Genomic DNA, 57,671 nt, shown 5'->3' on the forward strand with positions numbered 1-57,671 from the left:
GTTGTCTCGCCAGAGGCACAGCTGGGTGGCTATATTCGGATCGGATAAGCGCTGAAAGCATCTAAGCGCGAAACCGGCCTCAAGATGAGATTTCCCACGAGTGAAAGCTCGGTAAGACCCCTGAAGGAAGATCAGGTTGATAGGCCGGATGTGGAAGCACCGTGAGGTGTGGAGCTGACCGGTACTAATCGGTCGAGGGCTTGACCTAAAAAGATACGTTAGCAAAGGGAACGTGGCTCAAATGGTTCCGAAAAGACGAAGCTAGAAAAAGACTCTATGTAGTTTTGAGAGAACAGAGTTCGAAAAGGACAACTGAATCTCAGAGATCTGGTGATCATGCCGGAGGGGTTCCACCCGTTTCCATACCGAACACGGAAGTTAAGACCTCCAGGGCCAAGGATACTTGGGGCGCAGGCTCCTGGGAAAGTAGGTCATCGCCAGGTAAAACAAGCAACAGACTGCCATAATGGTAGTCTGTTTGTGTTTCATGAAAGAAGTGAAAGATATTGGGTCCCACACTGCAGGAGAAGGCGTCACTGGACGCAGTGTGGCGAAAAGCTCGTACTTCGCCACGAAGTGAATCTCTAGGGTTGGTGGCTCGGCGAAACCCTCCACCGGAGGCTTTCGTGCTTTTCGTATACACGAACACGGAAGTTAAGGATCCACACTGCAGGAGTATGCGTATGGGGACTTAGTGTGGCGAAAGGCTCATCCGCCTTTCGTTCCAGGGCCGATAATACTTGGGGCGCAGGCCCCTGGGAAAGTAGGTCATCGCCAGGTAAAACACAAAATAGACTATCTCTGTCGAGGTAGTCTATTTTGTGTTTTATATAAGTTGAAAATATTGGTCCCACACTGCAGAAATTTGCCTTGTGGGAAAGTTTAAATTTATAAAACAAGACCATTTGTTGATATCGTTGCGACAGTATAGGGAATTGTTTTATTGCTATTAGCTAAGGCTTTATTTGCTGCATTCACAAGTCCTCCGCAACAGGGGACTTCCATTTTTAAAATGGTAATGCTCGAAATAGAATGACGTTTCATAATTTCGCTCAATTTTTCTGAGTAGTCGATGTTATCCAGTTTAGGACAAGCAATTAGAGTGACTTTTCCGAGCATGAATTGCTGGTGAATATTTAGATATGCGAAGGCGGTACAATCGGCAGCAAGTAATATGTCGGCGTTATCAAAGTAGGGTGCATCGATTGATACTAATTTTAACTGACATGGCCATTGGGCGAGCTGAGATTGTGAGTTTTCTGGAGATACAACCTTAGACGATTGAACTGCTTTTGGTGAGGGTTTGCACTGGGTGCTTAGAGAAATAGAGGATAAAGAGCTTTCCGTTTCTTTCGGATTGCTATTTAAGTGTATTTTAACAGCTTCCTCATCATATTCGACGGTTTCTCGCTCTTCAAGAGTAATAGCTCCGGTGGGGCATTCAGGCAGGCAGTCGCCGAGGCCATCGCAATAGGTTTCAGAAATAAGCGTGGCTTTACCGTTAACTAATTGCAATGCTCCTTCATGACAAGCATTAACACAGAGCTTGCATCCGTTGCAAAGTTCCTGATTTATGGTAATAATTTTACGTTTCATTCATAACACCTCTTGAGTTTAGTAAGGGATTATTAAGACAAAATTTTAGTAAAAAACAGAAAGCAAGAAGTTATAGATATAGAGTTATTAAACCCAACTTAGCTATTATACAAGATGATCTGGATATATAACAGAGGTGAACATGCTCCCACCACTTACGTTCTGCGAACGTTGAAGTGGGGACTTCTTGCTAACGTGGTTAAATCAAGTTGCTTAAGCGAAATTGTGATAGCAGAAGTTGCAATAGCACTGGAGCATATGTTCTTTTAAATACCCTTTGTTAACGGTTAACCTCAAAATATCATACTATTTAATAAGAAGTAATTTAGTATGTGAATCAATGAGGTGTATCGTTGTATGGAATGGGCTTTAGGTATTCCCAACATTGAAAAAGTATATTTTATGGACGATCCCTGGTGTGAAAATAATGTATTTCGATCCGGCATGATAAAAGAAATTAGTGAGAACGTCTTGGGGGAAATTTTATTTACAAGGATATATTTTGGACAAGAATTTTGCGAAAGGTCAATACCTTCCTTACGCGAGGTTCTAGATGTTTATTCTCGAGCGAGAGAATACGGTCAAGAATTAACTTTAGTTACGCCTTATGTGACAGAAAATGGTCTAACAAAGCTGCGGCAGTTATTGCAAGGTTTGTCAAAGGAAGGTTTAGCATTAGAAGTTGTAGTTAATGATTGGGGAATATTATATTTACTCAATAAAGAATATCCTGGTTTTAAACCTATAATAGGGCGACAGTTAAATAAGGCTTGGCGTGATCCGCGAATTGGAACTCTGACCGAAAACAAGAAAAAAAGCCATAGTCAAAAATCTAGTTCTTTACCTATGACGAGCTTTGAAAGCGATATTATACAAAAGGTTTTTACGGACTTTGGGGTAAGTCATGTTGAATTAGATATTCCGCCGAGCGGATTAAATGATTTTGAACGATGGAATAATAAAGTTTCTTTATACTTTCCATATACCGCAATAACAAGCGGCAGGATGTGTCTTTTACGGTCATGGGGATACCAAAAAGGCGATAAGTTTAAAACAACAGACAAAACCTGTGGACACACTTGCAGACAATTCTGGGTAGAACTTTCAGATAAATCAGGTCAAGTTCCTGTGTCTCCAAATTGGCATATTGTTCAAAAAGGTAATGCAATTTTTTGTGTATTTAAGGAAGGTTTCCTTAAGGATACGCTTAATATTATATCGCGAATAGGGATTGACCGCTTAATTTTTCAACCTGAGCCCATTTGAGGAGAGGAGGGCTAAACATTGAAAATTCTAGCCCCTTTAACTTCGTTTGAAGAGGGAAAAGCTCTTATTTCAGAAGGAGCAAAAGAATTGTATTGCGGTCTGCAACCTAATTATTGGGATTCGGTTTCCGGAGATAGGTTTTGGCTGAACCGCCGAGGTCCTAGTCAAGGCAATTTGCCAAATCTAGAGGAATTATCTAAAGTTGTTGGATTGGCCCATGCTCATGATGTGAAAGTTTTTCTAACATTGAATCAGTCTGTCTATTCAAATTCCTTGTACCAAGAAATCTTAAAGTTCGTTAGAGAAGTTTATGCGATTTGCAGCCCAGATGCTCTGATAATTGGAGATCCTGGTCTGATGAAAATGATGAAGGAGAAAATGCCGGAAGTAACGCTTCATGCAAGCAGTTTAGGAGGAATTCTCAACACAGAGACTGCCAAGTTTTTTCGCGATTTAGGCGCGAAGAGACTGATTTTTCCAAGATATTTGGATTTAGAAGATATGGCTAATATCATTCAAAAGATCGGTTCAGATGTGGAGTATGAAGCCTTTGTACTCAATGATGGGTGTATTTTTGAAGAAGCGTATTGCTTTGCAAATCATGCTTTTAGTGGTGCGATTTGTCATAACCCCCATTGGATTTATAAACTTTATGATAAGAATGGACAATCAAGAAAAGAAGATAACTGTTCTTTTTCTCAGCATCTCATGGATTATCGTGAATTTATTTATATAGGGATCAAAAATATGGGCGAAAGTATCAGTCCCAAAGGAGACCCTATGGGCATGTGTGGACTTTGTGCATTACCGGAACTAAAAGCAATGGGTGTATGTTCTCTTAAAATCGTTGGGAGAGAATCGTCTCTTGAAAAAAAAGCGGCGAGCGTAAGGCTGTTGAGAAAATCTCTTGCAAGTCTAGAAGGGGAGGAAAATCCCGAGATTCTCAAGTTATGTTTTCGGATGATGCGTTCTATTCCGAAATTATGTGATAGCAGTTATATGTGTTATTACCGAGACTAACGGACATCAGAGTTATCAAGCAGAGTATGGGTGACAACCCTCTGTAAAGGAGAGGGTCCAGTCAAAGATGGTATATTGCATAAATCGTTAATGAGAAAGAAATCGGCAACTTGTTTTCGGTTATCCTTTTTTATGTGGGCGGGAAGATGCGTTTGTCGGACATAGTTTTGAATGTGAGTGTTATTAATATCGTCCTGACTTAATCTCTGGACAGCTTCAAGAAAAAGAGCCTCTCACCTGAAGGTGAAAGACTCTTTAGTTAAATTCATGGACTATATCACTGCCGGGCGTAATTTTGAAGATCATTTTTCACACCATGTTGCTTCTGAATTTCGTTAACATGAGGTATCCATGAAAGTAGTTTTTCCTTAACGTCACGATCACTGACTTGATCTACCAGCAGTACTTCTTTTTCATTTAACTGTATTCCAATGCGATATTGATGATTCTCAGCATCAGTACTGACTAGAATTCCTTCAAAAGGTTCCTTTGCGTAAAGAGAATTTTGAAGGAAAGCTTCTTTACTCATTAATTGACCATTGATGTTTTCCATAATATAATCTCCTGTTCAATAGTATTTACCTAAGATATTTTGTGTTCGTTCAGGGTTTTTATGTGAATTTACCTTTGCTTGACTTTTTCACGGCAAGGAGGAATGGTATAATTAAGTGCTAAAATACAATTTTAAAAACAATGTTCGATATTTTGGAAATATAAAAGGCGAAAAGTGTCGTCTGATTACATTTTAATTATTAAAAGAGTATGATTTTGCTCAGCGGGATTTTGTTTCCGTTGACTGTGAGGAAATAGAATGAGTAAAGAATTAATTTATAGTTTAACTTTTGAACAATTAGCGGCGTATCTTTTGAAATTTGGACATAAGAAGTTCCGGGCCTTACAAGTTTGGGACTGGCTTTATCGAAAGAATGCAACACAATTTTCAGAAATGATTGACGTCCATAAGGACTGTATTCAGCTATTGACAGATCACTTTGTCATCAATTCGTTGAGAGAATATGAGAAACAGGAGTCTGAGGATGGAACAGTAAAATTTTTACTTAAATTACGAGATGAGCATTTAATAGAAACTGTTTTAATGAGACATAAATTTGGATTATCGGTTTGTGTTACGACCCAGGTCGGCTGTAATATGGGGTGTAGTTTTTGTGCCAGTGGCCTTTTAGTTAAAAAACGCGATTTATCCGCCGGTGAAATTGTTGAACAGATAATGGCTGTTCAGGAGCATCTTAAGAGAAGCAACCGGCAAGAACAGGTAAGTCATGTTGTAGTCATGGGAATCGGTGAACCATTTGATAATTTTTCAAATGTCGTTAATGCTATTCGGATTATAAAGGATCATAAAGGGCTGGCAATTCCCGCCCGTCATATTACTGTATCGACCAGTGGTTTAGCGGACAGAATTTATCAGTTCGCCGATGAGAATTTACAGGTAAATTTGGCAATTTCACTGCATGCTCCTTCGAACGAGCTGCGATCGCAAATTATGAAAATTAATCGGAGTTTTTCAATTCAAAGCATTATGGAGGCGCTTGACTATTATCGACAGAAAACGAAGCGAAGGGTTACTTTAGAATATATTCTGCTTAAAGATTTGAATGATAAACGGGAACATGCTCTGCAAATCGCTGAATTGATCGGAGAAAAGAAGCAGCTTATAAATGTCAACTTAATTCCCTATAACCCGGTGGAGGAACATCCCCAGTATCAACGTAGTGAGCATGAAGTAATGTTGGCTTTCTATGATACCCTAAAAAAGCAAGGCATTAATTGTAGTATCCGTCTTGAGCATGGGGCAGATATTGATGCTGCCTGCGGACAGCTGCGCAGTAAACACAGTCGCTGCTCGAGTTAGGGTGTTAGGATTACAAGATTGCTGAAGAATAACCAACAGAGTACGGGGGAAAAGGTTATGGACTACATAGTTGTCATGGACAGCGGATGTGACCTGAATGAAGATATCAAGGAGCAAATTCCTCTTCGGATAGTACCGCTTAGTGTCGTTTTAGGAGAACACGATTTTCTTGATGAAAACGTAAATTTGCAGAACTTTTTAGAAGAGATGAAACGTACAGCAGTGGCACCGCGTACTGCCAGTCCTTCACCGAGTGGGTTTCATAAATGGTTTAACGAAGCAGACAATATTTTTGTCGTAACTCTCTCCTCCAAAATTAGTAGTACCTATAATAATGCCATTTTAGCCCAAACAATGTTTTTGGAACAGCAAGGTACAGGTTTTATCCATGTCTTTGATTCTCTTACCGCTTCTGTGGGAGAGACTTTGATTGGACTAAAAATTGCGGAATTGATTCAGAATAACCTAAAGAAGGGTGAGATTGTCGAACGGGTTAATCAATATATACAGGAAATGAGGACGTTCTTCCTTCTGGATTCTTTGGAGCATTTAATTAAATCCGGACGACTGAATCGCTTTGCAGGGACAGTTGCGACTTGGCTTTCCATAAAACCCATTTTAGGTGCGTCAGATGAAGGAACCATTGACTTGATTGAGAAAGTACGAGGATCGAAAAGAGCCTTTCATCGCTTCCTTGAAGTCATTGGGGAAAAAGGAGAAAAGATGGAGGACAAAGTGTTGGGAATTGCCCATTGTAATTGTTTAGACAAGGCCTTGGCCTTAAAAGAAGAAATACAGCAGCGATATAGTTTTAAAGATGTAATTATCGTAGAAATGGGAGCAACGATTTCAGCCTATGCCGATGAAGGCGGGATTTTAGTTGCATATTAATAGTTTCTTCAGCTCTTTGTCTTAATCGGGCAAAGGGCTTTTTGTTTTAATTCCATCAATATAAGTGAACTTGTTCAGCTAAATCTGAACATCAGAGCTTCGGTGACGAAAGTGTCCTATGGACAATTTCTCCGAAAGCGCCTAGCCCATAAAAAATACTATTGCGCTCAAGGATAGATTCTACCCCACCAAAGCAAGGTTGGGAACCACTTTCACTTGTGAAGTGGGAGTCTTGCGATTGAATAAACATTTTAATATTTGTCGATTAATATATTAACATAGTTAACATGTATCTTAATTATATAAATATATTAATTGACATTATGAATATAAAAGCTTATTATATTCAATATAAAAGCAGTAAGTTACTTAATGAGAGGTGATAAGCTTGAATTATAAGATACCCCATCGTTGTCCGGTATGTGATCATGAATTAAAAATTAGTAAATTAACCTGTACTTATTGCCCGACTAAGATTGAAGGAGAATTCTCCTCTTGTAAGTTTTGCAGACTCCCAAGGGAACAGATTCTATTTATCGAGGCGTTTATTAAATGCCGGGGGAATATTAAAGAGGTCGAAAAAGAATTGGGGATCTCTTATCCGACGGTACGCAGCCGTTTAGACAGTGTCATTGAGGCCCTTGACTACAGTTTAGAGAAAGAAAAAGAGCCTGTCTCTGAGAATGCAGCGATAACCAAAGAACAACTGCGGCGGCAAGAGATACTTGAGGCTCTCAATCGCGGGGAAATATCGGCGCAAGAGGCAGCATTTCAGATGAGGAAACAGAGAGGCTCAAATTTCGAAGAAGAAATAGATTAAAAAGGAGTAATTCAAATATGAGCAGCGAAAAAATGAAAATACTCGAGATGATTCAGGAGGGAAAACTAACAGCCGCGGAGGGAATGGAACTGCTTAAGGCGATGGAAGAAGAAATATCGAGTGATAGGGCTTCAGCGATGCCGGAAATCGATTTGGTTAAACCTGAAATGGCTAAGTCAAACACAGGGGATCGCTTCCTGCGGGTTCGAGTTCTAGGGGAAAAATCTCTGAAGGTTAATGTCAATGTTCCCTTGAGCCTAATACGCTCTGCGTCAAAGTTAGTGGTTTATGCTATGAGCTTTGTTCCTGCTGATAAGCGTACGGAATTAGAACAAAAAGGTCTTGATTTGCAAGCTTTGGATGTTGAGGAGCTTGTCCGCTTAGTTGAAGAAACTGTGGATGGTAAGATAGTGGATGTGGAAGTATCAGATCCTCAGGAGGGCAGAATCAAGGTGGAAGTGTGTGTGGAATAATTACACCACGTTCTTGATCGTCAGAGTAAAGTTGAAATGGCACCGCTGGTTTGCATTTCCAGTTCCGTTCTGGGTTGCGGATGAGTTTTGCGAAGCCTTGGCTGAATTGGCTTGGGCAGGGGAGAAGACATTAAAGTGCATTCCTTATCATAAGGATCATAAGGACCGTAAATTGGTGAGTTGGATCAATACTATTTCTCCAAGTCATCTCATGGATGGCCTGCATAATATGGTTCTGGAATTGAGTAGACAAAAAGGCTTGGATATTATCGAGGTTGAAACGGGAGAGGTTAAGGTCAAAATTAGCTTAAAGTGAAACGGGGGTATCTGATGAAACGACCTATTTACCGTATTTTAGTCAACACGCTTGTGTTTTTGGTGGCCGCACAATTTCTCCCCATTCATGCTTCTTCGCCCCTGCATTACCTTGGAGCGGGTCTAATACTATGGATCGTAAATTTGCTGATTCGCCCAGTTTTGATTGTCTTAACCATTCCTTTAAATCTTTTAACTTTGGGGATCTTCACTCTCATCATAAATACTTGGATGATCATGCTTACGAGCGGTCTCGTACCGGGCTTTTATGTTAGGGGTTTTGGTGCTGCCTTTACAATCTCACTGATGGTATCCCTAGCTAACTGGGGAATTAAAAGAATAAACAGCTAGTAACCTTTGAAAGTTACTAGCTGCTTTTTTGTAATGGCCTCTTTTTAGAGGTCTCCATCTGAAGTCCTGATGTTCAGCTTTAGCTGAACGAGTTCACTTTGCTTTATATTACAAGCAATTTATTATTGAATCTGTGGTTGAATAGTTTCTGCTTACTTTTTTAGTTTTTGGCTGTGGAACCATTGTAATAATTGTAAATCCCATGAAAAATAGCTGCGGCGACATTTTTTCGGAATGTGTCGTTCTGCAGTCTTGCTTCTTCATAGGGACTGGAAATAAAGGCGGTTTCGACTAAGACTGCAGGCATCGTTGTATATTTGATGACATAGAAATTTGCGTCTTTAACTCCTCGATTGTTGGTCTTTACCGTGTCGATCATTGCGCTTTGAATACTGCTGGCCAGCTGCTTGCTCTTCTCTTCTTGAGGGTTGCCATCGCAATAGTAGGTCGTTGTGCCTTGAACGGAGGGGTTGCTGAAGGAGTCGTTATGAATGGAGATAAAGAGGTCAGGGTTATTTTTGGCAGCATCATCAACTCGGTCTTGAAGATCATTGATTTCCGAAAAATCACTGGCTGCGGGAGAAGGGTCATTGTCCCGGGTTAAGAGAACCTTCGCCCCTGCCTGTTGCAGGACTGAATTTAAATCTTTTGCAATGGCTAAAGTATTGTCTTTTTCATACGTTCCGTTGGGGCCGACTGCTCCGGTGTCAGGGCTTCCATGTCCAGGGTCAATCATAATGGTCTTTCCGCTTAAAGCATTGGCAGGGATTCCGGCGAAGGGATCGACAAGAATCTCTTGAGAAGGATCGTAATTCGTTGGCGTTGAAGAGGAACTGCCTGAGGAGGAGTTCCCTGAAGAAGAATTGCCTGATGAAGAGCTTCCCGAAGAGGAGTTCCCCGAAGAAGAATTGCCTGATGAAGAGCTTCCCGAAGAGGAGTTCCCTGAAGAAGAACTCCCTGAAGAGGAATTGTCTGATGAAGGTGGCTGTGTCGAAGAAGGAAGCTGAGGAAATGCTTTTAAATTTGAACTGTAATTTGAAGATGCCTTTCCTTCAATAATGGCTTGAGAAGTTGTGCTGATAATGCCTGTTCCTCCGAGAATAAAGACTTTGCCGTTCGGACTCAAGTCAATGGCAGAGGCAGAGTTTGATGTGGAGAGTGTCACATAGCTGTCTGAAACCCAACCTGTTAATGATTGATAAGTGGTCTGATACCAATCGTTTTGGTAATTAAGAAGCTCAAGCGTTGTGTCTTGAGGTATTGTCGCCAGAAGTTTTCCCGTAGAAGAGGGTGTATCCCTTAAATTTAATCCTGCCGAGGCATTGACGATTCCCTTTTTGGTGCTGTTGGAAGTTGATGAAGAGCTGTTTGAGGAAATTGTAATGTAAGCATCAGAAACCCAGCCGGTTTTAGATTGATAGGTTGTTTGATACCAGTGATTTTGATAGGTGCCAAGTTCAAGAGCAGCGCCGTTGGGAATAGTTCCTAGGAGATTCCCTGAAGAAGAAGGGGTGTCACGAAGATTTAATCCATTTGCAGCCGTAACGACAGCCGTTTTAGATGTGTTGCCTGAGGCAGAAGTGGAAGAAGTTGATGCAGGTGGTTCGACGACCATATGTAAGCGCATAACGCTGTAAACAGAGGGAGGAATATCATTTTGTTCAGTAAGTAAAAGCGGGGCCTTTTCTTTTGAGGCGAGAACTGTACCGGCTACAGCGTCCGGAAAGGTGATTCCTGAAGCTAAGAAAAGGTCATTTGATTGATAGATATCTTTCATGCTGGAAACAACTTTGGCGTTGGTGTCGTAGCGGTCTTCTCCGCCAAGACGGGTTTCGATTGTAAAGTTGTTCTTCGTCAATTCCACTGAGGGAACGACAGCCTCTCCCCCTATAACGGTGATATGTTTTGGGGCATTTTCCTTTAAGTACTTCAGGACGGAGTCGGGGAGAGTCGTTGAAGTAAGTACAACGGGAATTTGTTTAATGCCGGCATACGTCGCTGCCGACAGAGCATCCGGAAAATTATCTCCATTGACTATGATCAGAGAATCTGAAGTCAAACGCTTAGCGAGTAGAACAGATGTCTCGTAACGATCAATTCCTCCTATCCGTTCCCAGTTGAAGGATAATTGCTCCAGGCCTTTTTCAATAGCGGGTGTCAAACAAGCAGTTCCACCGAGTAAGATAATTTTCTGAGGTTTCAAGCGCTGCAGTTCTTGAACCACTCTAGGGTCAAGAGCGTCTCCTCCTGTTAAAAGGATTGGGGCATTTAGGTTAACTGCATAAGGAGTAGCTGCGATAGAGTCCGGATAATCTGAGGCCTGGCATAAAATAACGGTTTGAGCAGAATCCCACCCTTTTTGAGAAATTTTCAAGGCCGTTTCGATCTGGTCTTGTCCTGCTATTCTTTCTGTTACATAAGCTAAGGGACTTGCTTGAGTAATTATTGGTAAGGCAAATATAAGTACAAGCGAAGCTATCATCGCGATGATGATTTTTTTCACATTAATTCATCCTTTCTCCTGCCATTATGTCGATTATATCACAGAAACCCACTCTAATTGATAGAATTTGCAAAATGTAATTTTGCAAGTATTCTGTAGGTTTAGAGAAGATTTGTGCTATAATAGAGTCTAAAAATAATTATTGTCGTAATGGCAGACACCATGGATTGTGCAGATGTATAGGGAGGGGCAAATATGATAATGACGGGTGCGGAAGCGATTATCGAATCGCTGAAAAAGGAAAACGTGGATGTAGCCTTCGGCTATCCCGGCGGGGCAGTGCTGACACTATATGATGCTTTATATAAAGCGAATTTCCGGCATATTTTAACGAAACATGAACAAGGTGCCGTCCATGCTGCTGATGGCTATGCCAGAGCCACGGGAAAAGTCGGAGTTGTTATTGCCACTTCCGGTCCGGGGGCAACGAATCTGGTGACGGGGATTGCTACTGCTTACATGGATTCGATTCCAATGGTAGCAATAACGGGTCAAGTTGCCGTTCCCTTAATTGGCAGAGATTCCTTTCAAGAGGCAGATATTCGGGGAATTACAACTCCAATTACTAAACACAACTATCTGGTTAAAACCGTTGAAGAGTTGCCCCGGGCTTTAAAAGAAGCCTTCTATATTGCGCGTACAGGCCGGCCTGGTCCTGTCGTTGTAGATATAGCTAAGGATGTTTTCGCAGCTACCTTTGACTACGAATATCCTTTAGAAGTTAAGCTGCGCGGTTATCATCCTGTTAATGAAGGAAATCAAACGGTCATAAATCAGGTCTTTGAGGAAGTGAGCTCAGCCAGCAAGCCTTTGCTTTTCATCGGCGGGGGAGTTAATTTATCTGATTCCTCGTCGGAACTGAGAGAATTTGTGGAACAGAGCGGTTTTCCGGTAATTACCAGTTTAATGGGTTTAGGGTGTATTCCCTTCGACCATCCTCAATTTTTGGGAATGGTTGGAATGCATGGGACATACGCCGCAAATATGGCAACGACAGAATGCGATTTGCTTTTAGGAATCGGGGTTCGTTTTGATGATCGGGTGACAGGACTTTTGAGTGATTTTGCCTCTAAGGCTAAGATTATTCACTTTGATATAGATCCGGCGGAAATTAACAAAAATGTTATTGCTCAAATAAGGGTCATCGGAGATTTAAAATGGTCACTGCCAGCGTTAATGAAAAAAGTCGGGGGAGTATCCGGTGAATTAAAAGAACGGGTTCGGCCTTGGCGGGAAAAGGTTTTAGGCTGGAAGCAAGACTTTCCGTTGACTTATGAACAAGGGAAAGACCTTGTCATGCCGCAGGCTGTGGTTGAAAAGGTCAGTCAATTGACTCAGGGTGAGGCTGTGATCGTAACGGACGTTGGGCAAAATCAAATTTGGGCGGCTCAATTCTACGGCTTCAAACATCCGCGTCGATTTTTAACGTCAGGTGGGTTAGGAACCATGGGATATGGTCTGCCGGCTGCCTTAGGGGCTCAATGTGGTTTGCCTGATCAAAAAGTGGTTCTTTTTGTTGGCGATGGCGGTGTGATGATGAACTGTCAAGAATTAGCAACCCTTGCCGATTGCAATTTCCCTGTGGTTGTTCTGGTTCTGAACAACCAAACCTTAGGGATGGTTGCCCAATGGCAAAGAATGTTTTATGGCGGCCGTTATTCCCATACCAGCCTCAAAGGGCATACTGATTTCGTAAAGTTGGCAGAAGCTATGGGAGTAACGGGCTTGAGAGTAAGTGAGCCTGCAGAGCTGGATAAAGTTCTTGCCCAGGCTTTAGCAGTCCAGGGTCCTGTTTTAGTGGATATACGAACTCCTGAGACGGTAGACGTCCTCCCGATGGTTCCAGCGGGAGCTCGCCTGGATCAGATGATTATGGGAGGTTAAGAAGATGAAGCATACATTAGCCGTTTTGGTTGAAAACCGACCGGGCGTCTTAACACATATTTCGGGATTAATCAGCCGCAGGGCCTTCAACATCGAAAGTATAGCAGCTGGTTATACCGAAGAACCGGACACAACAAGAATTACCATTGTAGTAGAAGGGGATGAGATAGAACAAGAACAAGTTGTAAACCAGTTGTCCAAATTAATTGACGTAATCAAAATCAGTGATTTAACAGCTGTTGAGTCCATCCAGCGGGAACTGGCCTTGATCAAGGTTAAAGCAAGTCTGGAGACTCGTTCGGACATTATCAATATCGTTAATATTTTCCGAGCCAGCATTGTGGATGTCAGCCGGGAGACGATGGTGATTGAGCTTTCCGGTGATGAAACTAAGATTGATGCTCTTTGTCAAGTCCTTGAAGAGGATCATGGAATTATTGAAATTGTGCGGACTGGTAAGATCGCCCTTTCACGTGGCCCTATACCGGCAAAAGCTTAGTCAGCTAATCTTGTCAATGAATCGAAGCAATCTATAGTTCAGCTTTGTGCAGTTCTTTCCGGAACCGTTTGTCGTCTGCGATATTATTTAACATTAAACAAAGCCCTGCATAAGTGGTATATATCACCACTTATGCAGGGCTTATTTATAAAGACGGATAGATATTCATTGTGTAACGGGCCCCTTATTTTGAGTGGACTCGTTCACCTCTTAATATTACATAACACAGAATTGCTCCAACTTCACATATCGCAATAACAGTTCCCATGGGAACTGCGGTATTGCCGCCTCCCAGACCCACAAGCGGGGCGACGGCTGCACCAATGACAAAAGCAAATAATCCCAGCAAGGCCGAAGCGCTTCCTGCCGAATGACCGTAATTCTCCATAGCGAGTGATGAGCCGGCTGTTGTTACAACTCCAACGCTGGATACGGCAATGAATAACGGCAGCAAAATGGCCATTAGTCCTGCTCCCAGGAGAATTGTTGTCAGTAAGCACAAACCACCCAAGGTAGCTAAGATGAGGCCTGTAATAAAGAGTTTTGTTCCGGCAATCCGGCTGGCCATTCTGCCGGTAATTTGACCAGCGATGATAATGCCCAATCCATTAATGGCAAAAAAGAGGCTGAATAATTGCGGAGACGCACCAAAAATATTTTGGATGACAAACGGGGAGCCAGAGATATAGGCAAACATAGCGGCCATGACGAGTCCTTGGGGTAATGCATATCCCATAAATACTCGGTCACACATTAGATCGCGAAACGTAATTAAAACGTTCTTTAGGCCTCCTTGTGAGCGGCGTTGAGGCGGCAGGGTTTCTGGTAAGGTAAAAAAGACCGCCAAGAACATAGCGATTCCTACCAGGGTTAAAACAAGAAAAACACCACGCCAAGAGGTGAACTCTAAAAGCTGTCCGCCAATAATCGGAGCTACTATTGGCCCAACACCATTAATTAACATTAAAAGAGCAAAGAACCTTGTCATTTCAGGACCAGAATAGAGATCTCTAACAACAGCTCTGGAAATGGCAATACCCGCAGAACCGGCAAAACCTTGAATGAAGCGGAGTAAAATTAGTGTCCAGATGGAGGGACTGATAACGCAGAGCAACGAAGAGACGGAGTAACAGAAAAGTCCTATGAGAAGAGGCATGCGGCGTCCACGAACATCACTCTGGGAACCCGTCAATAATTGACCAAAGGCGAGACCGAGAAGGCAGGCCGTCAGACTGAATTGAGCGAAAGAGGCGCTGGTATGCAAATCTTTAGCTAAAATAGGTAATGAAGGTAAGTACATGTCTATGGAAAGTGGTCCGAAGGCAGATAAGGCACCTAAAATAAAAGCGATCCATAGTCGGCGGGAGCGGGAGAAGGTTGCGCTGGAGCTAGAATTGAGACTATTATTCAAAAATTTCCGGCCTCCTTAGTTTAAAGATTAAACCTAATCAAGAATAAAAATTTTACCTAATAAGGGTATACGTTTAGTTGCAACACCTTTCCATGTTACCTTTTCGCTGATTATAAAGTCCCCTTCCCCAAATGATTAGACTAAGCAGGATGAGCGAGCTTCCAACCAGACAGACACCCTTCCACTGCCAGAGACTCCAAGCATGCATGCCCAAAAATGATCCCAGTGAGCCTCCGATAAAATAAGTAACCATATAGACGGTATTTAACCTGCTTTTAGCTTCAGGGACTAAAGCGTATACACGTGCTTGGTTCGATATTTGGGCACCTTGAACGCCTAAGTCTAATAAAATAACACCTAATATTAGTCCCCATAAGTGTTTGCCGAATAACCAGAGGAAACCATAGGCTACTAATGTCACTGCCGCAGCAATTCCAACGACGATTCGGGGACCTTTTTTATCAGCTAATCGCCCGGCGACAGGAGCAAATGAGGCGCCTGCTACACCAATTAAGCCAAAAAGGCCGGCGATTTCTGTACCATAGTAATAGGGCGGCTGTTTGAGGAAGAAGGCTAAGGTTGTCCAAAAGACACTAAACGTTCCGAAGAGGAGTCCCCCCATCAGAGAGGCTTCCCGCAATAAGGGGAGCTTCGTTGTATATTCCCATAAAGAATGAAGTGTTTGACGGTAAGATAAACGTGATGTAGAACCGGTCTGAGGTAAGAAAGCCCACAGCGTTAGGGCCAAACTAAACATTAAAGCCGCGGCAATATAATACATTATACGCCAGCCCCAAAGACTGCCGATAATTCCGCTGATGGTTCTGGCTAATAAAATTCCAAAAAACAATCCGCTCATGACGATTCCGACAATACGGCCCTGTTGATCGGGTCTAGCCAGTTGGGCTGCCAAAGGAACGATGATTTGAGGAACGACGGTTGTTGTTCCCACGGCAAAACTGGCTGCGCCTAACATGGTGAGGTTTTCAGATATCCCTACGGACAACAAGGAGAGCGTCACTACACCGAGTAAAATAACAATTAAGATCTTTTTTTCCTTGATATCCCCGAGCGGAACAAATAAAAAGAGACCCAAGGCATAACCTAATTGTGTAAGCGTGGAGATGCTTCCGATTTGAGCGGCAGAAGCATGGAATGTTTGAGCCATGTCAGCAAGCAGAGGCTGATTGTAGTAGAGATTAGCGACAGACAGTCCGGAACTAATGGCAAGTATCAAGAGAAGCCCTCGTGAAAGTTCGGGATGTTGTGCTTTGCCTGAAGAGTTTGTGCTTGAATTAAGGTTCATACTATCCCTCTCAGTTCTAAAGTCCTATTACTTGTTCGGTTTGTTATGTTAAGTCTACGCGGTAAATGTTGCTAAGGCAAGCCAAAAGATGACAGAAGGTTTAGACGGATAAAATCTTCGAGGGGAGACTGCAAAATAATATTCACTTTAGGAGTATATTTCTTCGACAGGAAAGTTCTAACAATGTTATAATTATTTGAACTGCTTATTGCTTATTAAGGAAGGCTTAACATAACTGAACGTTAGAGAGTAGTAATTGATTTTCTGTTAGTTGGAACAGGAGGGTTATATTGCATAAGATAGGCTATCTCGGACCGGAAGGAACCTTTTCCCAGCAAGCGGCTCAACATTATTGCTTTAATAAACAAGAAGCTGCTTTAGTTAGTTTGCCAAGTATTCGTGAAGTTCTTTTGTCCGTTCAACGCAATGAATTGGATTTAGCCGTTATCCCTTTTGAAAATTCCTTAGAAGGTTCAGTTAATATTGTCTTGGATGTATTGGCCTGGGAAGTAGACCTCTTGATTGTTGATGAACTTATTTTACCCATATCTCAAACATTAATGGTTACTCCAGGGGCTGATTGGGAGAGAATTTCTTCTGTTTATACCCATCCTCAATCCGCAGGGCAATGCCGGCTCTTTCTGGAAACTCATCTTCCCCAAGCAAAAGTATACTTGACGAGCAGCAATGCCGAGGGAGCTAATCAAGCGCAGATGTCTGGAAGAACTGCGGGTGCAATCGGACCGGAAGCTGCTGCAGATAAATTCGGACTCCAAGTAGTCTTGCGTAATATCCAAGATAAAAATAATAACTTCACACGATTTGTGGTTGTCGGCAAAAAGTCGATCCATCTTCCGGCAGGCCGAAACAAGACTTCAATTGTTTTTTCAACGGAACATACGCCGGGGAGCTTAGCGTGTATCCTAGACATTTTCAATTTATGGGATATTAATATGACTAAAATTGAATCGAGACCTTCTCGTGGTCAATTAGGGCGCTACATTTTTTTTATTGATATCGATGGACATTTATCTAATCCGGATGTTCGTGATGCTTTGACAATGGTACAGCGTAAAACAAATTTCTATAAATTTTTGGGTTCTTACCCCATGGCAGAGATTGATTAAATCATAACAGCTTATTATTTTTTCATCTTCAATGAGGAGTTCTAACTTATATTCGAACTTGGGGGCTTTATGTGAAAACATAAAGCCCCTTTTTGGGCTGCGCTTGTTATGCCCAATAGCGGAAAGCTTTAGGTATGACCATAGTTCCGCAATTAAACAGCTGTACTGTCCTTATTTTAAAAATTAATGTTAAAACGCAAAAGATAACAGAGATAGCAGAGATAGCTGAAATAGTTATCTACTTAATAGATTCAAAATAGGCGACAGCAACTTCATAAAGGAAATTAATTGGGATTGGATCTTTCCCTATTAGGAGAGCATTGAGCTTTCTGAGTATGGGTTCGGTCTCCTCTGAAGAAGTATCGAGCAGTACTGTTGGTTCGACGTCTAAGGCAGTGCCTATTCTTGCTAAGAGGTCTAATGAAGGAGACCTTAGGCCTCGTTCAAGATAGCCGATATATGAACTACTGACATTAACAAGTTCTGCTAGCCTTTCTTGTGTAAGTCCCTTAGTCTGGCGGAATAATTTTATATTTTTTCCGACAACCTCTTGAATGTTAGACACTCTATCACCTCCTGTTCCAATTTTAAGGTAGTCACTTGAAACATCTTAGCGACTGTGTGTATGTAATTATATTGAAAATAACAACAAATAGTTATACAATGTGAAAGTAATGTATTGAAATTTCATATTATAGCTAAGTTTGTAATATATCGGAGATGATTTAAAGGAGTGAGAAAGTTGTCAGAATATATTCTTGTTGTCGATGACCAATTTTCAGTTCGCTTATTTATCCAAAATGCTTTAGAACAGTTTGGTTACGAAGTTAAGGCAGTGGCCAGTGGATCAGAATGTTTGTGCCTCGCCACATCCCTTCACCGACCTTCGCTTATTCTTTTAGATCAAAACATGCCGGGAATGACAGGCTTACAGGTATTAGCACAAATGGCTCAGGACGATCAAGCTAAGAATATTCCAGTGATTATGATCAGCGGAGAAGAGGATCTCGAGGCTTCTGCCCGAAGTTTGGGTGTCTGCGAAATCCTGAGTAAACCTCTTGATCTGGATCATTTTTTAAAAACTGTTAGAGCAACCCTAGAAAAGGGGACGGCTAAATCTTGATAAAAATGGATATATTTAGATTATATAACTATGATTATATAACTATATTGATATCCTAAGTGCATTTATATACTTAATAAATGTGTCGAAAAGAAAGGGGCAATAGTTTGATGAAATAACTATGCGGCTCTTTTTTTGTTTTCGCAGCTAATCGCGATAATACATTTAAAATACGATTCGAATCTACAATTCGAATTCCAATACCATATAGAAACAACTTTAAATTCTCCTAATGATGAAGTAGAATTAAATGAATCAATTAAGAAATAACCTAGAGTTATGAAGGGGAATATATAATGTATCCAATCAATTTCAATTACCGAATGCCTGCTGAATGGTCTGAACATAGGCGGACTTTCATTTCTTGGCCTGTTCAAGCCTCTATGTGCCATCCTGAGGATTATGAAACTGTATGTAAGGGGTATACAGAGATTATCCAGGCAGTTGCTGAATTCGAACCTATCACGGTGCTTGTGAATCCTGACGATTCAAAAGCTCTGTGTTCGATTTTCACCGATAAAAGGATCGAATTTTTGGAGATTGAGCACAATGACGCTTGGCTAAGGGACAACGGCCCAACCTTTTTAGTTAATAACTTGGGGCAACTTGCTGGGGTGAATTGGCGTTTTAACGCCTGGGGCGGAAAATATGAATCCTGGGATTTAGATGACCGAGTCGCGTCTAAACTCTTAGAGTATTTCAATATCAAACGGTTTGACGCTTCTCTCGTTATGGAAGGAGGATCGCTCCATGTTGATGGTGAAGGAACGCTCTTGACTACTGAAGAATGTTTGCTTAATCAGAATCGAAACTCTGAATTAACCAAAGAACAGATTGAAGCTGAACTTAAAAATAATCTGAATGTCCGGAAGGTAATCTGGCTGAAAAGGGGGTTGGAAGGGGATGAGACAGATGGGCATGTGGATAACATTGCCTGTTTTGCCGCCCCAGGCAAAATCCTTTTGCAAGTTTGTAATGATCCTAATGACGGAAACTATGAGATTACCCGCACAAACTTAGAGTTGCTTCAAGGGGAAACCGATGCCAGGGGAAGATCTTTTGAAATTATCCCTATCCAGCAGCCTCCCAAATTATATGATCCTGAAACGGGAGCACGTCTAACGTTAAGTTATCTCAATTTCTATTTTGTTAATGGAGGAATAATCTTTCCGGTCTTTGGCGGCCAGGCTGCTGAAACGGATGAATTAGCTAAATTGACTCTGACGAGAATCTTTCCACAACGGCGGATTCGTACTGTAAATGGTATGGGGGTTATCAGGGAGGGCGGAAACGTCCATTGTACTACTCAGCAAATGCCGACTGGGATCAATAGACTATAGGAAAGGAACTATTATGAGAACAGTAAAAGTTGCTGCAACCCAAATGAGTTGTTCGGACAACATCACTGAAAATATTGCTAAGGCTGAACGATTAGTTCGCGAGGCTGCCGGGAATGGTGCGCAAATTATATTATTGCAGGAGCTTTTCGAAACTCCTTATTTTTGTCAAAAAGAAAAGGCAGAATATTATCGCTACGCTTCTGAGCTGGAAGAAAATAAAGCAGTTCAACATTTTAAAAAGGTTGCTAAAGAGCTTCAGATTGTTTTACCCATTAGTTTTTATGAAAAGAAAAACTATGCCCGATACAATTCTTTAGCAGTTATTGACGCCAATGGAGAAGTATTAGGTAAGTATCGTAAGAGTCACATACCTGATGGTCCCGGATATGAAGAAAAGTTTTACTTTAATCCTGGCGATACCGGCTTTAAAGTTTGGAAGACGCGTTATGCCAGGATCGGGGTAGGGGTGTGTTGGGATCAATGGTATCCTGAGGCTGCACGGTGTATGACCTTATTGGGGGCTGAGTTGTTATTTTATCCGACTGCTATAGGATCTGAGCCGCAAGACGGTACCATTGATTCCCGGGATCACTGGCAAAACTGCATGCTGGGGCATGCAGCAGCTAATTTAATACCAGTCGTTGCCTCTAATCGCGTGGGTGTTGAAGACGATGAGGATTCCAGTATTACCTTCTACGGTTCGTCGTTCATTGCCGGCCCTCAGGGAAATAAGATTGTTGAAGCCGGTCGTACAGAGGAAACTACTTTAGTGACTGAGTTTGATTTAGAACAATTAGAGATCCAAAGGTTAGAATGGGGAATTTTTCGAGACCGACGACCTGATTTATATAAAATTATTTCATCCTATGATGGTGAGATAACGATTTAAATGGTTTTGGTTTTACTGTCATATAGAGACTAAGAGACAAGTTGATAGGCACTTCGCTTTCATGAAGCGAAGTGCCTATGTTATAAATTTGGAATCATCTGATTCCAAAAGCAAGATAATGCGGTTAATTTGGTGAAACAAGGAGGGTGTCATGACAGGACTTGTTCATTCATCGGTTTTTATCTGGCTGTTGCTCTTAACCTCAGTTGTTGCAATGTTAGGACGATTTATTAAAATACCTTACACTATTGCCTTGGTATTAACCGGCTTATTTGTTGGTTATTTAAAACTTTTGCCGGGAGTTCATTTGGAACCAGAGGTTTTATTTGCAATTTTCCTACCGCCGCTTTTGTTTGAGGCTGGGATTAATATTCACTTGGAGCCTTTGAAGAAAAATTGGAAGATTATCACTGCCTTGGCTTTACTGGGAACAGTATTATCTACCTTCGTTGTTGGCTATACGCTGCATATACTCTTGGGACTACAGTTACTGTTGGCACTCTTGTTTGGGGCAATTATCTCGCCAACGGATCCGATTTCTGTTTTAGCGATTTTTAAACGTTTAGGAGTTGCTAAACGACTGTCTGTTATTGTCGAAGCGGAGAGTCTATTTAATGATGGGATTGCCGTCATTTTATTCAGCGTTATCCAAGGTATCCTTATAACTGGAACCTTTTCTCTGGCTCAGAGTGAATTAGCCTTTATTCGAACTTTTTTCGGCGGTGCTCTTGTGGGTATTGCTATTGGAGCAGCTGCCTCCAGAATTACTCAGGAATTCGATGACCATTTATTGGAAATAACCTTAACGACAATTACGGCTTTCGGTTCTTATATGGCTGCTGAAGGATTTCATGTTTCTGGGGTCATTTCTGTGGTTGCCGCTAGTTTAGTAGTTGGAAATTATGGAATGAAACGTGGTATGACTCCTGTATCGCGTTTGGCGGTACTTTCGTTCTGGGAATATGCGGCTTTTGTAGCCAATTCTTTGGTATTCTTACTCGTTGGTTTGGAAATGACGAATATATCCTTCAGAGAAAATCTTATCTCAGTGGTAATTGCTGTTATCGCTGTCTTGCTGGGACGGGCATTTTCAATCTATGGATTGTCAGGAGTTTTAAATAGGTTCGGATTATCAATCCCTAGGAATTATCAACATGTTTTAGTCTGGAGCGGTCTGCGGGGGGCTTTGTCAATGGCTATGGTCTTGGGTCTTGAGGCTTCTATACCGGAACGCAGTTTCTTAATTCCCGTTACCTTTGGGGTAGTTCTCTTTTCTTTGGTAGCACAGGGCTTGACGATAGAGCCTCTGATTAACAAATTGGGACTGACTACTACTAATGAGGAGCTGAGAGATTACCAAAACCTGTTAGGAGAAAGTATGGCCTTACGTTCAGCTTTAGCTGAGATTGATCGTCATGTGCATATGGGGAACGTTTCCCAAATAGCCCGTGATGATGCGGTGAAATCATTACTCGAGAGACAGAAAGAAATTGACGATTTGATTAAGGAGCTTCATTTAAACAATGAGGTAATTATAGCCACAGAGCGAGATAAAGCAGGCAAAATTGTTTTGACGGCTCAACGAAATGCTTTGCAAGAGGCAGCGCGCAATGGAATTATGGACTATACTATGGCGGCCAAAATTATTGGCGATCTAGAAAATGACCATAATGAGAAACATAATGATTAGAACATTTAGCTTTTTCTAATCGTCTTCTCGCTTTTTTAAAGAATATCGGGTGAAGTCAAATTCATCAGCAAAAGTATATTTCAGGAGACCCTGTAAAAAATAACTGTTTGAAATATTACTTGTTTGTAAAAGTTCTTTTTTAAAGGTTTCGAATAGTTCTTTAAACAGGATTTCGTGTTTTTTAGATGCCTTTATGGCTTCGTGGATCTTATTCAGCAAATCCAGGGAGACTTTGACACCGCTTGGCAAAATGCGCTTTCTCCTATCGCATAAGATTGTAAAGTCAGCTAGACGCACATCGAGGGCGCGATTATTTTTGGGGAGATTTACCTCCCCGAATAATCTTCGTACATAATTACGAAAACAATTCGCTTCGGAAGGGTTATAAAGTTCGATCCCATTGGGATAAAACCTTTCGAGGACAGCATGGTACATTTGAGAAAGGCTGATTTTATTTTTTAAATATACTTTGCCAGATAGACTGTACCCGGAAAGAATGACCGTTTTTGTGTCTTTAAAGCTTATAGGAAGTGAGAACTTTAGCATAATTTCATGAATTAAAGGATCTACGAAATCATAATCGAGCATCTCAGGCAGTAAATTTTTATAGCCTTTTAATAGTGAATACCAATGCCCGTCTCCAATAATAAAACCGTTAAGTTCGCTGCACCATTGTAAGCTAGAGCAATCACTTTCTTTTAGGCAATAGGAAAGAACATCTGATAAACTGCCAAAATATTCTTCGAGGGCGTTAACTGAAACATAAGTTGTAGTTTCGGCAAAGGCAGAAAGAATATAATGGGGCCAAAACGTTGCAACATAATTATTAAAATGATTTTGCAGCGTTTTCTCGATTTGACGTACTCTTTGCCGGGTGATTCCTAAATCTAAACTGATTTCATGAAGTGTTGATCCCATGGCACGACTTCTCATTAGTTTAAATGTTCGAGGTTTGTTAAATAATCTTTGGAGGTCATTACATAAAACCGCCATAAGGTCTTCCTTTAACCATCCCATGAATCCTCGAAGATCAGATTCATCGTCGGCACATAACCTTTGGGAGAATATCCCCTTAAGGTCACTCACAAGGGTTATGTTGATTCTTTGAAAGAGGTCGATTAGATTTGTGGGCTGATCCTTTTTATAGGCTTTAACTAAGGAAACAGCCCTAGCCTTGTAATTGTTGCTATTAATCCTTTGGAAAAGATGATTGAGATGCTCTTTATTTTTTTTATTAATTTCATAGGTGTTTACATACGAGTCTAACAAAGTTATTAGGTTCCTGAGGTTTGAATAGTTTCGTGAACACCAGAGACAGAACTCTTCCCCCAAATCTTCTTTTGCTTTAAGAAGTTCATTGGAAGTGACGGAAGATATCCCTTGTTTTTGATCAAAATCTGCAATAGCAAATGAGAATAACCATCCAAAAGCGGTTGCTTTTTCTGGGCTTTCAAGACAAACATTGAACATTTCCTCACCTAATACATCCCTTAGTTTATCTTGTAGTTTGTCTTGAGGTTCTAGGTTATACTTCATGAGCGCATCCTCCTAACCGTAAAAAAGCAAAAGTGAGCCCTGTTTTCTATAGACAGAGGGCTCACTAAAACACTTTATCACTACAAATCCTGGCAAGATTTGGTGCCCGGTCGTGAAGTTTTTCAATGAAAAATTTTAACTACCTCAGATATACTGCGAAAATATAAACGGTGGAAATGATAACCGACAAAATCATTAAGGGGAAAGCTATTTTAAGGAAACCTTTGTAAGTGAGGATAACTCCGTTTTTTTCAGCTAGCCCAGCTACAATGACGTTTGCAGAAGCTCCAATAAGTGTCCCGTTGCCACCCAAGCATGCTCCCAGGGATAAAGCCCACCATAAGGGTTTTAAGTTTGTAATTCCTCCGATTTGCCCCATTTTTTGGATAAGTGGAATCATTGCAGCGACGAAAGGGATGTTATCGATAAATGCGGACGCAATCGCGGATAACCATAAGATTAACATCGTCGTAGCAGAGATAACTCCGCCTGTAGCTTCAATAGATCTCCTGGCAACCCATTCAATCACTCCGACTTGATCTAAAGCGCCAACAATGATAAATAAGCCTGCAAAGAAAAAGAGAGTCGGCCATTCGATAGTCAGAAAGATATCTTCAGGTTCTTCCTTGGTAATTAACAATAAAAGCGTGGCTCCCCCTATGGCAATAGTCGCTGGTTCAAAATTAAGTACTTTATGCAATAGAAAGCCTAAAATTGTCAGAGTTAGGACGAACAGAGACTTCTTTAGCAAAGCAAAATCTTTTATAGCTTCGAGTTCCGGTAAATCCATAATTCGAGCCCTGGCAAGTTCCGACGCTGTTAGCTTTTTACGATAAATAACCCGTAAAATCAGCATGGTTATTAAAAATGTAGCGGCAATGGGGATGAAGAGATTTTGAGCAAAATCCAGGAAGCTCAGGCCGGAAGCACTGCCAATCATAATATTGGGAGGGTCTCCGATTAAAGTTGCGGTACCGCCGATATTCGAGGCGAGGATTTGGCTGATAAGAAAAGGTATGGGATCGATAGACAACTCAGAACAAATGGAAAATGTTACAGGTACTATCAGTAAAACCGTTGTTACATTATCAAGTAATGATGAAGTTATTGCCGTTACTGCAGAAAGGGCCGCTAAAATTAATACTGGGTCACCTTTAGCAAGCTTGGCGGCTTTGATAGCCGTATATTCAAAAACTCCCGTTCGACGAGTTATACCAACAATGATCATCATTCCAATTAACAGACCAATTGTATTGAAGTCAATGGCGTGAATTGCTTGTTCCTGATTTAGAACATTAGCGAAAAGTATTAAACTAGCGCCTATTAAAGCAACAACGGTTCGGTTAAGAGTTTCTGTGATTATGAGGCCGTAGGTTAAAAGGAAGATGACCAGGGTTATGACTAAAGGCTCAGCTAATGTCACATTCTGTTTCTCCTTTCCAGGTTGGCAAGAAGCTAAAATAAAGGCGGCTGATTATTTATTCGTAAATAATCAGCCTTCTCTAATCTTTGCCATCGCTAAATAGCTTTCTCGCCTTTATCGCCGGTGCGAATACGAATAACTTCCTCCACATTATGAATAAATAGTTTGCCATCGCCAACCTGACCAGTACGTGCAGTTTTAACGATAATATCGATAACCTCATCTAACTTTTCATCAACAGTGACGATTTCTATTTTAATCTTCGAAAGCAAATGTGAAACAACTTCTTGCCCCCGGTAAATTTGCGTATAACCTTTTTGTCTGCCAAAACCAAGAACATGGGTTACAGTAATGCCTAAGATTCCGGAAGCCGCCAGGGCATCTTTGATTTCATCCAGTTTACCCGGCCGGATTATGGCTTCAATTTTTTTCATAAAAATTCCCCTTTCATATTTATGGGCCGCGTTAATCAATTCTAAAGAAGTATCTGAACTTATTCGCCGGTTGATGACTGCATAACGAATTCTGGATAAGCTAACATGCCCATTTCTGGAATATCCAATCCAGCTAATTCGTCTTCCGGTTTCACACGCATACCGAGAGTTGCATTGAGAATCTTAAAGAAGATATAAGACAAGCCAATACTCCAAACCAGAACTACTGCGGCGTCGATTAATTGGGCGCCAAACTGTCCGACATTTCCATAAAGCAGGCCGGTTACTCCTCCGGCAACGCCGTTGAGTCCATCGCCGTAAGTACCGTCGGCAAAGATCCCGACACTGATGACGCCCCAGATGCCATTTACCATATGAACGGAGATAGCTCCCACGGGGTCATCGATCTTCAATTTGCGATCGATAAAGAGTACACTGGCTACTACAAGGGCTCCGGCTATTGCTCCAATAATAACTGCGGAATTGACTGAGACGAAGCCGGAGGGGGCAGTAATAGCAACTAAACCTGCTAAAGTACCGTTACACATCATAGAGGGATCTGGTTTCTTATATTTAATCCACATAATCATCATGGCAACAAAACCGCCCACAGCACCTGCTAACATGGTATTAACAGCAACAACGGAAATACGTAAGTCTGTACCGGCTAAGGTGCTTCCGGGATTAAAGCCAAACCATCCGAAGAACAAGATGATTGTACCCAGAATTGCCATAGGGATATCATGACCGGGGATGACGTTAACTTTTCCGTTAACATATTTTCCAATACGTGGTCCTAAAACTAAAGCAGCAGCTAAGGCGCACCCTCCTCCGATACTGTGAACAACACCGGAACCTGCAAAGTCAACGACCCCATGCCCCAGGCCCCATTTAGAACCAATTTGGGAAAGCCAGCCGCCGCCCCAAACCCAGTTGCCATAAATGGGATAAAGAATCATAGAAATGAAGAAGCTGCCAATGACAACTGCGGAGAACTTGATACGCTCCGCCTGTGCTCCTGTTGGTATAGTCACTGCGGTATCCATAAATACCATTTGGAACAGGAAGAGAATAAATACTCCCACGTCATAAGTTCCTCCAGAAGTTAGAAAAAAGCCTGTATGACCGAACAATCCCCAACCGTTGACAGCAAATTCCCCGGTAAGTGGAGGCGTTCCGCCTAAGGCACCCACTGCGCCAACTCCGCCAAACATCAAACCGAATCCTACAAGATAATAACCGATAGCTCCCACCAAGAAGACCATTAAATTCATAGCCATGGTATGAGCGGCATTTTTAGCACGGGTAAAACCGGCTTCAACTAAGGCAAATCCTGCTTGCATGAAGAAAACCATAAAACCCGTAAGTAAGGTCCAAACAAAATTGATTCCAATTTTGTTTTTACCAACTTGAGCGGCGACTTCCGATAATGTTGGATCTCCAGCTTTAGCAGCGGCGATATCGGCGATTCCTCCGGTGTTTGCTCCTGAGGGATCACCACCGGCCGCTAAGGCTACTGTAGCAATCATGAGAATCAAAAATACGGTTAACAACGTGATCTTAATCAATTTTGATCTTTTCATTTTTCCCTGCCCCTTTCATTAATAATAGACAATATAGACGTTTTTTAGGATGTTTCAATTTCCACGTATTAATAAAGAAATAATGGCTAACGATGAGTTTATAAAGCTGTTAGGATTGACTTCTAAGTCTTAAATAGGTCCTGCGCAAATGAAAACCTTTGTAGATACCGAATAAAAGAACCAACATTCCTAAAAACGATGATGGCAATGGCCGGTTAAAAGCACTTAAATAGAAGTTCGGGATTATCAACAGCCAGGATAAACCAGAAAGTATAATAAAAATGTCTGCACCTATCAGGACCTTGAGTATTTTCATGGAATCACCTCCTTAAAATAAAAGAGACGCTCGGACATCATTGCCCAAGCGTCTTTGCTTGAAATAAATAAGGCGCTCTCGAAATTCATTCGAGAGCGCCTTTGCTCATTACGGTTATTATACGGAGTAATAGTTGTGAAGTCTAGATACTTTCGGAAAAAACATTGTATACATTTTGAGAGTACGAATAACAAACTGGTAAATACTTGATGAGATTTTGAAATGGAAGATTGGAGGTGAATTGTTTAAAAAATGTGTATTGACAAAAATCTTGAGAATTATTATTATGGGTTATGTAAACCGGTTTACAAAACTGATTTCTATAACTTCTTCAAAACATTAGATTGAAATTGAAGGAGGTGGGACTGAGATTAAGCAAACAAAAACGACCATTGATGAAGTTGCAAGTAAAGCGGGAGTTTCCAAAACAACGATTTCCCGCTACTTGAATGGTCATTATGAATTCATGTCTGAGGAAACACGAAAACGTATTGAAGAAGTTGTTGAAACCTTAGGCTATCGGCCAAATAATCTGGCTAGAGGTTTAAAATCTAACAAGAGTGGATTAATTGGCGCCATAATATCAGATATCACCAATCCTTTTTTCGCAATAGTACTTAAAGGGATCGGCGATTATTGTCAAGAAAAGGGTTATCAAATAATTATTGCCAACACCGACAATGAGCCTGAGCTCGAAAAAAAATACATTCAATCCCTGATTGACAATCGAATTGAAGGCTTAATCGTTAACAGTACAGGTCAAAATATTGATTATTTGCTTTCTCTTCAAGAACAAGGCTTACCTATTGTTTTAACAGACCGTGCCCTTCCAGAATTGAAGTTTGATACTGTAACAAGTAACAATTTTGCGATGACAACGCAGACGGTTCAATATCTTTTCGATGTTGGCTTCCAGCGAGTGGCCTTCTTTACCGAGGAAACCAATTGGAGCAGTTCGCGTCATATCCGGCAGAATGCATTTTTGCACGCTTACCAATTGTCCCAGAATATTGAGGCTCATGACCTTGTCTATGTCATAGATAACAGCAATCCCAAATCCATTGAGGATGCTCTGCAACGCTTTCGTATGGCAGGTGAAACAAAAAAACAGGCAGTAATGGCTGTCAATGGCGTAACCTTGCTCAATCTTCTCCAAGAAATTCGCAAATTAAATTTAGCTATGCCAGACGATTTAGGAGTTTGCGGTTATGATGATATGGGTTGGGCAACACTAATTCCTCCCGGGATAACTGCGATTTCTCAGCCTTCTTACATGATTGGAGTTGAGAGCGCTAAAATGCTGATCAATCGAATCATAGGGAAACGACGTAAGGCAAAGCCGAAATTGCTGGAATTACCTTCGGAATTGATTGTGCGCGGTTCCACAAGTTTGTAACAGGTAAGATAAATCTTTTCCACATCAACGTGGAAAAATTTTTTACCACTTTAGTAAACCGGTTTACAAAACCGTTACCTAAACTTTAATTAATTTTAAATTTTTGGGGAATATAAAGAAAAGAGTTTTGGGAGGAAAAAATAGTGAAAATGAAAAAAGCTAAACGATTGGCAATTGTTGGATTGACGATTGCAGCTATGTTAACTCTTACGGCCTGTGGCACCTCGACCGGTCAAAGTACCGGCAGTGCTGGAAGTGCTTCAAGCGGCGCTCATATTACCTTGCGTTTAGCGGATGACCAGCCCACGAATTATCCGACAGTTGCTGGGGATCAAAAGTTTGCTGATCTTGTTAAGCAACGCAGTAATGGTCGGATTACGGTTACAGTTTATCCCAATGCCCAGTTAGGTGACGAGGCTACTGTAGCTGAGCAAGTTCAACTTGGAGCTATCGATTTTGCTCGGATTAATGCTTCACCTTTGGCCAGTTTTGATAAACAGCTTAATGTTTTAAATTTACCCTATCTCTTTAACTCCAGTCAGCAAATGTGGGACGTCCTGAATGGACCCATTGGAGACCAAATCCTTTCGACGTTATCTACGGCCAAAATGGTCGGTTTAACCTATTATGACTCTGGAGCCAGAAGCTTCTATAATTCCAAACATGCGGTGGTTCATCCCAGTGATTTAAAAGGAATGAAGATTCGCGTTCAGCAATCACCGATGTATATTGACCTGGTGAAGGCCCTGGGTGCTTCCCCTACCCCGATGGCCTATGGCGATGTTTATGGTGCTCTGCAAACAGGTGTTATCGACGGGGCAGAGAACAACTGGCCTAGTTATTACTCCACAAACCATTATCAAGTAGCCAAATATTTTACTGAAGACGATCATACCCGGACTCCGGAAATCCTCTTAGCCAGCCAAACCTCTTGGAATAAGCTTTCAGCTGCTGACCAAAAGTTAATTATGCAAGCTGCTAAGGATTCTCAAGCCGCAGAACGTACTTCCTGGACTCAATTAGAAAACAAAGCTAAACAAGAAGTTACTGCTCATGGCAATGTTATCAGCCAAGTCGATGTTGCAGAATGGCAAAAAGCAGTTCAACCTTTATATGACAAATACGGTTCTGAATTCAAAGATATCATCGCCAAAATTCGAGCTACAAAATAAAAGGTTTTGGATGGCCAGATTGACTGGCCATCCCCTTCCACAGTTTTATATGAAAGGAGTCAGTCATGTCATCCATTAAAAGAACTTTAAAAACTTTCGTCGGCGTATTTGACAATGTCGTCGAGTCTATTGGCTCCTATATGATGGCCGTAATGGTTATTATAGTTTTCTGTCAGGTGTTTAGCCGTTATGTTTTACGTAATACACCAGCATGGTCTGAAGAAGTAGCGCTTTTGTTTATGACAGCGTATGGTTTCCTCAGCATTGCCACTGGTATTGGCCGGAAAGTTCACTTGAGTATCACTGTTCTCTATGACCATTTTCCGTCTCCTGTTCAAAAAGCTTTGAATATATTATCTGATGTATTAAGTGTCCTCTTTGGCCTGTTTCTGATGATCGAAGGCTACAAATTTACGGTTCTAACCTGGAGTTCACAGCTTCCCGCCACAGGACTGCCTAATGGAGTTCAATATATGGTGATTCCCTTTACTGGTCTCGTTATTGTAGTTGATCGGCTCTTAGGTCCTTTCTTGGATGAAGGAGGCAAAGTATGAGTACAGGTATAGCTATTGCATTATTAATAGGGACTTTTTTAATCTTAAGCTTTTTGCATGTTCCGGTAGCTCTCAGTCTTGCGGTTTCTTCAGTCTTAACGGGCATATATCTAGGTGTTCCCCTGGAAGTTGTGGGTCAGCGTATGTTGACCGGGCTCAATTCAACCTCTATGATGGCCATTCCCTTGTTTATTTTCGCGGGTGAAATTATGGGGGAGGGCGGCATTTCGGAAAGGCTCATTAAACTTTCCAATCTTTTAGTCGGTCGTTTCAGAGGCGGTTTAGCTATAGTGAACGTTCTCTCAACTATGTTTTTTGGAGGAATTACAGGTTCAGCCGTAGCTGATGCTTCATCTATTGGCAGTATTATGATCCCCATGATGAGGATGCGCGGTTATGATGATGATTACGCTGTCAGTGTAACTTGCACTGGTGCTATACAGGGAGTTTTGCTCCCGCCAAGTCATAATATGATTTTATATTCTTTAGTCGCCGGTGGAGTATCCATTGCCGGATTATTTGCGGCAGGATTAATTCCGGGAATTGCCTTGGGTTTGTCTCTGATGGTTACCAGTTATGTCATTGCAGTGCGTCGCAATTATCCACGAGGGGATGTCATTCCCAAGAATCAACGCTTGCGTGTTATTGCCGAAGGACTGTTAAGTCTGTCCACAGCAGGAATTATCATGTTAGGAGTTTTGGGCGGTGTTTTTACCGCTAATGAATCCGCAGCAATCGCGGTAGTTTATGCTTTGATTATCGTTACCTTTGTCTTTCGGGAAGTTGGACCTAAAGGTGTTCATAATATTTTAGTCAAGACCTTCCGCAAACTTTCCGTTGTACTGTTTTTGATTTCCGCATCTTCTGCTTTTTCCTGGTTTCTTTCCTATCTTCATATTCCGGATGCAGTCATGAGTTTTATCACTGGGTTATCCAGTAACCCTCATGTGGTTATTCTATTGATCGATCTTATCTTGCTTGCTTTTGCCTTAATTATGGATATGGCACCGTTAATTTTGGTAGCTACCCCAATTCTTCTTCCCATTGCTACAAAGGTTGGCGTCGATCCAATTCAATTTGGCGTTATGATGATGTTAGCTTTAGGAATGGGTCTTTTGCTGCCGCCAATCGGAGCTGCCATTTATGTCGGCTGTTCCATGGGCAATTTGAAACTTGAACAGGCCTTTAAAGCCATGTTGCCCTTTTTGGCAGTTATGTTTTGTATGTTAATGTTATTATCCTATGTGCCAGCAATTTCTTTAACGTTACCCAAAATTTTAGTTCACTAAAGAGGAAACTTTGAATGCTTGTTGGGTGGCCATTTTAAAAATGGTCACCCGATTACTTATAACGCAGTTTTGGAAAAATTATAAAAATTAATACTGGTGGTGAAATAATTTGAGCAAAATAACTGAAGTTGGCTTAGTGGGTTATGGAATGGCAGGACAGGCTTTTCATGCCCCGATTATTTCTTCTGTCAACGGTTTAAATTTAAAAACGGTGGTCGAGCGTCGTGAACAAAAAGCTAAGGATCGTTATCCATGGGTTTCTTCTGTAAAGAGTGTTGAGGAACTTTTGGCTGATCCTGAGATTGAACTTGTCGTCATCGCTACCCCAAATGCAACCCACTTTGATTATGCCCGACTGGCCTTGGAAGCAGGAAAACATGTCGTTGTAGACAAACCCTTTACGGCAACGTCTGCTGAAGCTAAGACTTTGATTAAGCTGGCTCAGGAGAAAAACTGTCTGCTTAGTGTTTTTCAAAATCGACGCTGGGACGGCGATTTTCAAACAGTACGTCAGGTAATAGAGCAAGGGCTGCTGGGGCGGGTCGTCGAAGTTGAAGTTCATTATGACCGCTATATTAACTATTTGCGGCCTCACACCTGGAAAGAGGAAGAGAACCCCGGTGCCGGTATCGTTTTTGATTTAGGTTCGCATCTCATTGACCAGGCCCAAGTTCTTTTTGGCTTACCAAAGTCTGTAACCGCGGATATTCGGCGTCAAAGAGAGGATAGCCAAATTGATGATGCTTTCGAGTTAATCTTGAATTTCGAGAAGGGAATTAAGGTTACCTTAAAAGCCGGTATGTTAGTAAGAGAAAAAGGACCCCATTTTATTGTCCACGGCACAAAGGGTTCATTTGTAAAATACGGTTTAGATCCACAAGAAGCGGCCCTGAAATTAGGACTGATGCCTAATGATGATCCTTTGTGGGGACAAGAGCCGACAGAGGATTGGGGTGTGTTAAATACGGAGGTCAATGGTTTGCATTATATAGGCAAGGTAGAAACCATCAGGGGTGATTATCGAGCTTATTATGAAAACATCTCCGCTGCGCTCAGCCAAGGAATTAAGTTAGCAGTCAAACCCGAAGAGGCCTTGAATACTATTCGCATCATTGAGTTAGCTTTAGAAAGTCAAAAACAACAGCGTACTTTAACCTATTCTGCTGAGTGAAAATGATTAGTATAAATTCAGTGGGCATATTAAACAGTAGTAATATGAATATGAAGCAGAAAGCACAAATTTACAAAAGGAAGATGGTAACAATGACAACTTTCATGGATGAGAATTTCCTTTTATCAACTGAAACAGCCATCGATTTATATCACAATTATGCCAAAACTATGCCGATCATTGATTACCATTGTCATATCAGTCCTAAGGAAATTTTCGACAACAAACAGTTTAAGAACATAACTGATGCTTGGCTCTATGGAGACCACTATAAATGGCGTGCCATGCGAAGTGTTGGCGTTGATGAAAAATTTATTACCGGGGATTCCAGTGACTACGAAAAGTTTTTGGCCTGGGCCCAAACCATGCCGAAGCTGTTGGGGAATCCTCTTTATCATTGGACCCATCTGGAATTGCAGCGCTATTTTCAAGTCTATGAAGTTTTAAACGAAAAGACTGCACCGGCGATTTGGGAAAAGGTAAATTCCTTGCTGGCAGGGGAAGGCTTTAGGGTTAGAGATATCATCAAGAAGTCCAATGTTAAGGTGATTTGTACCACGGATGATCCGACAGATTCCCTGGAATATCATCTCAAACTCAAAGATTGTGCCGATTTTGAGGTTAAAGTTTATCCGGCCTTTCGGCCTGATAAGGCTCTTGGCATCGACAAGGAAGGTTTTAAAGATTGGGTGGATAAGTTAGCCCAGGTATCTAAGGTAAATATCGAAAACTACTCTGATTTTCTTGCGGCCTTAAAAAAACGCTTGGATTTCTTTCATACTGTCGGCGGAAGAGTTGCGGATCATGCTTTAGATTATGTTCCCTTCCAAGAGACCTCTGAAGCAGAAGCCAGTGGAATATTTGCCAAAACGCTCCAGGGCCAAAGAATTAGTTTTGAGGAGGAACAAAAATTCAGAACTCACACCTTGCAATTCTTAGGTCAAAAGTACACGGAACTCGGCTGGACCATGCAGCTTCATATTAATGCCCATCGCAATAATAACTCCCGCATGCTTAAGCTGTTGGGGCCTGACACAGGTTTTGATTCTGTCAATGACAGTAAAGCTGCTTATCCTCTTTCCCGACTGTTAGACTCCTTAGAGACCCAAAATGCTCTGCCTAAGACTATACTCTACAGCTTAAATCCTAATGATTTCTATGTTCTAGCTACCTTGATGGGATGTTTCCAAGGCAGTGGTATTGCCGGAAAGATACAGTTGGGAGCAGCTTGGTGGTTTATTGATCACAAAGAGGGTATGCTGGAACAAATGAAAACCTTGGCCAATTTAGGGGCCCTGGGTACCTTTGTTGGTATGCTGACAGATTCACGCAGTTTCCTTTCCTATACGAGACATGAGTATTTCCGAAGAATACTTTGCCAAATGCTGGGGGTATGGGCTGAAAACGGTGAAGTCCCTAAGGATCGAGAACTTCTCGGTAACTATGTTGAAAATATCAGCTTTAAAAATGCTAAAGCGTACTTTGGAATGGAATTTTAGGTAAGGAATAATTGAGGTGCGGAAATATGAAGAGAATAAAAATGATTGAAAAAATCCTTGAAGCCGGGGTTATCGCTGTAATACGTGCGGAATCCAAAGAGAAAGCTATTCAAATTGTCGAGGCTGTCCAAAAAGGCGGTATTAGGGGTATAGAATTAACGATGACTGTTCCAGGTGCAGTAGATATCATTAAAGAGCTATGTAAAGCGAATACAGACCATGAGCTGATTATCGGAGCTGGAACGGTCTTAGATACGGAAACGGCTGCAGCTTGTATAAGGGCGGGCGCGGATTTTATTGTAAGTCCCAGCCTGAATCCAGAGGTGCTTAAACTCTGCAACCGCTACCGAGTGGCTGTTATGCCTGGAGTGGTTACGGTTAGAGACGCCGTTGAAGCTTTAGAATACGGTGCGGAAATTATCAAGGTCTTTCCGGCCAGCTTATTTGGGCCGGGAATTCTCAGCGCTCTCAAGGGACCTCTTCCACAAGCTAATTTTATGCCAACCGGCGGAGTCACTTTGGACAATATTAAGGATTGGGTTAAGGCTGGTGCAGTAGCTGTTGGTATAGGCAGCGAATTGACTAAGGGAGCTAAAACAGGAGATTATGAACTTGTTGAAAAAACGGCGGCCCAGTTTGTTGGGCAGTTTCAAAAGGCTATAGCCGAGGTGAGGAAATAGCCATGGACGTCGTCAGTTTTGGAGAATCTTTGGTAGTTTTTAATCCGGATACACCTGGGCCTCTAAGGCAGGTGAATGGTTTTCGCAAATCCTTAGGCGGAGCGGAGTCAAATGTCCTTATCGCCCTTGCCAGATTAGGCCATAAGGTAGGTTGGTTTTCCAAGCTTGGTGACGATGAATTTGGACGCTATATTTTAAATTCCATACGAGCAGAAGGGGTCGACACCTCCCAGGTTAAAATGCTTAGACAGGAAAGTACAGGCTTATTATTTAAGGAAAATTATCAAAGCGCTAATCCCAATGTCATTTATTACCGTAAAAACTCAGCTGCCAGTACCCTTAGTGTTGATGATATTAATGAAGACTATCTAAAACAAGCGAAAATACTTCATTTTACGGGAATTACTCCGGCTCTTTCCTCAAGTGCCTGCGAAGCTGTTTTTAAAGCCGTTGAAATAGCTAAAACTAATGGAGTTTTAGTATCTTTTGACCCAAATCTGCGCCTCAAGCTTTGGAGTCTTGATGAAGCAAGAAGTACAATTTTAGAACTCGCTCATTATGCGGACATTATTATGCCAGGTATTGATGAAGCTGAGCTTCTGCTTGGCATAAAGGATGTGGAAGCTATAGCTGACTATTTTACTGCCCAAGGCAGTAAAATAGTCGCAATCAAGCTCGGGAGTGAAGGGTGCTATCTGCGCCAGGAATCTGAATCACGATATGTCCCTGGTTTTAAAGTAGAGAAAGTGATTGATACTGTCGGAGCCGGTGATGGGTTTGCTGCTGGTCTCTTAGCAGGAATTTTACGAAAGGAAAGCTTGGAGGAAAGCGGCAAATATGCCAATGGAATAGGGGCCATGGCTACGTTAGCGCAGGGTGATTCCGATGGCTACCCCTATTTTGAACAATTATTAGAGTTCATGGGTCGTAAACAACGTATTGAACGATAGCTATAAAGACAAGTAATGGAGGTCTTGGACATGAAATTAAGCAAAGAGAGTTTTCCTGAGTATAAAAAGCATCCGGAAAGAGTTCTTCAGTTCGGAGAAGGGAACTTTTTAAGGGCTTTTGTTGACTGGCAAATCGATATCATGAATAAATCTGTAGGTTTTGACGGCAGTGTTATTGTGGTTCAGCCGATTGAACAGGGGCTTGTTGACAAGTTAAACGACCAGGATGGTTTGTATACTCTCTACCTGCAAGGCATTAAAGAGGGAAAAGCCGTCAAAGAACATTCTGTGATTAATAGTATAAACCGGGGTATCAATCCCTACACTCAGTACGATGAGTATTTGCGAGCAGCTGAAACTCCAGAATTACGCTTTATCATTTCCAATACGACAGAATCGGGAATTGCTTTTGCGGAAAACGATCAATTGGCTGACGCTCCTCAGAAAAGTTATCCTGGGAAGTTAACCGCCTTTTTATATCACAGGTTTAGGACCTTTGGCGGTGACAAGGATAAAGGGTTGATTATTATACCATGTGAACTGATTGACCGAAATGGTGAAAAACTTAAAGAAATCGTCCTCAAGTATGTTGAATTCTGGAAGCTTGGGGAAGAGTTTAAAACCTGGCTGGAAAATTCTAATACCTTTTGCTGTTCTCTCGTCGATCGAATTGTCACTGGGTACCCAAGGGATACGATTAAGGAGATTACAGAAGAACTGGGTTATGAGGATAATTTAGTTGTAGTCGGTGAGCAATTCCATCTCTGGGTTATTGAAGGCCCAGAGTGGGTAAAGAAGGAATTCCCGACGGAAGAGGCAGGACTTAACGTTAAGTTTGTCAGTGACATGACTCCTTATAGAACGAGAAAGGTAAGAATTTTAAACGGAGCCCACACTTCCTTGGTTCCGGTAGCTTATCTTTATGGCCTTGATACCGTCGGGCAATCTGTTGAAGACCCAATCATTGGTCAATTTATCAAAGATGTTATTTATGAAGAAATTATTCCGACCTTGGATCTGCCTCAAGAAGAGTTAAAGTATTTTGCAGGTGCTGTTCTGGAGAGATTTGCTAATCCTTTTGTCCAACACTATTTACTCAGCATTGCTTTAAACTCAATGTCTAAATTTGAAACCAGGGTACTGCCGACACTTTTAGAATATGTCAGGAGAAATCAGCAGCTGCCTGGAAAAATTGTCTTTTCCCTGGCCGCTTTAATAGAATTCTATAAGGGCAAACGAGGGGACGAAGCAATTAAACTAGCTGATGATGCGGATATCCTGGGGCTGTATCAAGAAGCCTGGCAGAAGTGTGATGGTTCTGAGGCAGCTCTGAGTGAGCTGGTCCGCACGATCCTTGGTTACCAAAAGAACTGGAAGATGGACTTGAATGAAGTAGCGGGGCTTACTGAAGCAGTTACCAAGGACTTGACAGCTATTGAAAAACTGGGCATGTCCGAAGCCCTAAAAAACTTACTATAAGAGTGATTGATTATGAAAAAGGATTTACTGAAAATTCATCAAGCCGATAATGTCGCTATTGCCTTGCGAAAATTGAATACAGGTGACGTTGTTGATCTGGACGGCCAAGCAATCCCTATTCAGGAAGAGATTAACCGGGGGCACAAAGTTGCTGTTCAAGATATTAAACAAGGCGAAAACGTCCTGAAATATGGTTTTCCCATTGGCCATGCCTTACAAGATATTTCTGCGGGTGATCATGTTCATACCCATAATCTTAAAACCAATCTAGAAGGTATTAGTGAGTATTCCTATGAGCCGCAAGATTTCCAGCTGAAAGACTTTCAGCGTAATTTGAACTTCCTTGGCTATCGTCGGGAGGATGGCCGGGTAGGAATAAGAAATGAGCTTTGGATCGTTCCCACGGTGGGCTGTGTCAATGGAACGGCAGAACAGATTATTGAGCGTTTTAAAGAAGAAGTGAAGAATACTGCCATCGACAATATTATGGTTCTCAAGCATAACTATGGTTGTTCTCAGCTGGGTGATGATCACCTCAATACACGGACAATCCTGGGCGACGTGGTGAAGCATCCCAATGCCGGAGGGGTTTTGATTTTAGGCTTAGGCTGTGAAAATAACACCATGACCGAATTTATAAAGTCCTTGGGGGATTATAATCAACAGAGAATTAAGTATTTGGTTTCTCAGGAAGTGTCGGATGAAGTGGCCGAAGGGGTCAACATTCTGAAACGACTTTATGAGCAGATGGTTAAGGATCAGCGGGAGGAGATACCCCTTTCTGAACTTAAGGTTGGGCTGAAATGCGGAGCTTCCGATGGATTTTCCGGGATAACGGCTAATCCTTTGCTGGGGAAATTCACGGATTTTTTGGTAGCTCAGGGGGGAACAGCCGTCCTCACTGAAGTTCCTGAAATGTTTGGAGCGGAGACGTTGCTCATGGCGAGGGCCAAGGATAAAGAAGTTTTTGCTAAAACGGTGGATTTAATCAATAATTTTAAAGAGTATTTTATTGAATATAAGCAGCCGGTCTATGAAAATCCTTCGCCGGGCAATAAAGCAGGAGGAATTACTACCCTGGAAGACAAGTCACTGGGCTGCACCCAGAAAGCAGGATCCGCCACTGTTATGGATGTTCTTAAATATGGCGATACTTTGCAAACCAAGGGATTGAATCTCCTCAGTGCACCAGGCAACGATTTAGTAGCTTCCTCAGCTTTGGCGGCAGCAGGCTGTCAGCTGGTTCTCTTTACCACAGGACGAGGAACTCCTTTTGGCAGCTTTGTTCCGACGATGAAAATATCTTCCAATAGCCAGATTTATGAGCTTAAGCCCCATTGGATCGATTTTAATGCCGGAAGCCTGATCGAAGATGTCACATTGGATAATTTGCTTGAGGATTTCATTAATTATATCCTTGCAGTCGCCAGTGGACGCTGGGTTAATAACGAAAACAATCAATTTCGGGAGTTAGCTATTTTCAAAAAAGGTGTCACTTTGTAAATATATTATGATAACAATGGTTATCCGAGAAATGGACATTTCGCCGTTGGCCAGAGGCAGCATGGTGTATTATGCTGCTAAGACTTAAGGTTGTTTTGGGCCAAGAATAAGCAAAGGCGCGCTCGTATAGTACGGGCGCGCCGAATTTTGTCGGACAATAAAACTAATTTTATCGGATATATATCGGGTGTTACTAAGTTATGCTGCCATTGTTGCATCGACTTAACTCAAATCAAAAAGTTCTTTAAGTTCCTCTTCCGATAATTTGGAAAGGAACGTTTCCCCCGGTTGAATCACTGAATCTACGAGAGCCTTTTTTTTAGCTTGTAAAGCACTGATTTTCTCTTCAACAGTGCCTTGGGTAATAAGCCGAATGACCTGAACAGAGTTTTTTTGGCCGATTCGGTGAGCTCGGTCTGTGGCTTGATCTTCCACTGCGGGGTTCCACCAGGGATCATAATGAATAACCATGTCGGCACCAATTAAATTAAGGCCTGTCCCTCCAGCCTTGAGGGAAATTAAAAAGACCTGGCCGGTTCCTGCATTGAAGGAGTTGGCCATTTTTAGGCGTTCGGCAGCTTTGGTTGCTCCTGAAAGATAGAAATGCTCAATGTTCTGTGAGTTTAAAAACTTTTGGATAAGATTCAGCATGGTTGTAAATTGGGAGAAAAGAAGGATGCGGTGACCGCTGCCCAAGGCATCTGTGAGGATTTCTTGCAAGAGCAGCATTTTTCCGCTTTCACCAGCATAATCATCGAGGAATGTGGCGGGGTGGCCGCAAATCTGCCGAAGTCTGGTAAGGGCTGCGAGAATCTTAATGTGACTTTTATTAAAGCCTACAGCGGCCAGTTCTTGCGCTATCTGACCTTTTGCTTCTTGTAAATAGGCGAGGTATAGTTTTTTCTGTTCCTCTGTTAAAGACGCATAAAGCTGTGTTTCAATTTTATCCGGCAGTTCTTTAAGAACATCTTTTTTCAGGCGGCGTAAGATGAATGGATTTACATGGCGGCTTAGCTCGGTAAGAGGCGTGTCTTCCCCTTTGGCAATGGGTATTTCGAACTTTTGGCGGAATTCTGGGTAGGTGAGGAGATAGCCGGGCATGATGAAATTGAAAAGAGACCATAGCTCAGAAAGAGAATTTTCGATCGGCGTTCCTGTTAAGGCAAAATATCCTTTGGCTTGAATTTGTTGAACGGATTTAGCATTCAGGGTTTGTGAGTTTTTGATATGCTGGGCTTCATCAAGAAAGCAATAAGAAAACATAACATCCTTTAAATTGTCAATTTCGCGGCGAATGATAGGATAGGAGATAACAACAAGATCCCACTGGCCGATACGTTCTATTTGAGCCTGCCTTTCCTGTGGTGTTCCATCGATGACAAGAATTTTTAAAGAGGGGGTAAACTTTTGAGCTTCTGTCTGCCAGTTATAAATCAGTGAGGTCGGGGCTATAACCAGGGCAGGATCTGGTGAAGCCTCTTTTTCGGATAAAATGAATGAAAGAATTTGGAGAGTCTTGCCCAGGCCCATGTCATCGGCCAGAATACCGCCTAAACCGCAGGCAGCTAAAGTCTTTAACCATTGAAACCCAGTTTTTTGGTAATCTCTCAAAACATGACTCACGGCTGCGGGAATTTCATAGTCGCCATCCTGTGGCTCAAGAACGCTTTGCACGAGTTGTTTAAAAGCCTTGTTGCGCTGCATTCCGGGGAGATTAGCCTGACGAAGAAAACTGTCAATATACATGGCACGGTATTTGGGAATATTAATAAGTTTTTGATCCAGATCTTTGACATTGAGATTTAAATTATCAAAGAGCTGAGCTACTGAAGTTAACTCAGGTTGGTTTAAATCAAGAAAGGAACCATCGCGAAGGCGATGGTATTTTTTCTTTAAATGAAGGGAATGAAATAAATCTGTCAATTCGCTGGGATCAATATCGTTGTATTGAAAGGATATTTCAAGGATGTCTGAGGTTTCATTGAAACGAACTTGGCCGAAAAAGGCCGGAGCGGAACGAATTTTGAGTTTGAATTGATCGGAATAGTATATCTCGGCCAGATTCTGAAGCAGAGGGAGTCCTTTGGCTATGAATTGAAAGATTTTATCGTCGTCATCAAGGTAAATGCGTCCTTTGGAAACGATAAATTCGGCCTGCTCCAGAATACTAAGGATTGTCCGCTCTTGGGTGATGGAGCGAATGAGGATGGTTTCATCGGCAGAGTTATTGATAATGTCTCGAGTTGAGGTAAAAGGGTTTATGGCAACATTTCCGTAATGAAATTCTAAGCGGGCTGTAATGCCCAGATCTTCAGAGCGATCAAAGAATAGTTTGGCTTCTAACGCATCTTGACTGAATTTATCTTCTAAGATGGGGTCTATAGAGACCGTTCCTATTTTTTCAATCATGGGCAAGGATTCAGAGACAAACGTTTCTTTCTGAGCTGCCGGAATAACAATGTCTGTCACAGCATTCCTGTCAAGGCTGCTTATAAGGGATGGGAGCAGGTCTCTTTGAGCTGTAGTTGCCTGATAAATCGTTTGTCGGTACAAATAATAGCTGCCGTCAGCAGTTAATTGCAGAGGGATATCAGCGGACTCCAGGGTCAAGGAGAGGTCTTGATCTAGGGAATTCAAAGAAAATTCCAAGGACAGACCGTCTCTGACAATCCGCATTCTTTGCGGGCTCAAACTATTAACTTGGCAAAGAAATTCTTTATTGCCCATTGCATCTAAAAATTTCGTCAGATAATAGCCGGATAAAGGCAGGGGTCTTTGTTTAAACAAACTTGAACTATAATAGCTTCCCTGCATTTCAAGAAGAGAAGCGTGCTGTTCATACATCTTAATTAACATGGAAACCAGCGCTTGATCTTCTGGCTTAAATGTTTGACGCTGAGGCTCAAAGGTGAATTGTTTGCCAAATTCCAGAGATTGGCCTGTTTTAAGAGCAGTAAGGAATTGCTCTAAGTCTTTAATGACATAAAGGCGCTGCAGCCCAATTTTAAGCTGTAAATCAGCCGATAAGTGATAGCCGGTCATAATAGTGAGCTCTGCATTTAAGGTTAGCTCTTCTAAATGAAAGTCCCGCTGCTGATGAGAAAAGGCTTGAAGGAATTTCTCCACAGCCTGATTCTGTTTCGAGGACTTAGACCAGGACATTGTTTTTTGCAGAATAGTTTTTAGAACGGCAATGACGTGTTTACATGCGCCGTGATATTCGGCAAAGGCAGGGCAGGTACAGTAATAGGAGTGTAAGGCACCCTCTTTGGCGAAGACTAACTGGACTTCATAACGTAAATTGCCGATGACAGAAGCGCTGACAGTACCTTTCTCAGGGTCATAGTTACAATCGCGAACTCTATTGGTTAAGAAATAGGAAACTCCCTTCTTATAGACACGGTCATTATCAGCCAGTTTCATAATTTGGGGTTCTGAGATTGAAAAACGAGGCATGAATTTACTCCTTTAGCGGCAAAATGCCACTAGACTAATTTTTACAGGAATCGAGTTAAGAATATCATAAATGAGGTTAGGCGTCTAACTTGAAATTATACTGTTTTCTTCGTCAAGACGGGTCGAAATTGCTCTTCATTGTGAGGATTGAGACCGTTTTTTTGTGAATCTTGTTAAATCATCAGGATAATGTCACTGCTTCTGTTGCAGGATAAATGAGCCTATATGTAGAAGAGGTAGACAAGCTATAATACGAAGCTTTGGGGGGAGATGTGCTATGCTTATCACTTGTGACAACAATATGCAAATGGGCTATATTTACTTGATGCCCAATGATACAACTGTTGAGTATACCCTCGAGGAAAGCGACATTGGATTATATTACGACCTCAAAAGTCTCAGTATACCAAGAATAAAATGGCCAGGCATGGGCCAACTTTTAAATCAGATGCGCTTGTCGGTAAAAACCTATCGAGAGGCAGTCAATAATGTGTTTCATTGCGAGTATTGGAATGATCTTGATGGTGAAGGTTATATGATGGGGATTGAACTATATTTAACAGAGGACATCCTTTTACCCCTTGTGGCTCATCAGGCCTTTAAGCTTTACGATGTGCGGTGGCGGAATCAAGATTTCAGAGTGCTGACGTTGGACGCTTATCTGGATGTTTTAAATAAGGACAACGTTATTTATCCCTTAACTGCAGACAAAGATGTCTTTGTTATTCTTTCAATAGATCCCCTTTCCAATGTGGCTAGAGTCATGGCTTTAATTTCTGGAAGAGATGATCTTTATCCGGTGGACTATCTCCGGCAGCCGCTGTTTATTCTGGCTAATTCAAGCCGCAGTTTTGAAAGTCAGTAAGTTTAGGGCTTATAATGCTATGAATTTAACATCTTATTAAATGGTAAATGAATCAAATCAGAAATGGTTTTTCAAGAAGGCGGCACAGTATATAGGTTGCTAATTTGATTTTTAGGTATAATGAAGTTGATTCGGATTGACACGTGAAAAATTATAGAAAAGGGTTGTAACAGGTTCATTTTCTGAATCTGTTACAACCCTTATATTTTTAAACTTAAGAGGGGTTTGGCTCAAAGGCTTTTTGAACTTCCTTCAAGTGTTCTCGAATGGGAAGCTGCTGAGGACAGGCTTCTTCACAGGCACCGCATTCAATACAGGCAGAAGCTTTACTTTCCGGGGTAAAGAAGGTGTTATACGCAAAACGGGAAGAACTAAAATCATCATATATATGGGCGTCATTATAAAGGGCGAAGTTGTTGGGGATATTTACGCCGGAAGGACAGGGCTGGCAATAGCCGCAGGCAGTACAGTCAACCTTGTTTAGGGATAAGTACTGTTTTCTAACCTCGTCTATTAATTTATGTTCTTTGTCTGTCAGGGAGTCGGCTTCGGAATTACCCGCCAGGCGCAAATTCTCGTCAACTTGCTCCTTAGTACTCATTCCGCTTAAGAGTATGGTCACCTCAGGATGGTTCCAAACCCAGCGTAATGCCCACTCCGCAGGCGATCGTTTGACCTCCGCCTTGTCCCAAATGTTAAGTATGGAAGACGGAGGATTTTTAACAAGCTTGCCGCCCTTCAGAGGTTCCATAACGATGACGGCGAGTCCTTTTTCTGCCGCATACTTTAGCCCCTTATTGCCCGCTTGAAACTCCGTATCCATGTAATTATATTGGATTTGACAGAAAGTCCAAGGGTAGGCGTCGACAATTTCCTGAAAAACGGGGAATTTATCATGGAAGGAAAATCCGACATGTTTTATTCGTCCGTCTGCCAAAGCTTTTTTGAGAAAGTCTGCAAAGTCAAAGCTCTTGGCCTTTTCCCAGGTGGCTTTGTTAAGGCCGTGTAAAAGATAGAAGTCAATGTGATCCGTTTGAAGTTTTTTTAATTGTTCGTTGAGGATGAGGTCAAAGTCTTCACGACTTTGGCAGCGAAAAAGAGGGAGCTTCGTAGCAAGCTTAACTTTTTCCCGGTAACCGTTTTGCAGCGCTTTTCCGACTAATACTTCACTTTGTCCTTGATGGTAGGGATAGGCCGTATCAATGTAGTTAACTCCGTTGTCGATAGCATAACGGATTAAGGAGATCGCTTCCGGCTCATTGATTTTGCCGGGATCTCCATTCAGGACCGGGAGACGCATACAGCCAAATCCCAGAATTGAAGCTTGATAATCTAAACTGCCAAATTTACGGTATTTCATAGACCTACTTCCCTTCTTTCGTCGTTTGGAATTAATAGTTATAGCGTATACTCTTGAAAACAAGATTTCAAGGGGGCGCTAATTCTTTGATCCAATCGTAAGAGGGGACGTGTAAACTTAACTTTAAAAATAAAAAGTGGGTTCAGATAGCGAAAGGTGATCTCGCTTCACTGATATTGTGGAGTGAGATCGCGGTGGGGGTAGAATCCCACGAGTTCACTAGAGAAAAATGAGTAAGAGTAGAACAGTACTGTCAGGGGAGTGTGCATTAAGGTGGACAATTACTGCCGATCGAGGTATAACTAAGATACGACTGTTATTATATAGTCTTAAAATTGGGATTTCTGTATTTTGCAATTAAGAAGAGGGGTTCAGGATTAACTATGTTAACTGTAGAAAAAATTGGCGGCACATCTATGTCTCAATTTCAAAATGTGCTTAATGACATTATTGGTTACCCGGGTTCAGAGGGCTTTCACTACGGCAGAGTCTTTGTAGTCTCCGCTTATGCCGGGGTAACGAATTGGCTGTTAGAAGATAAAAAGACTAAAGCGCCTGGAGTTTACCAACATTTTATTAAAGGAGAAGATTATGAAACTTCCATAAATCAGTTATTGGAACGGCTGCTTCAGATTAACGAATCTTTCGTGGAAATTGGTTTGGACTATCAAGTCTGCCGTGATTTCTTAGTGGAGCGGATTAATCAGACCAAATCCTATTTGAGCAGTATGGAAGATATTATTGCTTCAGGGTATGTCGAACGGGGAAGTATCTTATCGGCAGCCAGGGAACTTTTGGCATCTATTGGAGAAGCCCATTCGGCCTTTAATACGGTTAATATTCTACGCAATCGGGGGATTCGTGCCGAACTTGTGGATCTTACCGGTTTTAGGGATCCAAAGCAGCTTTCCATTAGCGAGCGCATTGAAAGAACATTTAAAAATATTAATCCCTTTGACGCCATTATCGTGGCAACAGGCTATACTAAAGGAGTCGAAGGGATTATGCGGCAATATGAACGAGGATATTCGGAAATTACTTTTTCCAAGATAGCAACGCATTTACAAGCAAATGAAGCGATTATTCATAAAGAGTTTCATCTGTCCTCAGCAGATCCTAAGATCGTCGGAGTTGAAAAGGCTGTTCCCGTCGGCAAGACGAATTATGACGTTGCTGATCAGCTGGCAGATATCGGAATGGAGGCCATTCATCCTAATGCTTCCAAACCTTTGGAAATGGCCGGAATTAATTTGCGCATCAAGAACACCTTTGAACCGAACCATCCGGGAACCCTTATTTCCAAGGATTATATTGGACCCAAGGCCAGAATAGAAATCGTCGCCGGTTCTGACAAGATTGTGGTCTTAGAGATTCATGATACTTTAATGGTCGGGGAGATTGGCTTTGACTATGAAATCATGAAGAAGTTTAAGGAACACAACATTAGTTATATTACCAAAGCAACAAATGCCAATAGCATTTCTCTCGTGATTTGGGAATCAGATCTTAATGATCAATTAGTTGCAGAGCTGAAAAAAAATTATCAGACAGTAACAGTTCAAGAGGCTGCTATTGTCTGTGTCATTGGTTCAAATATCGCGATGCCAAAAATTTTAGCACGAGCAGCAAACGCTTTGGCTAAAAATGATATTAATATCAAATGTGTCGCTCAGTCCTTACGGCAGGTCAATATGCAATTTGTCATTGATCGAAAAATGTATGCCAAAGCTATTGCTTGCCTGAATGAAGATTTGTGTGTCGCTGAATATTAGGAGGAAGTTATGTCTGTTGAACTTGTCAAGGAGTTTTTAAAAGAGAACAAGCAAGATATTGAAATCTTAACCTTTGAAGATACCAGCACCGTTGCTAAAGCGGCAGAATCCTTAAAGGTAACCCCCGGAGAAATTGCTAAATCCTTGCTCTTTAAAACTAAAGAGCAATTTGTTATGATTTTGATGGCCGGCGATAAACGTTTGGATAATAGGAAATTTAAAGGCGTCTTTGCGACAAAGGCTAAGATGCCTGAGGCTGAAGAAGTGATAAGTGTCACCGGGCATCCGGTCGGCGGTGTTTGTCCCTTCGGCTTAAAGAAACCTATTCCGGTCTATTTGGATTATTCACTGCAAGCCTATACTCATGTGTTTCCTGCGGCCGGTGAACCCAATACGGCCATTAAGTTAACAGTGGATGCTCTGCAGGAACTAACCTGTGGACAATGGATTGATGTTGCTCAGTGAATTTGTATGGGACCCACTCCCACTTTGTTGAAGTGAGAGTTTTACTAAAAGGAGTATGACATGGCAAAAACCTTAGTATTAACTGAAAAACCTTCCGTTGGCCGCGAAGTAGCAAAAATTTTAAACTGTTCCCAGAAGGGAAATGGTTGCCTTATAGGAGCAAAATTTATTGTTGCCTGGGCTTTGGGCCATTTGGTAACTTTGGCTGATCCCGAAGTTTATGATGCGGGCTACAAGACTTGGAGAGCCGAAGATCTCCCTATGCTGCCGTCAAAAATGGAATTGGTAGTCATCAAAGAAACTGCTAAACAGTTTGGGGCTGTTAAGAGTTTAATGAGAAGTCCGGAAGTGAATGAGTTGATTATCGCCACTGATGCAGGGCGTGAAGGCGAACTGGTGGCACGCTGGATTATCAAGAAAGTTGGCTGGCGCAAACCGATTAAACGGTTGTGGATCTCATCTCTGACCGAGAAGGCAATCAGAGACGGATTTAATCACTTACGGCCCGGTAAAGATTTTGACGCGCTGTATTCGGCAGCGGAATGTCGTGCAGAAGCCGATTGGCTGGTAGGTTTAAACGTTACCCGCGCGTTAACCTGTAAGTTCAATGCCCAGCTTTCAGCCGGTCGTGTCCAAACGCCCACCTTGTCTATGGTCGTTGAACGGGAAAGAGAAATTAAGGAATTTGTTCCGCAAGAATATTGGTCGGCGATTGCCTCCACAGGAACCTTTGATCTGCGCTGGCAGGGCCAAAATGGTCAAACCCGCATTTTTGACTTCCAAAAGGCGAATGACATTTTAACGAAAGTAAAGGGTCAAGTTGGAGAAATTGTTGACGTAAAAAAAGAGGCTAAGAAAGAGCTGCCCCCCCTAGCTTACGATCTTACAGAACTACAGCGGGATGCTAACCGTAAATTTGGCTTTTCTGCCAAAACAACGTCGAACATTATGCAGCAGCTTTATGAAAATCATAAGTTGGTGACTTATCCGCGCACTGATTCGCGTTATATCAGTGAGGATATCGTACCGACACTATCTGAACGCTTGAAAAGTGTTGCCCAGGGTCCTTACGTTAATTTGGCTCGAGGAATCTTAAGAAATAAACTCAACATTAGCAAACGTTTTGTTGATAATTCTAAAGTTTCGGATCATCATGCAATCATTCCCACAGAACAGCCCGCTATGTTGAATAGGCTTAGTTCAGAAGAACTTAAGATTTATGATTTAATTGTGCGCAGGTTTTTGGCCGTTCTTTCGCCGGCCTTTGAATATCAGCAAACGACCATTAAGATGAGAGTCAATGGCGAAATATTTACTACAAAGGGGAGAATTGTCCTCAAAAAAGGCTGGAAAGATGTCTATTCGACTTACTCAGGGGCAGAGGATGAGGATGAAGGAGAAGATCAGGGGCTGCAGACCTTACCCCAAATCAGTCCTGGTGACACGCTGAGGAATTTGTCAATACATCTGGAAGCCAAGAAAACGAAGCCTCCGTCGAGACATACGGAAGCCAGCTTGCTCTTTGCTATGGAACATCCCGGTAAGATGATTGAAGACCGGCAGTTGAGAGAGGTAATGGATCAAAGTCATGGCCTTGGTACTCCGGCAACACGGGCCGAGATCATTGAAAAGCTCTTTAACTCGTTTTATATGAGCAGGCAGGGTCAGGAAATTATGCCGACGTCCAAAGGAATTCAATTGATTAACTTAGTTCCTCCGGAACTTAAATCACCGGAGTTAACCGCCCAATGGGAACAACAATTAAATGAGATCAGCAAAGAGCGGGCAAATTCTCAGACTTTCTTAAAGGAAATGCGGGAGTACGCCACTCAGCTTGTTGCTACGGTCAACGGCAGCACTCAATCCTTTAAACATGATAACTTAACTAGAACAAAGTGCCCTAATTGCGGTAAGTTCCTCTTACAGGTGAAGGGCAAGAAAGGGGAAATGTACGTCTGTCAAGACCGCGAATGCGGTTACAGGCAGGCTATTTCCCAAGTATCTAATGCGCGCTGCCCGGAATGCCACAAGAAAATGGAGATTCGGGGAGAGAGCGACAATAAATTGTTCGTTTGTGTCTGCGGTTACCGGGAAAAACTCTCTGCTTTTAAGAAACGCAAAGAGGCTGACAAGAGTACCGGCAATAAAAAGGAAGTTCACGCTTATTTGAAAAGGCAAAATGATGAAACTCTAAAAAATACAGCCTTAGCGGATGCTTTAGCGAAATTGCAAGTGAAGAAATAAATTTTGAAAAAGGTTTTTCGGTGTAGACTGAAAAACCTTTTTTTATTTCCAATGTTTCAGAGGTTTGACATGAGAAAAGGAAAAGAAGACTATTGGAACGATTATCCCTCTCCAAACATAAATCATATTATGGGATGCCTTAAAGGAGAGGGTGCTATGGAGCTAAAAGGTGATGTTAACGAATGTCTTGCTAAAGCCAGGAGCTATGTAGCAGAGGGCATAGAACAAATTGTAACAGGAAATCTTGATGAAATGCACGGAGTATCTCCAAGTCCGGGAGCTTCAGCCCTCGCTGCTCTTGCCCTTCTGGCAATAGGAAGAGGGTTTGAAAGCGCCCAAAGGCAAGGAGTTCAGTGGTTATGGCAAAATCGCCGCGGAGGTTGGGGGAAATTTCCCGGCGACCAGCCTGATCCGGAAATAACTCAGATCGTTAATTCAGTTATACAAGGAAGTGAGGGGGGCTGGAGAGCTAAAATCCGGCTTTTATCTCAGGCCCGGCAATTTTCAGAGATGATATTATCTTTAGGTCAAAGGGTTGTGCCAGGTTTAGAAGGACCTACTCCGGAAGAAATCTTGCTTCCCAATATTCTTCAAGACCAAGTTTTGACCAAATTACCTCTCTATGGTCGTCCGGTCGTCGTTGCAGCATCAATTCTTGCTTCCGATTCCCCAGAGGGAATCAGCCAAGGAGTCAACTATCTTCTGGAAACGCAAATGTCTGACGGTTCCTGGGCCGAGGATATTGTGGCTACAAGTTTAGGTATCTTAGCTCTCCTGCGGCGGGGCGGCAATAGTAAACGCGCTGAGAAAGCAGGGCAATGGTTGGTTTCCAAGCAGTACTCCAGCGGCGGCTGGCCGGCCTTCGACCAGCTTAAAGTCTGGGCGGTGGGCTGGGCAGTATGTGTTTTTGGCGAACAGCTGAAAAGGAATGAAACGTATCCTTGGCTTTCTCAGGCAGTGGATTATCTTAAGCAAGGGCAGAATTCCGACGGGAGTTACGGAAGCACTCCTCCGCATACTCATCCGGATCTGGACGATACCTCTGTTGCCATAATGGCTTATCATCAGATGCTTGGTAAGCAGAATAAGCAGGGCGTAGAGCTGCTGAGAAGACTGCAAAATTCTGATGGAAGCTGGGGAACATTTCCCAGCTTTACTGGAGCCCCCCCCGCTGTCTCCTCGGATTTTCCTGTCTATATCTCAAGTGTTGATGTGACGATTCATGTTTTGGAAGCGTTATGGAGTTTCTCCCGAGGGCAAAATGAAACAATTTGGCGAGGACTTAATTGGCTGATTTCTCAACAAGATAAGGAGGGCGGTTTTCCGGCCTCTTGGTTTGAAGGGAGAGTCTACAGCACGGCTCAGGTCCTCGAACTTCTTAGTAAATGGAGAATTAGCTGGGAACGCTGGACAATTCCGCGTAATATTCAAGCGGCTCGCAAAAAGGGATTGGAGTTTTTGCTCAAAGCTCAGAATCAAGGAGACTGGGGTTCGATTGTGGAGACGGGATTGGCCTTATCGGGATTATGGAGGTATGGCCAATTCGTACCCAAGGAGGTCATAGATAAGGGTATCCAGAATCTTCTTAGTGCGCAAAAAGCCAATGGTTCCTTTCGGCCGTCATATCGCGGAATCTATGCTAAAGGCTGGAATTATGAGGAACCCCTGACAACGGCTTTAACTGCTATTCGGGCCTTACAGCGATATCAGATCATAAATACTCCCAAACGATCGTTTTTGGGTTTCTGAGTTAAAGATTAAAATCAATACTATCCAGGCCGGATTTTTAGCAATAAAGATTTTGGCCTGGATAGTTTAGTTTGTTTCCTTGAGATGATTGTAAGAACTTTGGAAATTAGTGTGAGTTAGAAAAAGAGTCATAATTGGGTATCTTGGAATATTATAGATTATGACGTTGAGGAAGGTTAAAAAGGAGCGCTTTTCCCGTGCTTGAAATGATTTTTCAGCATTTTGGCCGATATCAAGAGATTGTTTCCGTGCTGATTCGCCATGGATTTGGCTTTATTCTCTTTGAAAGCAAGGGCCTAAAAAGCCAGGGGAAAAATGAAGTTGTCATGGCACATCTTGGTCAGCGGATTCGCCGAGTTTTGAACGAGCTAGGTCCAACGTTTATAAAACTTGGTCAGTTTGCGAGCACACGCCCGGATATTATCCCTTTACCCATTATTCATGAGTTGGAGCAGCTTCAAGACAGGGTTCCTCAGGTTCCCTTTGCTCTTATTAGCCGTACTATCGAGCAGGAGTTAGGAGCTCCAATCCAAGAAATATTTCAGGACATTACGCCTTCTCCCTTAGCATCGGCTTCGATTGGCCAAGTCCATGTCGGCCGCTTGAAATCCGGCGCACCGGTTGCCGTTAAAGTCCAGCGCCCCGATACGGGAGTCATTGAAACGGATTTGGAAATTTTGAGAGAAATCATTCCTGTCGTGGAGTATCGTTTCCCAAACTTAAAACGCTATTACCTCCGGGGCATACTTGCGGAATTTTCGAGATGGCTGCAAGAAGAACAGGATTATTTAGCGGAGGGCAAAAACGCTGAGAGGATGGCACAGGGATTCAGCAAAGATCCGCATGTAATTTTTCCACAAATCTATTGGGCTCATACAACCAAAAAGGTTCTGACTATGTCCTATCTTGAAGGAATAAAACTTAATGAACGACAGAAAATCTTAACTCTTTATGATGGCAGAACAATCGCTGAGCTTTTAGGGCGGGCATTACTCCTGCAAATTTTAAGGGACGGTTTTTTCCATGGAGACCCCCATCCCGGAAACATTATCGTTTTATCCGGAGGAAGGATTGGATTTATCGATTTCGGGATTGTAGGAGTTTTAAATCCGCGTTTAAAACGACAGTTGTTGAAGGCAATCTTGGCCTTAAGACGGCGTAATTCTCAAGCCTTGGCTGGAGCTATATTGCGGTTGGGAGTTTCTTCGAAAAGGGTTGACTTTGCAAGCTTATGTCAGGACCTTGCGGAGATACAACGAAGACATTTGGACGTTCCCTTTGGTCAAGTGGATTTGCAGAAGGTCATTAACGACTGTATGAATCTGGCTTTTCAATATGAGCTTGAATTCCCTCCTGAGTTTATCCTCTTAGGTAAATCACTGTTAATTCTTGAAGGAATTATTCATGAACTCGATCCTTCCATGAGTTTAGCAGAGTTAATCAAACCCTTGCGGCGTTTTTGGCTTTGGGAGCAGTGGAGCATAAAAGACTGGTTCAAAAAAGTATTGACGTCTAAGAAGGTGTTAAACCATGATTCAGGTTAAAGGATTATCGAAGATTTATACAAAAGCTCGGGGAAAGAATAAGGAGGCAATTTCAAACAGCATTGTTGGGCTTAAAGATGTCACCTTTCATGTTCGGCTGGGTGAAGTATTTGGCTTATTAGGACCCAATGGCGCAGGGAAGACCACGGTAATCCGCCATTTAATGGGTTTTCTAAAACCGGACGCCGGATTTGCCCGGATCAAGAGCTTAGATTGTTGGGAAGAGTCCAAGGAGGTTAAAGCTTTCGTGGGGTATCTTCCCGGAGAAATGAATTTTCTTAAAGAGATGTCTGGACTTGAGTTTTTGAATCTAATGGCAGGAATGCATGGGAACCGTCTCGTTTTTTCAAGGCGGCGAGATGCTTTAGCTGAGCACTTGGATCTTAACTTAAAACAGCCTATTAAAAAAATGTCCAAAGGGATGAAACAAAAATTAGGGATTATTAACACGATGATGTTGGATGCCGAGGTTTTAATTTTAGATGAACCTACCTCTGGTCTCGACCCCCTGATGCAAAAAGTATTTATCGATTTAGTTTTAGAGGAAAAGAACCGTGGAAAAACCATCTTAATTTCTTCACATATGTTTCCGGAGATAGAACGGACATGTGACAGGGTAGGGATCATTCGGGCAGGGAAGCTGGCCGCTGTCGAAGGTATTCAAAAACTGCGGCAGGAACAACGCCGGACTTTTGAAATTACGCTGGAAACTCCTGAACAAGCTCAACTTATCTGTGAAAGCGGTTTAAAAGCTGGCCGAATCGGCGCTAATCAAGTTTTCGTTGAAATTCAGGGTGATATGAATCCGCTTTTAAAGGTTTTAGCTCAAGTTCAGGTTAAGGATTTTTTGCAGAGGATGACGGAATTAGAAGAGGCATTTATGCAGTTCTACGAAAGGGGGGAGGCGGTTGAACAGAGCATTATTTCGAGCCATGTTTAAAAGACAAAGTAAAAAAACCTGCAGCTATGCCTTGGGTCTGTCCCTTTATAATCTTTTGTTGATTGGGGTTTTCCCGGCCTTGTCTCAGTCGAGTAGTATAACTAAACTATCTCAGAACTTGCCGAAATTGGCGCGGGTTTTTAGGCTGACTTCAGATTATGCTCTCAGTCGTTTTGAATCTTTTGCTGCCAGTCAATGCTTCGGGCAGGTTTGGGTCCTGGTTATGGGAATCTACACCATAAGTACGGCTAACGAATTAATAGCCCAATATGTTTCCGAGGGTGGAATGGCCTATTTGCTGTCCTCTCCTGCAGGACGGCGGGAGGTTTTTTTAACCCAGGCTGCGGTGCTCATCAGTGGATTGGTTCTTATAGTTCTTCTGACGGAGTTGGGGATATGGGCAGAAGCAAAACTATTTGCCTTATCGTTGGCCAAAAAAGCCTATCTTAGTCTGGGAGTCCTGGCTGTTGCCCTGTTTCTCACCGTAGGCTCCTACAGCTTATTCTTTTCAACCCTTTTTAATAATGAGGAATACGTTATTCTGAGTGCTGCTTGTTTGGCGTTTAGCGGTTATGCCCTCGACATTTTTTCGGGTCTTGATGATCGCTTTGCCTGGGTTAAATATCTTACGATCTTTGGCTGGTTTCGTCCTCAAGAAGTACTGGAAGGAGACACGCCCGCTTGGCAAACCGTTTCATTAATGACCCTTTCAACGGCCTTTTTGACCCTTGCCTGTTATGTTTTTGAGAGGAAGGATCTCTGCATTTAGAATGAAGAAACAATTTGCTTGGAAAAGTATGGAGGAGTGAGACGCTTGGACGTAAGTATGTTGTCCTTGCTGGCAAAAACCACCAGTATGATGGAATACCTTGGTTTTTTGTGGGTGGTTCAAACCGGTTTAGAGCTAAATCTTTGGGCGGAGATGGAAACAGCAAGAAGTTTAAAAGAACTTATGATCATACATCCTGAGTGGGATGAAATCTTGTTAGATCATTGGTTAGAACAAGCTCACTATATGGAGCTGCTAACCAAGAAGAATGATTTTTTTCAAGCGACGAAATTAGCAAAAGCTATTAATAAATATAGAAGCCTTGGCTTAGAGGCCTTATATAAGGAACTCGTAGAGCATTGGGCCATAGGCTTTGCCGAACTTCCTCGTCTGATTACCAAACAACGCGCAAAATTAACGTTAGAGAAAGATATGGAAGAAGAACTGATTGCCAAAGCGTCCATCGCCTCTGAGCCATTCGTCTGGCCCTACTTGCGCAGTAAGTGTCAAAAAGAACAATGGAAGAGTGTCTTGGATCTGGGTTGCGGAGAAGGACGTTATTTAAAGATCTTAGGCAGCGAATTTTCAGATCTATGCGGAGTAGGTATTGAAATGAATCCTGCCGTTGCTGAAAGAGCGCAGGAAAAAGTTAAAGAACATGACGGAAGAATCCGGATTCTCTGTCAGGATATTTTCTCCTTAGTTTATCAGCAAAAAGACTCTCTCTTGGAATTAGGTAACTTCGATCTTTGCCTGCTCAACAATAGTATCTACTATTTCACCCAGGAACAACGAATTCAACTTCTGGGAAGCATTAGGGAATTTTTAAAGCCGGGCGGCCAAGTAGGGATCTTAACAGCAGTACGCAAGGGCTCTCCTGTTCGAGTTTTTCGGACTCATCTTCCTCAAAATCTTATGAGCTTCTTTCTGGCCTGCCATCAGGGCTTCGAGGGACTTCCCACCACAGAGGAAATTAGATCTTTATTGCTCCAAACCGGATACGACGATGTTGATATGGCGGTTATGCCTTTGGGAACGTCCCACTATTTCTTTGCCAGAAAAACGGATGAGTGTCAGGAAACGTCGAGGTGACGATGATGAACGATGCATTGTATTGGTCAATGCTTAAATATGAAGGTAAAAAGGTCATAGGTTATTCCCTTGGTCTGATGCTTTATGAGTGGCTGATAACCTGGGTTTATCCGATTCTTATTGAATCACCTGTGATCGAAGATCTTCCAAACAGTTTTCCAACACCGGTTAAACGAGCGTTTGGCGTTTCCGAGGAAGAAACAGATATATCTTATGAATCCTATATCTCGGCGCAATTATTAGGAAGGTTCTGGACGCTGCTTATTTCCGTTTACGGAATAAGCGCATCAAATGCTCTGACTGCGCATATGCTTGAACAAGGTTTTATGGCTTATCCTTTGTCAGCACCAGTGTCCCGCTCAGAAATCATCAATACCCAAATTGGAGTGCTTTTAACGGAATTAATGATGGTAACCGGTGCTACGGTGGGAGGGATATATTCTGCAGCAGCTTTTTTTAAGGTAACCATTGACAGGTGGGGATTTTTCAGAATGGGAATCTTAGGGTTTTGCTTGAGTACGGTGGTCAGTGGCTACAGCATGCTCTTTGGTGTGTCCCTAAACTCAGAAGAAGTATCTGTTCCTTTGGTAAGCGCTTTAACTGTAATTTTTTATGGGCTCGACGTTATGTCATCTCTCAGTGAACGATTTGCTGGCTTGCAAAACGTAACGCCCTTTGCTCTGTTTCGCCCCCAAGAAGTTCTTCGGGGGAAATTGCTGCCGACAAAAGAATGCCTTATCTTGAGCTGTATTTCAGGAACTTGTCTGTTTCTTTCAGGGTTCGTATTCCGACGAAAGAATTTGGCAATTTAAGACGATTAACCTAATGGTTTCCTTCCTTATATATAACACGCATAAAGTATAATGTATATTAGGTAATAAATTATTGACAGAGCTGCTATTGCACTATATCATCATATTAAATATGTTTTAAAAGAAATGTATTTGTAAATTTGACAGTTTTTGAGGAAACAACGTTGTTTATCAAGAACAAGGCGGAGTATTAGATTATAGAATATTGCCATATTTTTACTATATAACCTGTTATGCCTAATTGTTTTATAAAAGTTCCGGTGCTGCTTTTGAGTGGTACCTTACCTTATTTATGATTTCTTTACCTTTGGCTGATTCGGCTTGTTATCAATAGCTAAGCTGAGGTTATTTTGATCCAGTTTTTAAGCCCCCCACTTTTATAAGTGGGGGTAGGTACTTCATTAATCAGCTTTAGCTGAACGAGTTAACTGCGGTTTTCTGCATCTAACTAGGTCTGAATATTTGCGTAATTCTGGTCATTTGGGGGGCAAGAGTTTAGATCCGGAAATAGGAGGTGATGTTTAGCTTGTAATTACAACGGAATGCAACCTACATAAATGAGGAGGGGAAATTTGAAATGTCCAAAAAGTTTCTTAGTGTACTTGCGGTGACACTTCTATCCTTTACGGTAATTGTTTCAGGCTGCGGTACCCAATCCAGTGCATCGTCATCAGGTTCATCCGATCAGTCAACAGCAAGCAGCGGAGATATTAAGATCGGCGTACCTTTACCCATGACCGGTTCTGAGGCGACCTACGGTAAAGATATGGAAAATGCTATCAAAATGGCTGTCGCCGAGGTGAATGCCAAAGGCGGAATTAATGGTAAAACATTAGGAACCGTTACAGGTGATGATGCCTGTGATCCCCAGCAAGCAACGGCAGCTGCTAATAAGTTAGTTTCTGAAGGGGTAGTTGCCATTGTCGGAGGATATTGCTCTGGCGCAGTTGTTCCAACCTTAACAATCTACAACGAGAAAAATATTCCGTATATCGTTGAAGCTGCCAACTCATCAAAAATTACGGATGAAAATCCCGGAAATACCTTCCAAATTAATGGTACGGCTGTACACCAGACTCAAAAAGCAGTCGAACTCTTTAAAAAGCTGGGAGCTAAAAATGTTGCCATCGTAGAACAAGGGGATGCATATTCCTCTGATTTGGCAAAGCAAACCGAAGCTGCTTGGAAAGCCGCAGGAAATACAGTAGTTTCTCATGACGTTACTACTAAAGGAGAACAGG

The 57,671-nt window shown here is 42.1% G+C and carries 49 protein-coding genes and 2 rRNA genes (1 of these 51 running past the window's edge); 38 read left to right on the forward strand and 13 right to left on the reverse strand.

Annotation, left to right across the window (positions count from 1 at the left end; all coding sequences use genetic code 11):
* Both DEAC_RS10720 and rrf read left to right on the forward strand, forming a co-directional pair.
* Positions 1 to 208 (forward strand): 23S ribosomal RNA (locus DEAC_RS10720); the annotation flags it as partial.
* Positions 209 to 326: 118 nt separating this feature from the next.
* Positions 327 to 443: ribosomal RNA gene (gene rrf / locus DEAC_RS10725) — 5S ribosomal RNA — on the forward strand.
* Between the two features lie 445 nt (positions 444 to 888).
* On the opposite strand, the gene DEAC_RS10730 is transcribed toward rrf, so the two are convergent.
* Positions 889 to 1,596 (reverse strand): ATP-binding protein, encoded by a 708-nt coding sequence (locus DEAC_RS10730; protein ID WP_047810073.1) that lies wholly within the window; start codon positions 1,594 to 1,596, stop codon positions 889 to 891.
* 357 nt (positions 1,597 to 1,953) lie between these two features.
* Here DEAC_RS10730 and DEAC_RS10735 point away from each other — a divergent pair, with 357 nt between their 5' ends.
* Together DEAC_RS10735 and DEAC_RS10740 are read left to right on the forward strand one after the other, a co-directional pair.
* Positions 1,954 to 2,862, forward strand: a complete 909-nt coding sequence (locus DEAC_RS10735) for a hypothetical protein (protein ID WP_047810074.1) — start codon at positions 1,954 to 1,956, stop codon at positions 2,860 to 2,862.
* 18 nt (positions 2,863 to 2,880) lie between these two features.
* Positions 2,881 to 3,882 carry a peptidase U32 family protein gene (locus DEAC_RS10740; RefSeq protein ID WP_047810075.1) on the forward strand — a complete coding sequence of 334 codons (1,002 nt, stop codon included), beginning with the start codon at positions 2,881 to 2,883 and terminating at the stop codon, positions 3,880 to 3,882.
* Between the two features lie 277 nt (positions 3,883 to 4,159).
* Here the strand turns inward: DEAC_RS10740 and DEAC_RS10745 are convergent, their stop codons facing one another.
* On the reverse strand, positions 4,160 to 4,435 hold the full coding sequence (locus DEAC_RS10745) for a hypothetical protein (RefSeq protein ID WP_047810076.1): 276 nt from the start codon (positions 4,433 to 4,435) through the stop codon (positions 4,160 to 4,162).
* Positions 4,436 to 4,693: 258 nt separating this feature from the next.
* Between DEAC_RS10745 and rlmN the strand changes: the two genes are divergently transcribed.
* From rlmN to DEAC_RS10775, 6 genes are all read left to right on the forward strand, one after another.
* A complete protein-coding gene (rlmN, locus tag DEAC_RS10750) occupies positions 4,694 to 5,755 on the forward strand; it encodes a dual-specificity RNA methyltransferase RlmN (protein ID WP_047810077.1) in 1,062 nt (353 codons plus the stop codon).
* Positions 5,756 to 5,812: 57 nt separating this feature from the next.
* Entirely contained in the window at positions 5,813 to 6,646 is an 834-nt protein-coding gene (locus DEAC_RS10755) for a DegV family protein (protein WP_047810078.1), read from the forward strand.
* 388 nt (positions 6,647 to 7,034) lie between these two features.
* Positions 7,035 to 7,466 carry a DUF2089 domain-containing protein gene (locus DEAC_RS10760; RefSeq protein ID WP_047810079.1) on the forward strand — a complete coding sequence of 144 codons (432 nt, stop codon included), beginning with the start codon at positions 7,035 to 7,037 and terminating at the stop codon, positions 7,464 to 7,466.
* A 17-nt stretch (positions 7,467 to 7,483) separates the two neighbouring features.
* Positions 7,484 to 7,939 carry an SHOCT-like domain-containing protein gene (locus DEAC_RS10765; protein ID WP_047810080.1) on the forward strand — a complete coding sequence of 152 codons (456 nt, stop codon included), beginning with the start codon at positions 7,484 to 7,486 and terminating at the stop codon, positions 7,937 to 7,939.
* Complete coding sequence (locus tag DEAC_RS10770) at positions 7,929 to 8,255, forward strand: hypothetical protein (RefSeq protein WP_047810081.1); 327 nt, start codon at positions 7,929 to 7,931, stop codon at positions 8,253 to 8,255. The genes DEAC_RS10765 and DEAC_RS10770 overlap by 11 nt, the downstream gene beginning before the upstream one ends.
* A 14-nt stretch (positions 8,256 to 8,269) precedes the next feature.
* Complete coding sequence (locus DEAC_RS10775; RefSeq protein ID WP_047810082.1) at positions 8,270 to 8,605, forward strand: phage holin family protein; 336 nt, start codon at positions 8,270 to 8,272, stop codon at positions 8,603 to 8,605.
* A 160-nt stretch (positions 8,606 to 8,765) separates the two neighbouring features.
* On the opposite strand, the gene DEAC_RS10780 is transcribed toward DEAC_RS10775, so the two are convergent.
* Positions 8,766 to 11,108 carry an N-acetylmuramoyl-L-alanine amidase gene (locus DEAC_RS10780; protein WP_047810083.1) on the reverse strand — a complete coding sequence of 781 codons (2,343 nt, stop codon included), beginning with the start codon at positions 11,106 to 11,108 and terminating at the stop codon, positions 8,766 to 8,768.
* Between the two features lie 195 nt (positions 11,109 to 11,303).
* On the opposite strand from DEAC_RS10780, the gene ilvB reads away from it, so the two are divergent.
* The gene (ilvB, locus tag DEAC_RS10785; protein ID WP_047810084.1) at positions 11,304 to 12,992 is read left to right on the forward strand and encodes a biosynthetic-type acetolactate synthase large subunit; all 1,689 of its coding nucleotides are present in this window, start codon (positions 11,304 to 11,306) and stop codon (positions 12,990 to 12,992) included.
* A 4-nt stretch (positions 12,993 to 12,996) separates the two neighbouring features.
* Positions 12,997 to 13,491, forward strand: a complete 495-nt coding sequence (ilvN, locus tag DEAC_RS10790) for an acetolactate synthase small subunit (RefSeq protein ID WP_047810085.1) — start codon at positions 12,997 to 12,999, stop codon at positions 13,489 to 13,491.
* A gap of 184 nt (positions 13,492 to 13,675) precedes the next feature.
* On the opposite strand, the gene DEAC_RS10795 is transcribed toward ilvN, so the two are convergent.
* Positions 13,676 to 14,902, reverse strand: a complete 1,227-nt coding sequence (locus DEAC_RS10795) for a multidrug effflux MFS transporter (RefSeq protein ID WP_047810086.1) — start codon at positions 14,900 to 14,902, stop codon at positions 13,676 to 13,678.
* A 73-nt stretch (positions 14,903 to 14,975) separates the two neighbouring features.
* Positions 14,976 to 16,208 (reverse strand): MFS transporter, encoded by a 1,233-nt coding sequence (locus DEAC_RS10800; RefSeq protein ID WP_047810087.1) that lies wholly within the window; start codon positions 16,206 to 16,208, stop codon positions 14,976 to 14,978.
* A gap of 290 nt (positions 16,209 to 16,498) precedes the next feature.
* Here DEAC_RS10800 and pheA point away from each other — a divergent pair, with 290 nt between their 5' ends.
* A complete protein-coding gene (gene pheA, locus DEAC_RS10805) occupies positions 16,499 to 17,335 on the forward strand; it encodes a prephenate dehydratase (RefSeq protein ID WP_053006381.1) in 837 nt (278 codons plus the stop codon).
* Positions 17,336 to 17,573: 238 nt separating this feature from the next.
* Here the strand turns inward: pheA and DEAC_RS10810 are convergent, their stop codons facing one another.
* Complete coding sequence (locus DEAC_RS10810; RefSeq protein WP_047810089.1) at positions 17,574 to 17,900, reverse strand: helix-turn-helix domain-containing protein; 327 nt, start codon at positions 17,898 to 17,900, stop codon at positions 17,574 to 17,576.
* Positions 17,901 to 18,077: 177 nt separating this feature from the next.
* Between DEAC_RS10810 and DEAC_RS10815 the strand changes: the two genes are divergently transcribed.
* The 4 genes from DEAC_RS10815 to DEAC_RS10830 all read left to right on the forward strand — a co-directional run bounded on the left by DEAC_RS10815 (position 18,078) and on the right by DEAC_RS10830 (position 22,377).
* Positions 18,078 to 18,458, forward strand: a complete 381-nt coding sequence (locus DEAC_RS10815) for a response regulator (RefSeq protein ID WP_047810090.1) — start codon at positions 18,078 to 18,080, stop codon at positions 18,456 to 18,458.
* A 296-nt stretch (positions 18,459 to 18,754) separates the two neighbouring features.
* Positions 18,755 to 19,798, forward strand: coding sequence for an agmatine deiminase family protein (locus tag DEAC_RS10820; protein ID WP_047810091.1), 1,044 nt, complete (start codon positions 18,755 to 18,757; stop codon positions 19,796 to 19,798).
* A 13-nt stretch (positions 19,799 to 19,811) separates the two neighbouring features.
* Positions 19,812 to 20,687: an N-carbamoylputrescine amidase gene (gene aguB, locus DEAC_RS10825; RefSeq protein WP_047810092.1), complete on the forward strand. Its 876-nt coding sequence runs from the start codon at positions 19,812 to 19,814 to the stop codon at positions 20,685 to 20,687.
* A 151-nt stretch (positions 20,688 to 20,838) separates the two neighbouring features.
* Positions 20,839 to 22,377 carry a Na+/H+ antiporter gene (locus DEAC_RS10830; RefSeq protein ID WP_047810093.1) on the forward strand — a complete coding sequence of 513 codons (1,539 nt, stop codon included), beginning with the start codon at positions 20,839 to 20,841 and terminating at the stop codon, positions 22,375 to 22,377.
* 15 nt (positions 22,378 to 22,392) lie between these two features.
* Here the strand turns inward: DEAC_RS10830 and DEAC_RS10835 are convergent, their stop codons facing one another.
* The 5 genes from DEAC_RS10835 to DEAC_RS10855 all read right to left on the reverse strand — a co-directional run bounded on the left by DEAC_RS10835 (position 22,393) and on the right by DEAC_RS10855 (position 27,669).
* Positions 22,393 to 23,913, reverse strand: a complete 1,521-nt coding sequence (locus DEAC_RS10835; RefSeq protein WP_047810094.1) for a hypothetical protein — start codon at positions 23,911 to 23,913, stop codon at positions 22,393 to 22,395.
* Between the two features lie 139 nt (positions 23,914 to 24,052).
* Positions 24,053 to 25,336, reverse strand: coding sequence for an ArsB/NhaD family transporter (locus DEAC_RS10840; protein WP_047810095.1), 1,284 nt, complete (start codon positions 25,334 to 25,336; stop codon positions 24,053 to 24,055).
* A 95-nt stretch (positions 25,337 to 25,431) separates the two neighbouring features.
* Positions 25,432 to 25,770: a P-II family nitrogen regulator gene (locus DEAC_RS10845; RefSeq protein ID WP_047810096.1), complete on the reverse strand. Its 339-nt coding sequence runs from the start codon at positions 25,768 to 25,770 to the stop codon at positions 25,432 to 25,434.
* 59 nt (positions 25,771 to 25,829) lie between these two features.
* On the reverse strand, positions 25,830 to 27,353 hold the full coding sequence (locus DEAC_RS10850) for an ammonium transporter (protein WP_047810097.1): 1,524 nt from the start codon (positions 27,351 to 27,353) through the stop codon (positions 25,830 to 25,832).
* A gap of 109 nt (positions 27,354 to 27,462) precedes the next feature.
* Complete coding sequence (locus DEAC_RS10855) at positions 27,463 to 27,669, reverse strand: hypothetical protein (protein WP_047810098.1); 207 nt, start codon at positions 27,667 to 27,669, stop codon at positions 27,463 to 27,465.
* Positions 27,670 to 28,039: 370 nt separating this feature from the next.
* On the opposite strand from DEAC_RS10855, the gene DEAC_RS10860 reads away from it, so the two are divergent.
* From DEAC_RS10860 to DEAC_RS10905, 10 genes are all read left to right on the forward strand, one after another.
* Complete coding sequence (locus DEAC_RS10860) at positions 28,040 to 29,065, forward strand: LacI family DNA-binding transcriptional regulator (RefSeq protein WP_047810099.1); 1,026 nt, start codon at positions 28,040 to 28,042, stop codon at positions 29,063 to 29,065.
* Positions 29,066 to 29,214: 149 nt separating this feature from the next.
* The gene (locus tag DEAC_RS10865; protein WP_242847147.1) at positions 29,215 to 30,237 is read left to right on the forward strand and encodes a TRAP transporter substrate-binding protein; all 1,023 of its coding nucleotides are present in this window, start codon (positions 29,215 to 29,217) and stop codon (positions 30,235 to 30,237) included.
* A 65-nt stretch (positions 30,238 to 30,302) separates the two neighbouring features.
* Entirely contained in the window at positions 30,303 to 30,791 is a 489-nt protein-coding gene (locus tag DEAC_RS10870; protein WP_053006382.1) for a TRAP transporter small permease, read from the forward strand.
* Positions 30,788 to 32,080: a TRAP transporter large permease gene (locus tag DEAC_RS10875; protein WP_047810101.1), complete on the forward strand. Its 1,293-nt coding sequence runs from the start codon at positions 30,788 to 30,790 to the stop codon at positions 32,078 to 32,080. The genes DEAC_RS10870 and DEAC_RS10875 overlap by 4 nt, the downstream gene beginning before the upstream one ends.
* Positions 32,081 to 32,189: 109 nt before the next feature.
* The gene (locus tag DEAC_RS10880) at positions 32,190 to 33,251 is read left to right on the forward strand and encodes an oxidoreductase (protein WP_047810102.1); all 1,062 of its coding nucleotides are present in this window, start codon (positions 32,190 to 32,192) and stop codon (positions 33,249 to 33,251) included.
* A 92-nt stretch (positions 33,252 to 33,343) separates the two neighbouring features.
* On the forward strand, positions 33,344 to 34,750 hold the full coding sequence (gene uxaC / locus DEAC_RS10885) for a glucuronate isomerase (protein ID WP_047810103.1): 1,407 nt from the start codon (positions 33,344 to 33,346) through the stop codon (positions 34,748 to 34,750).
* A 26-nt stretch (positions 34,751 to 34,776) separates the two neighbouring features.
* Positions 34,777 to 35,430: a bifunctional 2-keto-4-hydroxyglutarate aldolase/2-keto-3-deoxy-6-phosphogluconate aldolase gene (locus DEAC_RS10890; RefSeq protein WP_047810104.1), complete on the forward strand. Its 654-nt coding sequence runs from the start codon at positions 34,777 to 34,779 to the stop codon at positions 35,428 to 35,430.
* A gap of 2 nt (positions 35,431 to 35,432) precedes the next feature.
* On the forward strand, positions 35,433 to 36,380 hold the full coding sequence (locus tag DEAC_RS10895; RefSeq protein ID WP_047810105.1) for a sugar kinase: 948 nt from the start codon (positions 35,433 to 35,435) through the stop codon (positions 36,378 to 36,380).
* A gap of 30 nt (positions 36,381 to 36,410) precedes the next feature.
* Entirely contained in the window at positions 36,411 to 37,859 is a 1,449-nt protein-coding gene (locus tag DEAC_RS10900) for a tagaturonate reductase (RefSeq protein WP_047810106.1), read from the forward strand.
* 12 nt (positions 37,860 to 37,871) lie between these two features.
* Positions 37,872 to 39,362: a UxaA family hydrolase gene (locus DEAC_RS10905; protein ID WP_047810107.1), complete on the forward strand. Its 1,491-nt coding sequence runs from the start codon at positions 37,872 to 37,874 to the stop codon at positions 39,360 to 39,362.
* A gap of 222 nt (positions 39,363 to 39,584) precedes the next feature.
* Here the strand turns inward: DEAC_RS10905 and DEAC_RS10910 are convergent, their stop codons facing one another.
* Positions 39,585 to 42,818: a DEAD/DEAH box helicase gene (locus DEAC_RS10910; protein ID WP_047810108.1), complete on the reverse strand. Its 3,234-nt coding sequence runs from the start codon at positions 42,816 to 42,818 to the stop codon at positions 39,585 to 39,587.
* Between the two features lie 277 nt (positions 42,819 to 43,095).
* On the opposite strand from DEAC_RS10910, the gene DEAC_RS10915 reads away from it, so the two are divergent.
* The gene (locus DEAC_RS10915; protein ID WP_047810109.1) at positions 43,096 to 43,683 is read left to right on the forward strand and encodes a hypothetical protein; all 588 of its coding nucleotides are present in this window, start codon (positions 43,096 to 43,098) and stop codon (positions 43,681 to 43,683) included.
* A 214-nt stretch (positions 43,684 to 43,897) separates the two neighbouring features.
* Here the strand turns inward: DEAC_RS10915 and DEAC_RS10920 are convergent, their stop codons facing one another.
* Complete coding sequence (locus DEAC_RS10920) at positions 43,898 to 45,043, reverse strand: aldo/keto reductase (protein ID WP_047810110.1); 1,146 nt, start codon at positions 45,041 to 45,043, stop codon at positions 43,898 to 43,900.
* Positions 45,044 to 45,426: 383 nt separating this feature from the next.
* Between DEAC_RS10920 and DEAC_RS10925 the strand changes: the two genes are divergently transcribed.
* The 10 genes from DEAC_RS10925 to DEAC_RS10970 form a co-directional block, all read left to right on the forward strand.
* Positions 45,427 to 46,815, forward strand: coding sequence for an aspartate kinase (locus tag DEAC_RS10925; RefSeq protein WP_047810111.1), 1,389 nt, complete (start codon positions 45,427 to 45,429; stop codon positions 46,813 to 46,815).
* A gap of 9 nt (positions 46,816 to 46,824) precedes the next feature.
* Positions 46,825 to 47,280, forward strand: a complete 456-nt coding sequence (locus DEAC_RS10930; RefSeq protein ID WP_047810112.1) for a YbaK/EbsC family protein — start codon at positions 46,825 to 46,827, stop codon at positions 47,278 to 47,280.
* 60 nt (positions 47,281 to 47,340) lie between these two features.
* A complete protein-coding gene (locus DEAC_RS10935) occupies positions 47,341 to 49,524 on the forward strand; it encodes a DNA topoisomerase III (protein WP_047810113.1) in 2,184 nt (727 codons plus the stop codon).
* Positions 49,525 to 49,680: 156 nt separating this feature from the next.
* On the forward strand, positions 49,681 to 51,273 hold the full coding sequence (locus DEAC_RS10940; protein ID WP_047810303.1) for a prenyltransferase/squalene oxidase repeat-containing protein: 1,593 nt from the start codon (positions 49,681 to 49,683) through the stop codon (positions 51,271 to 51,273).
* A gap of 206 nt (positions 51,274 to 51,479) precedes the next feature.
* Positions 51,480 to 52,817: an ABC1 kinase family protein gene (locus tag DEAC_RS10945; protein ID WP_047810304.1), complete on the forward strand. Its 1,338-nt coding sequence runs from the start codon at positions 51,480 to 51,482 to the stop codon at positions 52,815 to 52,817.
* A complete protein-coding gene (locus DEAC_RS10950; RefSeq protein ID WP_047810114.1) occupies positions 52,804 to 53,757 on the forward strand; it encodes an ABC transporter ATP-binding protein in 954 nt (317 codons plus the stop codon). The genes DEAC_RS10945 and DEAC_RS10950 overlap by 14 nt, the downstream gene beginning before the upstream one ends.
* Entirely contained in the window at positions 53,750 to 54,526 is a 777-nt protein-coding gene (locus DEAC_RS10955) for an ABC transporter permease subunit (protein WP_047810115.1), read from the forward strand. The genes DEAC_RS10950 and DEAC_RS10955 overlap by 8 nt, the downstream gene beginning before the upstream one ends.
* Positions 54,527 to 54,562: 36 nt before the next feature.
* On the forward strand, positions 54,563 to 55,618 hold the full coding sequence (locus tag DEAC_RS10960) for a class I SAM-dependent methyltransferase (protein ID WP_242847148.1): 1,056 nt from the start codon (positions 54,563 to 54,565) through the stop codon (positions 55,616 to 55,618).
* 29 nt (positions 55,619 to 55,647) lie between these two features.
* Positions 55,648 to 56,430 (forward strand): ABC transporter permease, encoded by a 783-nt coding sequence (locus tag DEAC_RS10965; protein ID WP_242847130.1) that lies wholly within the window; start codon positions 55,648 to 55,650, stop codon positions 56,428 to 56,430.
* 577 nt (positions 56,431 to 57,007) lie between these two features.
* Positions 57,008 to 57,671, forward strand: the 5' portion of a protein-coding gene (locus tag DEAC_RS10970; RefSeq protein WP_047810117.1) for a branched-chain amino acid ABC transporter substrate-binding protein. It continues 497 nt past the right edge of the window; the window shows 664 of its 1,161 coding nt (coding positions 1–664); it begins with the start codon at positions 57,008 to 57,010; its stop codon lies beyond the right edge, outside the window.

The sequence above is a fragment of the Desulfosporosinus acididurans genome (assembly GCF_001029285.1).
Lineage (GTDB): Bacteria > Bacillota > Desulfitobacteriia > Desulfitobacteriales > Desulfitobacteriaceae > Desulfosporosinus > Desulfosporosinus acididurans.

Excerpts from the sequence above, each read along its gene's own strand:
- DEAC_RS10730 (WP_047810073.1), bottom strand. The coding sequence starts at position 1,596 with ATGAAACGTAAAATTATTACCATAAATCAGGAACTTTGCAACGGATGC.
- DEAC_RS10735 (WP_047810074.1), top strand. The coding sequence starts at position 1,954 with ATGGAATGGGCTTTAGGTATTCCCAACATTGAAAAAGTATATTTTATG.
- DEAC_RS10745 (WP_047810076.1), bottom strand. The coding sequence starts at position 4,435 with ATGGAAAACATCAATGGTCAATTAATGAGTAAAGAAGCTTTCCTTCAA.
- rlmN (WP_047810077.1), top strand. The coding sequence starts at position 4,694 with ATGAGTAAAGAATTAATTTATAGTTTAACTTTTGAACAATTAGCGGCG.
- DEAC_RS10755 (WP_047810078.1), top strand. The coding sequence starts at position 5,813 with ATGGACTACATAGTTGTCATGGACAGCGGATGTGACCTGAATGAAGAT.
- DEAC_RS10765 (WP_047810080.1), top strand. The coding sequence starts at position 7,484 with ATGAGCAGCGAAAAAATGAAAATACTCGAGATGATTCAGGAGGGAAAA.
- DEAC_RS10775 (WP_047810082.1), top strand. The coding sequence starts at position 8,270 with ATGAAACGACCTATTTACCGTATTTTAGTCAACACGCTTGTGTTTTTG.
- ilvB (WP_047810084.1), top strand. The coding sequence starts at position 11,304 with ATGATAATGACGGGTGCGGAAGCGATTATCGAATCGCTGAAAAAGGAA.
- ilvN (WP_047810085.1), top strand. The coding sequence starts at position 12,997 with ATGAAGCATACATTAGCCGTTTTGGTTGAAAACCGACCGGGCGTCTTA.
- DEAC_RS10800 (WP_047810087.1), bottom strand. The coding sequence starts at position 16,208 with ATGAACCTTAATTCAAGCACAAACTCTTCAGGCAAAGCACAACATCCC.
- DEAC_RS10820 (WP_047810091.1), top strand. The coding sequence starts at position 18,755 with ATGTATCCAATCAATTTCAATTACCGAATGCCTGCTGAATGGTCTGAA.
- aguB (WP_047810092.1), top strand. The coding sequence starts at position 19,812 with ATGAGAACAGTAAAAGTTGCTGCAACCCAAATGAGTTGTTCGGACAAC.
- DEAC_RS10830 (WP_047810093.1), top strand. The coding sequence starts at position 20,839 with ATGACAGGACTTGTTCATTCATCGGTTTTTATCTGGCTGTTGCTCTTA.
- DEAC_RS10835 (WP_047810094.1), bottom strand. The coding sequence starts at position 23,913 with ATGAAGTATAACCTAGAACCTCAAGACAAACTACAAGATAAACTAAGG.
- DEAC_RS10845 (WP_047810096.1), bottom strand. The coding sequence starts at position 25,770 with ATGAAAAAAATTGAAGCCATAATCCGGCCGGGTAAACTGGATGAAATC.
- DEAC_RS10850 (WP_047810097.1), bottom strand. The coding sequence starts at position 27,353 with ATGAAAAGATCAAAATTGATTAAGATCACGTTGTTAACCGTATTTTTG.
- DEAC_RS10855 (WP_047810098.1), bottom strand. The coding sequence starts at position 27,669 with ATGAAAATACTCAAGGTCCTGATAGGTGCAGACATTTTTATTATACTT.
- DEAC_RS10865 (WP_242847147.1), top strand. The coding sequence starts at position 29,215 with ATGAAAAAAGCTAAACGATTGGCAATTGTTGGATTGACGATTGCAGCT.
- DEAC_RS10870 (WP_053006382.1), top strand. The coding sequence starts at position 30,303 with ATGTCATCCATTAAAAGAACTTTAAAAACTTTCGTCGGCGTATTTGAC.
- DEAC_RS10875 (WP_047810101.1), top strand. The coding sequence starts at position 30,788 with ATGAGTACAGGTATAGCTATTGCATTATTAATAGGGACTTTTTTAATC.
- uxaC (WP_047810103.1), top strand. The coding sequence starts at position 33,344 with ATGACAACTTTCATGGATGAGAATTTCCTTTTATCAACTGAAACAGCC.
- DEAC_RS10890 (WP_047810104.1), top strand. The coding sequence starts at position 34,777 with ATGAAGAGAATAAAAATGATTGAAAAAATCCTTGAAGCCGGGGTTATC.
- DEAC_RS10895 (WP_047810105.1), top strand. The coding sequence starts at position 35,433 with ATGGACGTCGTCAGTTTTGGAGAATCTTTGGTAGTTTTTAATCCGGAT.
- DEAC_RS10900 (WP_047810106.1), top strand. The coding sequence starts at position 36,411 with ATGAAATTAAGCAAAGAGAGTTTTCCTGAGTATAAAAAGCATCCGGAA.
- DEAC_RS10905 (WP_047810107.1), top strand. The coding sequence starts at position 37,872 with ATGAAAAAGGATTTACTGAAAATTCATCAAGCCGATAATGTCGCTATT.
- DEAC_RS10910 (WP_047810108.1), bottom strand. The coding sequence starts at position 42,818 with ATGCCTCGTTTTTCAATCTCAGAACCCCAAATTATGAAACTGGCTGAT.
- DEAC_RS10915 (WP_047810109.1), top strand. The coding sequence starts at position 43,096 with ATGCTTATCACTTGTGACAACAATATGCAAATGGGCTATATTTACTTG.
- DEAC_RS10920 (WP_047810110.1), bottom strand. The coding sequence starts at position 45,043 with ATGAAATACCGTAAATTTGGCAGTTTAGATTATCAAGCTTCAATTCTG.
- DEAC_RS10925 (WP_047810111.1), top strand. The coding sequence starts at position 45,427 with ATGTTAACTGTAGAAAAAATTGGCGGCACATCTATGTCTCAATTTCAA.
- DEAC_RS10930 (WP_047810112.1), top strand. The coding sequence starts at position 46,825 with ATGTCTGTTGAACTTGTCAAGGAGTTTTTAAAAGAGAACAAGCAAGAT.
- DEAC_RS10935 (WP_047810113.1), top strand. The coding sequence starts at position 47,341 with ATGGCAAAAACCTTAGTATTAACTGAAAAACCTTCCGTTGGCCGCGAA.
- DEAC_RS10940 (WP_047810303.1), top strand. The coding sequence starts at position 49,681 with ATGGAGCTAAAAGGTGATGTTAACGAATGTCTTGCTAAAGCCAGGAGC.
- DEAC_RS10945 (WP_047810304.1), top strand. The coding sequence starts at position 51,480 with ATGATTTTTCAGCATTTTGGCCGATATCAAGAGATTGTTTCCGTGCTG.
- DEAC_RS10950 (WP_047810114.1), top strand. The coding sequence starts at position 52,804 with ATGATTCAGGTTAAAGGATTATCGAAGATTTATACAAAAGCTCGGGGA.
- DEAC_RS10955 (WP_047810115.1), top strand. The coding sequence starts at position 53,750 with ATGTTTAAAAGACAAAGTAAAAAAACCTGCAGCTATGCCTTGGGTCTG.
- DEAC_RS10965 (WP_242847130.1), top strand. The coding sequence starts at position 55,648 with ATGCTTAAATATGAAGGTAAAAAGGTCATAGGTTATTCCCTTGGTCTG.